49 protein-coding genes, 1 other RNA gene and 1 pseudogene (2 of these 51 running past the window's edge) are annotated in these 57,085 nt (G+C 63.5%); 32 read left to right on the top strand and 19 right to left on the bottom strand.

Going from position 1 to position 57,085, the window contains the following annotated elements; genetic code table 11:
• A pseudogene (locus M5G11_RS09715) lies at positions 1 to 415 on the top strand (sterol desaturase family protein); its annotated part reaches 212 nt to the left of the window's first position; the annotation flags it as partial.
• A gap of 501 nt (positions 416 to 916) precedes the next feature.
• Here the strand turns inward: M5G11_RS09715 and M5G11_RS09720 are convergent.
• Positions 917 to 1,561, bottom strand: a complete 645-nt coding sequence (locus M5G11_RS09720) for a DedA family protein (protein ID WP_273909838.1) — start codon at positions 1,559 to 1,561, stop codon at positions 917 to 919.
• A 207-nt stretch (positions 1,562 to 1,768) separates the two neighbouring features.
• Between M5G11_RS09720 and hemB the strand changes: the two genes are divergently transcribed.
• Positions 1,769 to 2,779, top strand: a complete 1,011-nt coding sequence (gene hemB / locus M5G11_RS09725) for a porphobilinogen synthase (RefSeq protein ID WP_273909839.1) — start codon at positions 1,769 to 1,771, stop codon at positions 2,777 to 2,779.
• Between the two features lie 82 nt (positions 2,780 to 2,861).
• Positions 2,862 to 5,036 carry a polyphosphate kinase 1 gene (gene ppk1 / locus M5G11_RS09730; RefSeq protein WP_420793797.1) on the top strand — a complete coding sequence of 725 codons (2,175 nt, stop codon included), beginning with the start codon at positions 2,862 to 2,864 and terminating at the stop codon, positions 5,034 to 5,036.
• Here the strand turns inward: ppk1 and ppx are convergent.
• Positions 5,023 to 6,525, bottom strand: coding sequence for an exopolyphosphatase (gene ppx / locus M5G11_RS09735; protein WP_273909841.1), 1,503 nt, complete (start codon positions 6,523 to 6,525; stop codon positions 5,023 to 5,025). The two genes, ppk1 and ppx, sit on opposite strands and share 14 nt — an antisense overlap.
• Before the next feature lie 240 nt (positions 6,526 to 6,765).
• On the opposite strand from ppx, the gene trxA reads away from it, so the two are divergent.
• The 6 genes from trxA to M5G11_RS09765 all read left to right on the top strand — a co-directional run bounded on the left by trxA (position 6,766) and on the right by M5G11_RS09765 (position 12,848).
• Positions 6,766 to 7,095, top strand: coding sequence for a thioredoxin TrxA (gene trxA, locus M5G11_RS09740; protein ID WP_273909842.1), 330 nt, complete (start codon positions 6,766 to 6,768; stop codon positions 7,093 to 7,095).
• Between the two features lie 230 nt (positions 7,096 to 7,325).
• Positions 7,326 to 8,585: a transcription termination factor Rho gene (rho, locus tag M5G11_RS09745; protein ID WP_273909843.1), complete on the top strand. Its 1,260-nt coding sequence runs from the start codon at positions 7,326 to 7,328 to the stop codon at positions 8,583 to 8,585.
• Between the two features lie 200 nt (positions 8,586 to 8,785).
• A complete protein-coding gene (gene ubiD / locus M5G11_RS09750) occupies positions 8,786 to 10,252 on the top strand; it encodes a 4-hydroxy-3-polyprenylbenzoate decarboxylase (RefSeq protein WP_273909844.1) in 1,467 nt (488 codons plus the stop codon).
• Positions 10,253 to 11,221, top strand: coding sequence for a CDP-6-deoxy-delta-3,4-glucoseen reductase (locus tag M5G11_RS09755; protein WP_273909845.1), 969 nt, complete (start codon positions 10,253 to 10,255; stop codon positions 11,219 to 11,221). It begins immediately after the preceding gene.
• A gap of 292 nt (positions 11,222 to 11,513) precedes the next feature.
• Positions 11,514 to 12,158 carry a gamma-glutamylcyclotransferase gene (locus M5G11_RS09760; RefSeq protein WP_273909846.1) on the top strand — a complete coding sequence of 215 codons (645 nt, stop codon included), beginning with the start codon at positions 11,514 to 11,516 and terminating at the stop codon, positions 12,156 to 12,158.
• Positions 12,159 to 12,221: 63 nt separating this feature from the next.
• Complete coding sequence (locus tag M5G11_RS09765; RefSeq protein WP_273909847.1) at positions 12,222 to 12,848, top strand: energy transducer TonB; 627 nt, start codon at positions 12,222 to 12,224, stop codon at positions 12,846 to 12,848.
• A gap of 151 nt (positions 12,849 to 12,999) precedes the next feature.
• Here the strand turns inward: M5G11_RS09765 and M5G11_RS09770 are convergent, their stop codons facing one another.
• Positions 13,000 to 13,977, bottom strand: coding sequence for an NADPH:quinone oxidoreductase family protein (locus tag M5G11_RS09770; protein WP_273909848.1), 978 nt, complete (start codon positions 13,975 to 13,977; stop codon positions 13,000 to 13,002).
• Positions 13,978 to 14,133: 156 nt separating this feature from the next.
• Between M5G11_RS09770 and M5G11_RS09775 the strand changes: the two genes are divergently transcribed.
• A complete protein-coding gene (locus tag M5G11_RS09775) occupies positions 14,134 to 14,538 on the top strand; it encodes a flagellar basal body-associated protein FliL (RefSeq protein ID WP_273909849.1) in 405 nt (134 codons plus the stop codon).
• Here the strand turns inward: M5G11_RS09775 and M5G11_RS09780 are convergent, their stop codons facing one another.
• From M5G11_RS09780 to M5G11_RS09795, 4 genes are all read right to left on the bottom strand, one after another.
• Positions 14,539 to 15,639 (bottom strand): ABC transporter permease, encoded by a 1,101-nt coding sequence (locus M5G11_RS09780; protein ID WP_273909850.1) that lies wholly within the window; start codon positions 15,637 to 15,639, stop codon positions 14,539 to 14,541.
• Positions 15,640 to 15,641: 2 nt separating this feature from the next.
• A complete protein-coding gene (gene rbbA / locus M5G11_RS09785) occupies positions 15,642 to 18,401 on the bottom strand; it encodes a ribosome-associated ATPase/putative transporter RbbA (protein WP_273909851.1) in 2,760 nt (919 codons plus the stop codon).
• Positions 18,398 to 19,363 carry an HlyD family secretion protein gene (locus tag M5G11_RS09790; RefSeq protein WP_420793792.1) on the bottom strand — a complete coding sequence of 322 codons (966 nt, stop codon included), beginning with the start codon at positions 19,361 to 19,363 and terminating at the stop codon, positions 18,398 to 18,400. Before M5G11_RS09790 ends, rbbA begins: the two co-directional genes overlap by 4 nt.
• Before the next feature lie 95 nt (positions 19,364 to 19,458).
• Positions 19,459 to 19,908 (bottom strand): EVE domain-containing protein, encoded by a 450-nt coding sequence (locus M5G11_RS09795; protein WP_273909852.1) that lies wholly within the window; start codon positions 19,906 to 19,908, stop codon positions 19,459 to 19,461.
• Between the two features lie 184 nt (positions 19,909 to 20,092).
• Between M5G11_RS09795 and M5G11_RS09800 the strand changes: the two genes are divergently transcribed.
• On the top strand, positions 20,093 to 20,236 hold the full coding sequence (locus tag M5G11_RS09800; protein ID WP_273909853.1) for a hypothetical protein: 144 nt from the start codon (positions 20,093 to 20,095) through the stop codon (positions 20,234 to 20,236).
• Positions 20,237 to 20,253: 17 nt separating this feature from the next.
• On the opposite strand, the gene M5G11_RS09805 is transcribed toward M5G11_RS09800, so the two are convergent.
• The 4 genes from M5G11_RS09805 to M5G11_RS09820 form a co-directional block, all read right to left on the bottom strand.
• On the bottom strand, positions 20,254 to 20,859 hold the full coding sequence (locus M5G11_RS09805; protein ID WP_273909854.1) for a 5-formyltetrahydrofolate cyclo-ligase: 606 nt from the start codon (positions 20,857 to 20,859) through the stop codon (positions 20,254 to 20,256).
• 87 nt (positions 20,860 to 20,946) lie between these two features.
• Positions 20,947 to 21,124: non-coding RNA, 6S RNA (ssrS, locus tag M5G11_RS09810), on the bottom strand.
• Positions 21,125 to 21,143: 19 nt separating this feature from the next.
• Complete coding sequence (locus tag M5G11_RS09815; RefSeq protein WP_273909855.1) at positions 21,144 to 21,461, bottom strand: cell division protein ZapA; 318 nt, start codon at positions 21,459 to 21,461, stop codon at positions 21,144 to 21,146.
• Positions 21,458 to 21,667 (bottom strand): TIGR02449 family protein, encoded by a 210-nt coding sequence (locus M5G11_RS09820; RefSeq protein WP_273909856.1) that lies wholly within the window; start codon positions 21,665 to 21,667, stop codon positions 21,458 to 21,460. Before M5G11_RS09820 ends, M5G11_RS09815 begins: the two co-directional genes overlap by 4 nt.
• A gap of 155 nt (positions 21,668 to 21,822) precedes the next feature.
• Between M5G11_RS09820 and M5G11_RS09825 the strand changes: the two genes are divergently transcribed.
• From M5G11_RS09825 to gcvP, 9 genes are all read left to right on the top strand, one after another.
• On the top strand, positions 21,823 to 22,377 hold the full coding sequence (locus M5G11_RS09825; protein WP_273909857.1) for a YecA/YgfB family protein: 555 nt from the start codon (positions 21,823 to 21,825) through the stop codon (positions 22,375 to 22,377).
• A 19-nt stretch (positions 22,378 to 22,396) separates the two neighbouring features.
• Complete coding sequence (gene pepP, locus M5G11_RS09830) at positions 22,397 to 23,737, top strand: Xaa-Pro aminopeptidase (protein ID WP_273909858.1); 1,341 nt, start codon at positions 22,397 to 22,399, stop codon at positions 23,735 to 23,737.
• Positions 23,734 to 24,933 (top strand): 2-octaprenyl-6-methoxyphenyl hydroxylase, encoded by a 1,200-nt coding sequence (gene ubiH / locus M5G11_RS09835; protein WP_273909859.1) that lies wholly within the window; start codon positions 23,734 to 23,736, stop codon positions 24,931 to 24,933. Before pepP ends, ubiH begins: the two co-directional genes overlap by 4 nt.
• 59 nt (positions 24,934 to 24,992) lie before the next feature.
• Positions 24,993 to 26,210: a 2-octaprenyl-3-methyl-6-methoxy-1,4-benzoquinol hydroxylase gene (locus tag M5G11_RS09840; RefSeq protein ID WP_273910049.1), complete on the top strand. Its 1,218-nt coding sequence runs from the start codon at positions 24,993 to 24,995 to the stop codon at positions 26,208 to 26,210.
• A 103-nt stretch (positions 26,211 to 26,313) separates the two neighbouring features.
• A complete protein-coding gene (locus M5G11_RS09845; RefSeq protein WP_273909860.1) occupies positions 26,314 to 27,315 on the top strand; it encodes an extracellular solute-binding protein in 1,002 nt (333 codons plus the stop codon).
• 143 nt (positions 27,316 to 27,458) lie between these two features.
• Positions 27,459 to 29,081 carry an ABC transporter permease gene (locus tag M5G11_RS09850; protein ID WP_273909861.1) on the top strand — a complete coding sequence of 541 codons (1,623 nt, stop codon included), beginning with the start codon at positions 27,459 to 27,461 and terminating at the stop codon, positions 29,079 to 29,081.
• 120 nt (positions 29,082 to 29,201) lie between these two features.
• Positions 29,202 to 30,284 (top strand): glycine cleavage system aminomethyltransferase GcvT, encoded by a 1,083-nt coding sequence (gene gcvT, locus M5G11_RS09855; RefSeq protein WP_273909862.1) that lies wholly within the window; start codon positions 29,202 to 29,204, stop codon positions 30,282 to 30,284.
• 45 nt (positions 30,285 to 30,329) lie between these two features.
• Positions 30,330 to 30,713, top strand: coding sequence for a glycine cleavage system protein GcvH (gene gcvH / locus M5G11_RS09860; RefSeq protein ID WP_273909863.1), 384 nt, complete (start codon positions 30,330 to 30,332; stop codon positions 30,711 to 30,713).
• A gap of 83 nt (positions 30,714 to 30,796) precedes the next feature.
• Positions 30,797 to 33,670, top strand: coding sequence for an aminomethyl-transferring glycine dehydrogenase (gcvP, locus tag M5G11_RS09865; protein WP_273909864.1), 2,874 nt, complete (start codon positions 30,797 to 30,799; stop codon positions 33,668 to 33,670).
• 85 nt (positions 33,671 to 33,755) lie between these two features.
• On the opposite strand, the gene M5G11_RS09870 is transcribed toward gcvP, so the two are convergent.
• The 3 genes from M5G11_RS09870 to M5G11_RS09880 all read right to left on the bottom strand — a co-directional run bounded on the left by M5G11_RS09870 (position 33,756) and on the right by M5G11_RS09880 (position 36,266).
• On the bottom strand, positions 33,756 to 34,076 hold the full coding sequence (locus M5G11_RS09870) for a DUF2388 domain-containing protein (protein ID WP_273909865.1): 321 nt from the start codon (positions 34,074 to 34,076) through the stop codon (positions 33,756 to 33,758).
• Positions 34,077 to 34,142: 66 nt separating this feature from the next.
• Positions 34,143 to 35,834 carry a GspE/PulE family protein gene (locus M5G11_RS09875; RefSeq protein ID WP_273909866.1) on the bottom strand — a complete coding sequence of 564 codons (1,692 nt, stop codon included), beginning with the start codon at positions 35,832 to 35,834 and terminating at the stop codon, positions 34,143 to 34,145.
• Between the two features lie 90 nt (positions 35,835 to 35,924).
• A complete protein-coding gene (locus M5G11_RS09880; RefSeq protein WP_273909867.1) occupies positions 35,925 to 36,266 on the bottom strand; it encodes a hypothetical protein in 342 nt (113 codons plus the stop codon).
• 125 nt (positions 36,267 to 36,391) lie between these two features.
• Between M5G11_RS09880 and M5G11_RS09885 the strand changes: the two genes are divergently transcribed.
• Complete coding sequence (locus M5G11_RS09885) at positions 36,392 to 36,856, top strand: Lrp/AsnC family transcriptional regulator (RefSeq protein WP_273909868.1); 465 nt, start codon at positions 36,392 to 36,394, stop codon at positions 36,854 to 36,856.
• Between the two features lie 129 nt (positions 36,857 to 36,985).
• On the opposite strand, the gene M5G11_RS09890 is transcribed toward M5G11_RS09885, so the two are convergent.
• Complete coding sequence (locus M5G11_RS09890) at positions 36,986 to 38,377, bottom strand: CYTH domain-containing protein (RefSeq protein ID WP_273909869.1); 1,392 nt, start codon at positions 38,375 to 38,377, stop codon at positions 36,986 to 36,988.
• A gap of 127 nt (positions 38,378 to 38,504) precedes the next feature.
• Between M5G11_RS09890 and argE the strand changes: the two genes are divergently transcribed.
• Positions 38,505 to 39,662, top strand: coding sequence for an acetylornithine deacetylase (gene argE, locus M5G11_RS09895; protein ID WP_273909870.1), 1,158 nt, complete (start codon positions 38,505 to 38,507; stop codon positions 39,660 to 39,662).
• 115 nt (positions 39,663 to 39,777) lie between these two features.
• Positions 39,778 to 41,076 (top strand): amino-acid N-acetyltransferase, encoded by a 1,299-nt coding sequence (gene argA / locus M5G11_RS09900; RefSeq protein WP_273909871.1) that lies wholly within the window; start codon positions 39,778 to 39,780, stop codon positions 41,074 to 41,076.
• A gap of 95 nt (positions 41,077 to 41,171) precedes the next feature.
• Here argA and M5G11_RS09905 read toward each other — a convergent pair whose 3' ends face one another.
• Positions 41,172 to 42,548 (bottom strand): glutamine synthetase family protein, encoded by a 1,377-nt coding sequence (locus M5G11_RS09905; RefSeq protein ID WP_273925272.1) that lies wholly within the window; start codon positions 42,546 to 42,548, stop codon positions 41,172 to 41,174.
• A gap of 669 nt (positions 42,549 to 43,217) precedes the next feature.
• On the opposite strand from M5G11_RS09905, the gene M5G11_RS09910 reads away from it, so the two are divergent.
• From M5G11_RS09910 to M5G11_RS09940, 7 genes are all read left to right on the top strand, one after another.
• Positions 43,218 to 44,576 (top strand): glutamine synthetase family protein, encoded by a 1,359-nt coding sequence (locus M5G11_RS09910; protein WP_273909873.1) that lies wholly within the window; start codon positions 43,218 to 43,220, stop codon positions 44,574 to 44,576.
• A 47-nt stretch (positions 44,577 to 44,623) separates the two neighbouring features.
• Positions 44,624 to 45,982 carry an aspartate aminotransferase family protein gene (locus tag M5G11_RS09915; RefSeq protein ID WP_273909874.1) on the top strand — a complete coding sequence of 453 codons (1,359 nt, stop codon included), beginning with the start codon at positions 44,624 to 44,626 and terminating at the stop codon, positions 45,980 to 45,982.
• 168 nt (positions 45,983 to 46,150) lie between these two features.
• Positions 46,151 to 47,248, top strand: a complete 1,098-nt coding sequence (locus M5G11_RS09920; protein ID WP_273909875.1) for a polyamine ABC transporter substrate-binding protein — start codon at positions 46,151 to 46,153, stop codon at positions 47,246 to 47,248.
• Positions 47,249 to 47,411: 163 nt separating this feature from the next.
• Positions 47,412 to 48,506: a polyamine ABC transporter substrate-binding protein gene (locus M5G11_RS09925; protein WP_273909876.1), complete on the top strand. Its 1,095-nt coding sequence runs from the start codon at positions 47,412 to 47,414 to the stop codon at positions 48,504 to 48,506.
• A gap of 60 nt (positions 48,507 to 48,566) precedes the next feature.
• On the top strand, positions 48,567 to 49,709 hold the full coding sequence (gene potA, locus M5G11_RS09930) for a polyamine ABC transporter ATP-binding protein (protein ID WP_273909877.1): 1,143 nt from the start codon (positions 48,567 to 48,569) through the stop codon (positions 49,707 to 49,709).
• Positions 49,706 to 50,626: an ABC transporter permease subunit gene (locus tag M5G11_RS09935; protein ID WP_273909878.1), complete on the top strand. Its 921-nt coding sequence runs from the start codon at positions 49,706 to 49,708 to the stop codon at positions 50,624 to 50,626. The genes potA and M5G11_RS09935 overlap by 4 nt, the downstream gene beginning before the upstream one ends.
• Positions 50,623 to 51,513, top strand: coding sequence for an ABC transporter permease subunit (locus M5G11_RS09940; protein WP_273909879.1), 891 nt, complete (start codon positions 50,623 to 50,625; stop codon positions 51,511 to 51,513). The genes M5G11_RS09935 and M5G11_RS09940 overlap by 4 nt, the downstream gene beginning before the upstream one ends.
• A gap of 90 nt (positions 51,514 to 51,603) precedes the next feature.
• Here the strand turns inward: M5G11_RS09940 and M5G11_RS09945 are convergent, their stop codons facing one another.
• On the bottom strand, positions 51,604 to 53,976 hold the full coding sequence (locus M5G11_RS09945) for a penicillin acylase family protein (protein WP_273909880.1): 2,373 nt from the start codon (positions 53,974 to 53,976) through the stop codon (positions 51,604 to 51,606).
• Positions 53,977 to 54,047: 71 nt separating this feature from the next.
• A complete protein-coding gene (locus tag M5G11_RS09950; protein ID WP_273909881.1) occupies positions 54,048 to 54,617 on the bottom strand; it encodes a DUF6436 domain-containing protein in 570 nt (189 codons plus the stop codon).
• Between the two features lie 234 nt (positions 54,618 to 54,851).
• Here M5G11_RS09950 and bipL point away from each other — a divergent pair, with 234 nt between their 5' ends.
• Entirely contained in the window at positions 54,852 to 55,778 is a 927-nt protein-coding gene (gene bipL / locus M5G11_RS09955) for a phospholipase BipL (RefSeq protein ID WP_273909882.1), read from the top strand.
• Here bipL and M5G11_RS09960 read toward each other — a convergent pair whose 3' ends face one another.
• Positions 55,779 to 56,528 (bottom strand): DUF2059 domain-containing protein, encoded by a 750-nt coding sequence (locus tag M5G11_RS09960; protein ID WP_273909883.1) that lies wholly within the window; start codon positions 56,526 to 56,528, stop codon positions 55,779 to 55,781.
• Between the two features lie 113 nt (positions 56,529 to 56,641).
• On the opposite strand from M5G11_RS09960, the gene M5G11_RS09965 reads away from it, so the two are divergent.
• On the top strand, positions 56,642 to 57,085 hold the 5' portion of the coding sequence (locus M5G11_RS09965; RefSeq protein ID WP_273909884.1) for a 2OG-Fe(II) oxygenase. The gene runs 189 nt beyond the window's last position; only the first 444 of its 633 coding nucleotides appear in the window; it begins with the start codon at positions 56,642 to 56,644; the stop codon falls past the right edge of the window.

The following is a 57,085-nucleotide window of genomic DNA, read 5'->3' on the forward strand; positions in this document are numbered from 1 at the left end:
CCTGCCGGCCAATGCCTGGTGGGTGTGGGTGCTGGCCTTTGTCGCCTACGACTTCTGCTACTACTGGCTGCACCGCTTCGGGCATGAGCGCAACATCCTCTGGGCGGCGCACTCGGTGCATCACCAGAGCGAGGAGTACAACCTGTCCACCGCGCTGCGCCAGACCAGCACCGGCTTCCTGCTGTCGTGGATCTTCTACCTGCCGCTGGCGGTGCTCGGCGTGCCGCTGCTGGTGTTCGTCAGCGTGGCCGCGTTGAACCTGCTGTACCAGTTCTGGGTACATACCCGGCACATTCCCAAGCTGGGCTGGTATGAGTGGATCTTCGTCACGCCGTCCAATCATCGCGTTCACCATGCGCAGAATCCTATCTACATAGATCGCAACTACGGCGGCGTGTTCATTCTGTGGGATCGCCTGTTCGGCACCTTCCTCGAAGAAGACGACAACGAGCCGGTGGTGTTCGGCGTGACCACCGCCCTGGCCAGCTGGAACCCGCTGTGGGCCAACCTGCAGTTCTACGCCCAGCTCTGGGACGATGCGCGGCGCGCCGAGCGCTGGTGGGACAAGCTGCGCATCTGGTTCATGCCCACCGGCTGGCGCCCTGCCGATGTCGCGCAACGTTATCCACAGCCCAAGCAGGACCTGAGCCGGTTTCGCAAGTTCGAGGTGCCCCTGGCCTGGCCGCAACAGCTGTACATCCTGCTGCAGTTTGCGGTCTACGTGGCGTTGGGCAGTTACCTGCTGAACAACGCCGACAGCCTGCCGGTGGCGGCGCTGGTGCTGGGCTGGGGGGTGATGGCGTTTGGTTTGTTCGTGCTCGGGGCGGCGCTGGAAAACCGCCCCTGGGCGTTCAGGCTGGAGCTGCTGCGCCTGGCGCTGAACGTGCCGGCCCTGTGCTTGGCCGGCGTGGTGGGGTTATGGCCGGTCGGGGCCCTGGCCTGGGTCGCGCTGCTCAGCTACAGCTTGCTGAGCCTGATCGGCCTGGGCGGCAGCCGCTTCCTCGCGGGCAATGCGCGCAGCCTTGAAGCGTCGGCGCAGCCAGAGCAGGGCGCCGAGCACCAGCAGGGCGCCGAGCACCCATAGCTCGTACTTCTTCACGTTGCCCAGCAGGCCTTCGAGGATCGCGCCAAAGTGATAGGCGGCGGCCCCGAGGGCCAGCGCCCACACCGCCGCACCGATGCCGTTGAGCAGCAGGTAGCGTCGTGGCGGGTAGCCGGACAGGCCGATGGCCACGGGCATCACCGTGCGCAGGCCGTAGACGAAGCGGAAACTCAGCACCCAGATGTCCGGGTGGCGGCGGATATGCTCCAGCGCCCGGTCACCCATCAACTGCCAGCGCGGTTTGCGCGCGAGCAGCTTGCGCCCGTGGCGGCGACCCATGAAGTACCACAGCTGGTCGCCGGCATAGCTGCCGAAGAAGGCCACCAGGACCACCAGGTTGATATCCATGTATCCACGGAAAGCAAGAAACCCGGCGAGCACCAGGATGGTTTCACCTTCGAAGAATGTGCCTAGAAAAAGGGCAAAGTAGCCAAAATCCTGCAGGAATTGTTGAAGCATATTCTGGGTGCTGGCGAAATGAACGCGCAGCCTAACCCTTCACAACCAATCGTGAAAGTGTCCAGATGCGTCTCGACGTGAACAAAGCTTGCGCGGACAATGTGTGCGTCCATAAGTCGCAGGCTTGCCCAAGGCTGTAATACGGGCGTCATAATGGCTGCTTATAACTGTCGCGCTCGCCCGCCTGCGCGGGCTCAGGAGTCTGCCGTGAGCTTTACCCCTGCAAACCGTTTGTTTCCTGCCACCCGCCTGCGTCGCAACCGCCGTGATGACTTCTCCCGTCGTCTGGTCCGCGAAACCGTCCTGACCGTTGATGACCTGATTCTCCCGGTGTTCGTGCTCGACGGCGAAAACCGTCGTGAAGCCGTGGCCTCGATGCCGGGCGTCGAGCGCCTGTCGATCGACCTGCTGCTGGAAGCCGCCGAAGAATGGGTGAAGTTGGGCATCCCGGCCCTGGCCCTGTTCCCGGTGACCGCCAGCGAGAAAAAATCCCTCGACGGCGCTGAAGCGTGGAACCCGGACGGTATTGCCCAGCGTGCCACCCGCGCCCTGCGCGACCGCTTCCCCGAGTTGGGGGTGATCACCGACGTCGCCCTCGACCCATTCACCACCCACGGGCAGGATGGCATCCTCGACGAGGAAGGCTACGTCCAGAACGACATTACCGTTGATGCCCTGGTACGCCAGGCCCTGTCCCATGCCGAAGCCGGTGCCCAGGTGGTAGCCCCTTCGGACATGATGGACGGGCGTATCCAGGCCATCCGCGAAGCCCTTGAGCTGGCCGGCCACGTCAACGTGCGCATCATGGCCTACTCGGCCAAGTACGCCAGCGCCTACTACGGCCCGTTCCGCGATGCGGTCGGTTCGGCGCTGAACCTGGGCAAGGCCAACAAGGCCAGCTACCAGATGGACCCGGCCAATACCAACGAGGCACTGCACGAAGTGGCGGCCGACCTGTCTGAAGGTGCGGACATGGTCATGGTCAAGCCAGGCATGCCGTACTTGGATATCCTTACCCGGGTCAAGGACGAGTTCAAAGTGCCGACCTTCGTCTACCAGGTCAGCGGCGAATACGCCATGCACATGGCCGCCATCCAGAATGGCTGGCTCTCGGAAGGCGTGATTCTCGAGTCGCTCACCGCTTTCAAACGGGCGGGCGCCGATGGCATCCTGACCTATTTCGCTGTTCGCGCCGCACAATTGATGAGAGGGCAGTAAAGCCCTTCAGGAACGCTAGATGAGTAACAACGAAGTACTGAACGAAGGTGTGGTGAAGGATGCTCAGCCGGTGCCTGAGCAAATGGTCGAAACCCCGCCGGAGCTTGCTCCGGTCGAGGAGCCGGTAGTCGAGGCGACGCCTGTCGCCAACACTGCGCCGGCACCGGCCATCGTGGTCCCGGGCCTGGATGACAGCAGCCTGTACATCCATCGCGAGCTGTCGCAGCTGCAGTTCAACATTCGCGTGCTGGAGCAGGCGCTGGACGAGTCGTATCCGTTGCTGGAGCGACTGAAGTTCCTGCTGATCTTCTCCAGCAACCTGGATGAGTTCTTCGAGATTCGTGTAGCGGGCCTGAAGAAGCAGATTACCTTTGCCCGTGAGCAGGCCGGCGCTGACGGCCTGCAACCACATCAGGCACTGGCGCGCATCAGCGAGCTGGTGCACAGCGAGGTGGAGCGCCAGTACGCGATCCTCAACGACGTGCTGCTGCCGGAGCTGGAAAAACACCAGATCCGCTTCATCCGTCGTCGCCACTGGAACACCAAGCTCAAGACCTGGGTCCGGCGCTTCTTCCGCGACGAGATCGCCCCGATCATCACCCCGATCGGCCTCGACCCGACGCACCCGTTCCCGTTGCTGGTGAACAAGAGCCTGAACTTCATCGTCGAGCTGGAAGGTATCGATGCCTTCGGCCGCGATTCGGGCCTGGCGATCATCCCGGCACCGCGTTTGCTGCCACGGGTGATCAAGGTCCCGGAAGACGTCGGTGGCCCGGGCGACAACTATGTGTTCCTGTCGTCGATGATCCATGCGCACGCCGATGACCTGTTCCAGGGCATGAAGGTCAAGGGCTGCTACCAGTTCCGCCTGACCCGTAACGCCGACCTGGCGCTGGATTCCGAAGACGTCGAAGACCTTGCCCGCGCCCTGCGCGGCGAGCTGTTCTCGCGGCGCTACGGGGATGCGGTGCGTCTTGAAGTCGCCGATACCTGCCCGAAACACCTGTCCGACTACCTGCTCAAGCAGTTCAGCCTGAGCGAGAGCGAGCTGTACCAGGTCAATGGCCCGGTCAACCTGACGCGGCTGTTCAGCATCACCGGTCTGGACAGCCACCCGGAGCTGCAATACACCCCGTTCACCCCGGCGATTCCCAAGCTGTTGCAGAACGCCGAGAACATTTTCAGCGTGATCAGCAAGCAGGACATCCTGCTGATGCACCCGTTCGAGTCCTTCACCCCGGTGGTCGACCTGCTGCGCCAGGCCGCCAAGGACCCGCACGTGCTGGCGGTACGCCAAACCCTGTACCGCAGCGGCGCCAACTCCGAAATCGTAGATGCCCTGGTCGATGCGGCGCGTAATGGCAAGGAGGTCACTGCGGTGATCGAGCTGCGTGCGCGTTTCGACGAAGAGTCCAACCTGCAGATGGCCAGCCGTCTGCAAGCGGCCGGTGCAGTGGTGATCTACGGTGTGGTCGGCTTCAAGACCCACGCCAAGATGATGCTGATCCTGCGCCGCGAAGCCGGTGAAATCGTCCGCTACGCGCACCTTGGTACCGGTAACTACCACGCCGGCAACGCCCGCCTGTACACCGACTACAGCCTGCTGACCTCCGACGACGCGCTGTGCGAAGACGTCGGCAAGCTGTTCAGCCAGTTGATCGGCATGGGCAAGACCTTGCGCATGAAGAAGCTGCTGCACGCGCCGTTCACCCTGAAGAAGGGCATGCTCGACATGATTGCGCGCGAGACCCAGTTCGCCCTTGAGGGCAAGCCTGCGCACATCATTGCCAAGTTCAACTCGCTGACCGACGCGAAGATTATTCGCGCGCTGTACAAGGCCAGCCAGTCCGGTGTGCGTATCGACCTGGTGGTGCGTGGCATGTGCTGCCTGCGTCCGGGTATTCCGGGGGTGTCGCACAACATTCAGGTGCGCTCGATCATCGGCCGCTTCCTGGAGCACACCCGCGCGTTCTACTTCCTCAATGGCGGCGAAGAGCAGATGTTCCTGTCCAGCGCCGACTGGATGGAGCGCAACCTCGACAAGCGCGTCGAGACCTGCTTCCCGGTCGAGGGCAAGAAACTCATCCTGCGGGTGAAGAAGGAGCTGGAAGGGTACCTGACCGACAACACCCATTCGTGGATCCTGCAGCCAGACGGGCGCTACGTGCGTAGCACCCCGACCGGCAACCAGAACCCGCGCAGCGTGCAGGCCACCCTGCTCGAGCGGCTCAGCAACCCGGTACTTATCGTACGCTGAGGACGAAGTTGACCCGGGCCAGCCACTCCGCTTCCAGCGCGAAGTCGGCCTGGGTCAGTTGGTTCTGCTCCAGCCAGCCGCCTGGGAACTCCACATCCAGGCTGTCGCCTGCCACGTGCAGCTTGACCGTCGGCATCTGCTGGGTGCCACGGATGTGATGGAACAGGATCGCAAAGCGCAGTAGCACGCACAGGCGAATCAGCTTGGCACCTTCATCACCGAACTCGGCGAACTTGTCCTTGGGGATGTTGCGCCGGTGCCCGCGCACCAGCAGGGCGAGCATTTGCTGGTCTTCGCGGGAGAAGCCGGCAAGGTCGGAGTGCTCGATCAGGTAGGCGCCGTGCTTGTGGTACTGGTAGTGGGCGATGTCCAGCCCGACTTCATGCACCTTGGCCGCCCAGCTGAGCAGTTCGCGCCAGATCCCGTCTTCCAGGTCCCAGGCCTTGGCCACTTGATCGAAGGCATGCAGCGCCTTGCGTTCGACCCGTGCCGCCTGGCCCTGGTCGACGTGGTAGCGCTCCATCAGCGAGCTCAGGGTGCGTTCACGCACGTCTTCGTGGTGATGGCGGCCCAGCAGGTCGAACAGCACGCCTTCACGCAGCGCGCCGTCGCAGTGGTCCATGCGTTGCAGTTCCAGGGCGTCGAAAATCGCTTCCAGGATGGCCAGGCCGGCAGGGAAGATCGCCCGACGGTCAGGCTTGACCCCTTCAAAGTCGATCTTGTCGGTCTCGCCCAGCTTGAACAGCTTGCGCTTGAGCCAGGCCAGGCCCTCGGCGTTGACTTCGCCGGCGCCCATGCCGTTGGCCTTGAGCGCCAGGCCGATGGCGCGAATGGTCCCCGAGGAGCCAATGGCTTCGTCCCAGGTCAGGCGGTGCAGGGCGTTCTCGATGCTCATCAGCTCCAGGCGCGCGGCGGTGTAGGCCTGGGCGTAGCGTGCCGGGGTGATCTTGCCGTCGCGGAAGTAGCGTTGGGTGTAGCTCACGCAGCCCATTTGCAGGCTTTCGCGCAGCAGCGGCTCGAAACGCTGGCCGATGATGAATTCGGTACTGCCGCCGCCGATGTCGGCGACCAGGCGCTTGCCCGGGTTGTCGGCGAGCGTGTGCGACACGCCGAGGTAGATCAGGCGGGCTTCTTCGCGGCCGGAAATCACTTCCACCGGGTGCCCGAGAATGTCTTCGGCGCGGCGGATGAACTCGCCGCGGTTGCGCGCTTCGCGCAGGGCGTTGGTGCCGACGATGCGCACGGCGCCGGCCGGCATGCCGTTGATCAGCTGGGCGAAGCGCTTGAGGCAGTCGAGCCCGCGCTGCATGGCTTCTTCAGTGAGCTGGCGGTCTTCGTTGATGCCGGCGGCCAGCTGAACCTTTTCGCCGAGCCGCTCAAGGATGCGGATCTCGGTGTGGTGGGCCTTGGCCACGACCATATGGAAGCTGTTGGAGCCCAGGTCGATGGCAGCGATCAAGGACAGGTTCTTGGCTGTGGATTGCGGCATGGTCAGGAGTTCTCGGTCGATAACCCGGCAATCGTGCCATGATCCTGTGCTGACGCCAACGCGCAGCGTATCAAGGCTTGATATGAGGCATTTTTGAGTGGGAAATATGACTTTCTTGTGACAGTCGATACGCGCTGTCATGGGTAACTATAGTTACACTCAATCGTTGGCGACTTCCTGTCTTCGGCGATGGCGGCTATGATGGGCGACGTTTTTTTGCTTACGACCTTGGAGACTTCCATGAGCAGCGATCTTATCAAACACGTCACCGACGCTACCTTCGATGCCGAAGTCCTGAAGGCTCAAGGGCCAGTGCTGGTGGACTACTGGGCCGAATGGTGTGGCCCTTGCAAAATGATCGCGCCAGTACTGGACGACATCGCAGCCACTTACCAGGGCAAACTGACCGTCGCCAAGCTGAACATCGACGACAACCAGGAAACCCCGGCCAAGCATGGCGTGCGTGGCATTCCGACGTTGATGCTGTTCAAGAACGGCGTTGTCGAGGCCACCAAGGTCGGCGCACTGTCCAAGTCTCAGCTGGCCGCCTTCCTGGACGCCAACATCTGAGTCGAAAAAAGCCCCGCATTCGTCGGGGCTTTTCTCTTTCTGGTGACTAGACGCCAGAAAAAGCAAGTGTTACATTCGGCCTCGCACTGTTTCTTTCAGTGCCCCCTGCACGCCGTCGCCGACGCACCCCAATTCGAATTAGTACGCGATCCTGTCGCCTTCTCTGCGGCGCGGCTTCATTAAGCCAGAAGCTTAATTCTCCCTTCTTACATGATTACGTCATCCCCCTTATGAACCTGACTGAACTCAAGCAAAAGCCGATTACCGATCTGCTCGAAATGGCCGAACAGATGGGCATAGAAAATATGGCCCGTTCGCGCAAGCAGGATGTGATTTTCTCCCTGTTGAAAAAGCATGCGAAGAGCGGCGAGGAAATTTCCGGTGACGGCGTGCTGGAGATTCTCCAGGACGGCTTCGGCTTCCTGCGTTCGGCGGATGCTTCCTATCTGGCCGGCCCGGACGATATCTACGTTTCGCCTAGCCAGATCCGTCGCTTCAACCTGCGCACCGGCGACACCATCGTCGGCAAGATCCGCCCGCCAAAAGAAGGCGAGCGTTACTTCGCCCTGCTGAAAGTTGACACCATCAACTTCGACCGGCCGGAAAACGCGAAGAACAAGATCCTCTTCGAAAACCTGACGCCGCTGTTCCCGAACAAGCGCCTGAAGATGGAAGTCGGCAACGGCTCCACCGAAGACCTCACCGGTCGGGTTATCGACCTGTGCGCCCCGATCGGCAAAGGCCAGCGCGGCCTGATCGTTGCACCGCCGAAAGCCGGTAAGACGATCATGCTGCAGAACATCGCGGCGAACATCACCCGTAACAACCCAGAGTGCCACCTGATCGTTCTGCTGATCGACGAGCGCCCGGAAGAAGTAACCGAAATGCAGCGCACCGTGCGCGGCGAAGTGGTTGCCTCGACCTTCGACGAGCCGCCAACCCGCCACGTGCAAGTGGCCGAGATGGTGATCGAGAAGGCCAAGCGCCTGGTCGAGCACAAGAAGGACGTGGTCATCCTGCTGGACTCCATCACCCGTCTGGCACGTGCCTACAACACCGTGATCCCGAGCTCCGGCAAGGTCCTCACCGGTGGTGTCGACGCCCACGCCCTGGAGAAGCCGAAGCGTTTCTTCGGTGCTGCGCGTAACATCGAGGAAGGCGGTTCGCTGACCATCATCGCCACCGCGCTGGTTGAAACCGGCTCGAAGATGGACGAAGTGATCTACGAAGAGTTCAAGGGTACCGGCAACATGGAGCTGCCCCTGGACCGCCGTATTGCCGAGAAGCGTGTGTTCCCGGCCATCAACATCAACCGTTCGGGTACCCGTCGCGAAGAGCTGTTGACTGCCGATGACGAACTGCAACGCATGTGGATCCTGCGCAAGCTGCTGCACCCGATGGACGAAATTGCCGCCATCGAGTTCCTGATCGACAAGCTCAAGCAGACCAAGACCAACGAAGAGTTCTTCTTGTCGATGAAGCGCAAGTAAGCTTTCCGCTGGACCTATTGGGGCTGCTGTGCAGCCCATCGCAGGACTAGCCCGCTCCCACAGACATTTAACCTGTGGGAGCGGGCTGGCCCCGCGATGGGTCGCGCAGCGGCCCCAAATCGTTTTTGCCTTTGGCAAAGCAGGTCCCAAGGGCGCTACACTTTGCACCCCGACCGATACGGCCAACACGAGGCTTACGCATGCAGTACCGCGACTTGCGCGACTTTATCCGCGGCCTGGAACAGCGCGGCGAACTCAAGCGCATTCAGGTCCCCATCTCGCCGGTTTTGGAAATGACCGAGATCTGCGACCGTACCCTGCGTGCCAAGGGCCCGGCGTTGCTGTTCGAAAACCCCACCGGCTATGACATCCCGGTACTGGGCAACCTGTTCGGCACCCCGGAGCGGGTGGCCATGGGCATGGGCGCCGATTCGATCGGCGAGCTGCGGGAAATCGGCAAGCTGCTGGCCTTCCTCAAGGAGCCAGAGCCGCCCAAGGGCCTGAAAGACGCTTGGTCGAAGTTGCCGATCTTCAAGAAAGTCATCGCGATGGCGCCCAAGGTGGTCAAGGACGCGCCGTGCCACGAAGTGGTCATCGAAGGCGAAGACGTCGACCTCGCGCAATTGCCGATCCAGCATTGCTGGCCGGGCGACGTGGCGCCGCTGATCACCTGGGGCCTGACGGTCACGCGCGGGCCGAACAAGGAACGCCAGAACCTAGGCATCTATCGCCAGCAGGTCATCGCTCGCAACAAGGTCATCATGCGCTGGTTGAGCCACCGTGGCGGCGCGCTGGATTACCGTGAGTGGTGCGAGAAGCACCCTGGCCAGCCGTTCCCGGTGGCCGTGGCGCTGGGCGCAGACCCGGCGACCATCCTCGGCGCAGTGACGCCGGTGCCGGACAGCCTGTCCGAGTACGCCTTCGCCGGCCTGCTGCGTGGCAACCGTACCGAACTGGTCAAGTGCCGGGGCAGCGACCTGCAAGTGCCGGCCACCGCTGAGATCATCCTTGAAGGGGTGATCCATCCGGGCGAAATGGCCCCGGAAGGCCCGTATGGCGACCACACCGGCTACTACAACGAAGTGGACAGCTTCCCGGTGTTCACCATCGAGCGCATCACCCACCGCACCAAGCCGATCTACCACAGCACCTACACCGGCCGGCCGCCGGATGAGCCGGCGATTCTCGGTGTGGCGCTGAACGAAGTGTTCGTGCCGATTCTGCAAAAGCAGTTCCCGGAGATCACCGATTTCTACCTGCCGCCGGAAGGGTGTTCGTACCGCATGGCGGTGGTGACCATCAAGAAGCAGTACCCGGGCCACGCCAAGCGCGTAATGCTCGGTGTGTGGTCGTTCCTGCGACAGTTCATGTACACCAAGTTCGTTATTGTCACTGACGACGATATCAACGCCCGCGACTGGAACGACGTGATCTGGGCCATTACCACGCGCATGGACCCCAAGCGCGACACGGTGATGATCGACAACACGCCGATCGACTACCTGGACTTCGCCTCGCCGATATCCGGCCTGGGTTCGAAGATGGGCCTGGATGCGACGAACAAGTGGCCGGGCGAAACTACCCGCGAATGGGGGCGCGTCATCGTCAAGGATGAAGCGGTCACCCGGCGTATCGATGAGCTGTGGAACGAGTTGGGAATAGACTAAATGCAGGTAACCTTGCAGCCGTCCGGGGCCATACTGGCAGTAGAGCCCGGTGAAAGGATTCTGGATGCGGCACGTCGTCTGGGCTATGACTGCCCGCAAAGCTGTCGCAATGGCAATTGCCATGTCTGTGCGGCCTTGCTGGTTGAGGGCAGTGTTCGCCAGGAAGGCGTAGTGCGTGATCATGGCGAGCTGTTCACCTGCATCGCCGAACCGCTGGAGGACTGTATCGTGCTCTGGGATGGCGTGCTGGCCCTGGGCGAGCTGCCGGTTCGCAAGCTGGCCTGCCAGCTGATCGAGTGCCTGGATGTCGGTGGCGATGTCTGGCGGGTGCGCTTGCGTGCGCCGGCTGGCAAGCCGCCGCGCTATCACGCGGGGCAGTATTTGATGGTCGAGCGTGACGGCGCCGACAAGGCAGCGTTCTCGCTGGCCTCGGCACCGCACGGCGGCCGCGACCTGGAACTGCATGTGTTGGCGCGGGAACCCAGCGCGCTGGACTTCATCGCCCAATTGCAACGCAACGGCATGGCACGGGTCGAGCTGCCGTTTGGCGATACCCACCTGGCCGAGTTGCCGGAGGGCCCGCTGGTGTTGATCGCGGCGGGCACCGGTATGGCGCAGATGCACAGCCTGATCGAGCATTGCCGGGCCAGCGGCTTCAAGTACCCGGTCCACCTGTATTGGGGCGTGCGTCGGCCGGAAGACTTCTACCAGATCGAGCATTGGGCCGAGTGGGAGCAGTTGCCCAACCTGTTCCTGCACAAGGTGGTGAGCGACCTGTGTGGCTGGGAGGGGCGTTGCGGCCTGCTGCACGAGGCGGTCTGCGAGGACCTGAGCGACCTGTCGAGCGTGCATGTGTATGCCAGCGGCTCGCCAACGATGATCTACGCCACCCTCGACGCCCTGGTCGATGCCGGCATGGACGCTCACCAGATGCGTGCCGACGTGTTTGCCTACGCACCGCGCGGCTAACAGCGTGGTGACGTAACTTTGGCCCAAGGCGCGTTGCAATAACGCGCCGCTTCAAATAACCGTTTTATATCTCGCCGGTTATAAGTGCGCGCGAATTAATTAATGGTTGCCTACCTGCTGAAAAACGCTTGCTACACTTGCAACAACGACCGTGAAAACGACGAAACTACTGTAGAAAGCGCTCCGTGGTGCTTGTTTTTACGGAGGTATCTGCCGTACGGTAAGTCGGTGTTTTTGTTTTGGCGTTAGAGTGAGTTACTTCGATAGCTCACGAGGAATTCTGGCGGCGGCTATGTCGGCGATTGAATCTGCGTTAGTAAAGATGGCGTACCCTCCAGTGCTCGACTTTGGTCAGCAATCGACCCCTGAGCAACTGCTGCATTCGGTACATCACACCATGGCCCAACATCAGGGTGGGCCTGTCTGGCTGTTTGCCTACGGCTCATTGATCTGGCGTCCGGAGTGTCACTCCAGCGAGCGTCGACGCGGGCGAGTGCACGGCTACCATCGCGGCTTGTACCTGTGGTCACACGAGCATCGCGGCACCCCCGAGTGCCCGGGCCTGGTGTTTGGCCTGGATCGTGGCGGCTCATGCAGCGGCTTCGCCTACCGCTTGCCGGAAGAACATCTGGAAGAATCGCTGCTGGCGCTGTGGAAGCGCGAGATGCCGTACCCGGCCTACCGACCGCACTGGCTCAACTGCCGGCTTGAGGATGGCAGCAAGGTGCAGGCGCTGGGCTTCGTGCTGGAGCGCCACCTGCCGTGTTACGCCGGCAACCTGCCGGACAACCTGCTCAGTCATATCCTCGCCAGTGCCACGGGGCGCTACGGCACCACCCGCGAGTATGTCGAGCAAACCCTTGCCGCGCTGCGCAACCACGCCATGCCGGACCGCAACCTGGAGGCGCGCTACAAGCGCTGCTACTCACAGCAATGAGAATTGTTCTTGCGTGCTGAGGTATGATCGCGCCTTCTTTTCAGGGATGTGCAGGGTTCACGGATGAAGCGGTTAGTGGTGGTAGGGATGTTGTGGAGCTCGCTGGCTGGCGCGCAGGACTGGGCCGCAATGACGGCGCAAAACCCGCAGCCGGTCTACCCCAGGGAATTGTCCGCCATGGGTATCGAGGGGCAGGCCAAGGTGCAGTTTCTGGTGTGGGGGCGCGACGGCTCAGTCAGCGATGTGAAGGTGCTTTCCAGCGACCACCCACTGTTTGCTCAAGCGGCAGAAGCCGCCATCAAGCAATGGCATTACAAGCCGTGGAAGATGTCGCAGTCAGAGACCTACGGCCAGGAGCTGACCGCCCCTTTCATTTTCAAGCTGGATGAACAGCAGCGCCTGCGCCTGATGTACGCGCAGGCCCAGGTGTTGCTGATCAATTGTGCGCAGTTTGCCGAGGAGGCGCAGGCTTACCGCCAGGCTCACGTCGGGCAACCGATGGGGCTGATGCCCACGGTGGCGCTGTCGGTGGGGATGCTGGCCAAGGGCAAGGCGCAGGAACATGCTGGCGCCAAGGCGTCGTTCGCGCAGGCCCTGCCGCAGATCGAGCAAACCTGCGCGGAAGACCCGCAGTGGAAGTATGTCGACGCCTGGCCTGGGCCGTTGCGGGCCAAGGCGCTTGGTGCCTGAGCCTCGCCAGGTGGCCTTGCACAAACCATGTAGCCGCTGCCGTCAGGCTGCGCTGGAGTCCGTCAGGGCTCCTGAGGGCTCCCCAAGGCCCCCAAGGCGGCGCCTGCTTTGCAGGCGAGCGCAGCCTTACGGCAGCGGCTACAAACGCCTTTTACCTGGCCAATACCACCAGCTTGCCCACGGCCTTGCGCGCACCTAGCTGGGCAATGGCATCCCCTGCCTGGGCCAGTGGATAGGTCTGCGACACCAGCGGCTTCAGCTTGCCCTCGGCATACCAGGCAAACAGCTGGGTGAAGTTGGCCACGTTGTCTTGCGGCTGGCGCTGGGCAAAAGCCCCCCAGAACACCCCAAGTACCGCCGCGCCCTTGAGCAGCACCAGGTTCGCCGGCAATTCAGGGATCCGCCCACTGGCAAAACCCACCACCAGCAACCGGCCATTCCAGGCCAGCCCGCGCACGGCCTGATCAAACAGGTCACCGCCCACCGGATCGAAAATCACGTCCACGCCCTGGCCACCGGTCAGGCGCTTGATCTCATCCTTCAGGCTGCCCTTGCTGTAGTCGATCAGCTCATCCGCGCCAGCCGCCTTGGCGACCTCAAGCTTCTCGGCACTGCTCGCCGCCGCGATCACTTTCGCACCCAGCGCCTTGCCGATTTCCACCGCCGCCAGGCCAACGCCCCCGGAGGCGCCCAGCACCAGCAAGGTTTCCCCGGCCTTGAGCTGGCCACGCTGGGTCAGCGCATGCATCGAGGTGCCGTAGGTCATGCCGAAGGCGGCGGCCGTGGTGAAGTCCATCTGCGCAGGGATCGGCAGAAGGTTGTAGCCCGGCACCGCGACCTGTTCGGCAAAGCTGCCCCAGCCGGTCAGCGCCATCACCCGGTCACCGACCTTGAACGGCCCGGCTTTCTCGCCGACTTCGGCAATTACCCCCGCCGCCTCGCCACCTGGTGAGAACGGCATCGGCGGCTGGAACTGGTATTTGCCCTCGATGATCAGGGTGTCGGGGAAATTCACCCCAGCGGCGTGCACGTCGAGCAGCACTTCATTCTTCTTCGGGGTCGGGCTGGCGACCTCTTCGAGCACCAGATCACTGGCCGGACCATGGGCTTTGCACAACACGGCTTTCATCGGGGCTATTCCTTTACGAGTGGTGGCCGATAAGTGTAGGTAAGCAAGGTCCAGGGTCAACGAGCATGGCCCGGCCTGATAGGCCGGCATAAGCCCGGGCTTGGGTTTGACCGGAGCGCTGGGTATGCTGGCGCCAACTGATTGAGGAGCGAATTCGTGAAAGCGTGGATCTTGATGGTACTGGCCCTGATGCTGCCCGTGGCGGCCATGGCCGAAGAAGCCAAGGAAGGGGAACCGAAAGTCTCCTACATCACCCTGAGCCCACCCTTCGTCGGCAACTATGCCCTCGACGGTGGCCCGAAACTGCGGGTGTACAAGGCCGACGTGGCCCTGCGCGTCAACAGCGATGCCGACGCCGCCGTGGTCAAGCGCCACGAGCCGTTGATCCGCAACCAGTTGGTGGCGCTATTCACCCAGCAGTCGCTGGATGCCATGAGCAACGTCGATGCCAAGGAAAAGCTGCGTCAGGAAGCCCTGAAGCAGGTCCAGCAGGTGCTTGAAGGCGAAGAAGGCAAGCCGGTGGTCGCCGACCTGCTGTTCAACAACCTGATCGTTCAGTAATCAGGAGGTCAGGCTACGGCGGAAGCGGGCCAGGGCGATCGCAAAGAACGCCAGCCCGATTGCCGCCAAAGCCAGCAGGTCGGGCCAGACCACGCTGACGCCGGCATCGCGGAACAGGATCGCCGCGCTCAAGCTGACGAAATGGGTGGATGGCGACAGCTGCATCACCCATTGCAGCCACTGCGGCATGCTGTCCAGTGGCGTACTGCCGCCCGAGAGCAACAGCATCGGGATGATCACCGGAATCGCCAGCAGGCCGAACTGCGGGGTCGAGCGCGCCAGGGTGGCGAGGAAGATCCCCAGCGCTGTGCTGGCGAACAGGTACAGCGCGGTCGCCGCCAGGAACAGCCCCAGCGAGCCGGCCAGCGGCACGCCGAGCAGGCCCTTGACCACCACTTCCAGCGAAACCCAGGTGCACAGCACCACCACCAGCGCGTTGCTGGCTATTTTCGCCAGCATGATTTCCAGTGCAGTCAGTGGCAGCACCAGCAGGTGGTCGAGGGTGCCGTGTTCGCGTTCGCGCAGCAGAGCCGTGCCGGTCAGGATGATCGCCAGGATGGTGATGTTGTTGACGATCTGGATCACCGCGAGGAACCAGCCGCCCTCCAGGTTCGGGTTGAACAGCGCACGTGCGGTCAGCAGGGCCGAGCCCTGGTTGGCATAGTCGAGCAGTTCGCGCTCGAAGATCCGCCCGATATAGCCCGCGCCCATGAACGCCTGGCTCATGGCCGTGGCATCGACATTGACCTGCAGCTCGGGCGAGCGTCCGGCCAGCAGGTCGCTTTGGAAATTCGCCGGGATATTGATCACGAAGGTATAGAGGCCACTGTCCATGGCCGCATCCAGCTGGTCATAGGGCAGCGCCACGGCGGCCTGGAATTCGGGCGGTTGCAGCGCTTCGCCGAGCTTGCGCGAAACGTGGCTGTGGTCTTCGTCGATGACCGCGACACTGGCGTTGTGTACGCCGATCACCGAGCCTGCGGCCGGCATGTAGATGGCCACGCTGAAGGCATAAAGCAGGAACAGCAGCAGCACGCTGTCGTGGCGCAGGCTGGTCAGCTCTTTCAGGCCCAGGCGCAGGGTGTGGTTGAGTCTGTGCATGGTCAGGCCTCCTGCTTCTTCAGCATGACCAGGCTCAACCCGGTGAAACCAAGGAAGAACCCCAGCAGCGCCAGGCACTGCGGCCACAGCTCACGCAGGCTCAGGGCCTTGGTGAAGGTGCCGACGGCGATGTCGAGGAAGTAGCCGGCCGGGAACAGCTGGCCCATCAGTGCTGCCGAGCCGTCCAGTGACGAGCGCGGCACGATCAGCCCGGAGAACTGGATGGTCGGCAGGCTGGTAAGGATCATGGTGCCGAGGATCGCGGCGATCTGCGTGCGGGTGAAGGCCGAGATCAGCAGGCCCAGGCTGGTGGTTGCCAGCAGGTACAGCACACCGCCACAGGCCAGCGCGAGCGGGCTGCCCTTGAACGGCACGCCGAATAGCCAGCGGTTCATCGCCACCAGCAGCGCCAGGTTGACCAGGCTGACGGCGAGATACGGCGCTTGCTTGCCGAGCAGGAACTCCAGGCGGGTCAGCGGGGTGGCGTAGAAGTTGGTGATCGAGCCGAGTTCTTTTTCGCGCACGATGCCCAGGGCCGTGAGCATGGCCGGAATGAAGGCCAGGATCAGCGCCATCACCCCTGGGCCGATGGCGTTGACGCTGACCACGTCCTGGTTGTAGCGAAAGCGCGTTTCCAGCTTTACCGGGGTTTGCCGGGCTTGCGCGGGGCTGCTCAGGGTTGCCAGTTGTTCGAGGTTGGCCTGGTGCACGGCTTCGACATAGTTGCGGCTGGTTTCGGCGCGAAACGGCATGCCGCCGTCGAGCCAGGCAGCCACGATGGGTTGGCGCCCGGCGTACAGGTCGCGACCGAAGCCTGGCGGGATCTCCAGGGCCAGCTTGATTTCCGAGCGCTGCAAGCGCTGGTGCATCTGCCTGGCGTCGCGGACGGGGGCTTGTTCGGCGAAGTAGCGCGAGCCGCGAAAGGCTTCCAGGTAGGTGCGGCTTTGTGGGCTCTGGTCCTGGTCGTAGACGGCGAAGGCGAGGTTTTCCACGTCCAGCGAAATGCCGTAGCCGAAGATCACCATCATGAACAGCGCGCCGAGCAGGGCGAAGGCCAGGCGCACCTTGTCGCGCAGCAGTTCCTTGCCCTCGCGGGTGGCGACGGCGAACAGGCGTACGAAGCTGAAGCCGGTGCCTTGAGGGCGCGGATTATCCTTGTGGGAGCTGGCCTTGCCAGCGATCAGTGGCACCATCTCCGGCAAGGCTGGCTCCCACAGGGGTGGTTTAGGTTCGGCAGTACCCTGGGCCTGCTCCAGGCAGCGGACGAAGGCATCCTCCAGGGTGTCGCCTTCGAACTGGCGCTGTAGCGCCGCCGGGGTATCACAGGCCAGCACCTTCCCCGCATGCATCAGGGAAATACGGTCGCAGCGCAGCGCCTCGTTCATGAAGTGGGTGGACAGGAAGATCGTCACCCCCTGATCCCGCGACAGCTCGATCAACAGCCGCCAGAAGTCGTCACGGGCCGCCGGGTCGACGCCGGAAGTCGGCTCGTCGAGGATCAGCACTTCCGGGCGGTGCAGCACCGCCACCGCCAGCGACAGGCGCTGGCGCAAACCCAATGGCAAGCCACCGGACTGCTGGTCGGCGATCTCGCCCAGGTCGAAACGCTCGATCAGCTCGGCAATGCGTGGGCCGCTGTCAGCCTTGGGTAGGTCGAATAGGCGGGCATGCAACTCCAGGTTCTGGCGCACACTCAACTCGCCATACAGCGAGAAGCTCTGTGACATGAACCCGACCCGCTTGCGCGTGGCCAGGTCCTTGGCATTCACCGGCCGGCCGAGCAGCTTGGCGCTGCCCTCTGTGGCCGGCATCAGCCCGGTCAGGACCTTCATGGTGGTGGTCTTGCCGCAGCCGTTGGAGCCCAGGAAGCCGAAAATCTCGCCACGGCCAATGGCGAAGCTGACCTTGTTCACGGCGGTGAAATCGCCGAAACGCAGGGTCAGTTCATGCGCCTCGATGGCGATCTCGCCATCACCCAGCGTACGCGGCGGGATCTGCAAGGGTTGCGCGTCATGCGTGCGATCCCCCTGGAAGTGAGTGAAGGCTTCGTCCAGCTTGCCACTGGCCGTCACGCCGGCCAGCTCATGGCTCAGCCCGGCGGCGATCAGCGTGCCGCGATCAAGCATCAGGCAGTGTTCGAACTGCTCGGCCTCTTCCATGTAGGCGGTTGCGACCAGCAGGGTCAGTTGCGGGCGTTCACCACGCACCTGCTCGACCAACTCCCAGAAGCGCCGGCGCGACAGCGGGTCGACGCCGGTGGTGGGTTCGTCGAGGATCAGCAAGTCCGGCTCGTGGATCAGCGCACAGCACAGCCCGAGCTTCTGCTTCATGCCGCCCGACAGCTTGCCGGCCGGGCGCTCGGCGAAGCGCTCCAGGTCGGTCGCGATCAACAGCGCGTGCATGCGTTGCTCGCACTCGGCGCGCGACAGGCCGAAGAGCGTGGCGAAAAAACGGATGTTCTCGCTGATCGACAGTTCCGCGTACAGGTTGCCGCCCAGGCCCTGGGGCATGAAGGCGATACGCGGGTAGAGGCTGTTGCGGTGGCGACGCTGGCGAATCGAGCCGCCGAGCACCTCAAGCTCGCCGGCTTGCAGCTTCTTCACCCCGGCGATCAACCCGAGCAGGCTGGATTTGCCCGCGCCATCCGGGCCGATCAGCCCGCAGCGGGTGCCGGGCGGCAGTTCGAAGGCGATGTCGCGCAGGGCCTCGAGCGTGCCATAGCGGTGGCACAGCCCGCTGGCCTTCAGCGCCGGGGCGGTCATTGCAGGTTGGCCGGCCAGTCCACGGGGGCCGTGCGCACATAGCCGGCGCCGGGCATGCCGGGCTTGGCCTGCGGCACCGCGCTGGGCTCACTCAGGCGCAGTTTCACGCGGAACACCAGCTTCTGCCGTTCATCACGGGTTTCCACCTGCTTGGGGGTGAACTGCGCCTTGGCGGCGACGAACGTGACCTTGGCCGGCAGCGCCTGCTCGGGCAGGGCATCGAGCACGATGCGCGCTTCGTCGCCCACGGTCAGCTTGCCGGTGGTGGAGGCGGGCAGGTAGAGGTTCATGTACTGGTCGTTGGGGTCGATCAACAGCAACACCCGGCCACCGGCACCCAGCACTTCGCCAGGCTCGGCCAGGCGCAGCTGGATCACGCCGTTGATTGGCGCGCGCAGGCTGCTGTCGTCGATCTCGCTGGTCAGTTGTGCCACTTGGGCTTGGGCTGCGCCAATGGCCGCCTTGATCGCGCCCAATTGCGCGCGGGAGGCGACCACGGCGGAGTTGCTGGTGTCGAAGCGTGCCTGCTGCTGGTCGAGCAGTTGCTGGCTGGCGTACTTGCGCAGGTGCAGTTCGCGCACACGCTTGAGCTCCTGGCTGGCCAGCAATTGCTCGCTCTGGCGCAGTTGCACGTTGGCCTGGGCTGCCGCGAAGTTCTCGCGGGCACGCAGCACCTCGGCTTCGGCCTGGGTGCGCTGGGCTTCGAGGGTGCGGGTGTCGATACGGGCGAGCAGTTGGCCCTGGGTGACCGTGTCACCTTCATCCACCAGCACCTCGGCGAGGCGCCCGGGGACTTTGCTGGCGATCTGCACTTCGGTGGCTTCAAGCCGGCCGTTGCCCAGGTGCAGGCCCTCGGGCAGGCGGTCATGCAGTGATTTCCAGTAGCCCAGGCCACCGGCCGCCAGCAGCAGCGCGATCAGCGCGCCAGCGAAGAGTTTGGGGGTGTGTTGGCTCATCGACATGGTGTTCAGCATCCAGCTGCAGTAGCGTCAGAGTGTGACGTTTCGCCGACCTTGGCGTTTTGATACGTGTCAAACGAGCGGGCATCCTACCCCGTTTAGCGCAGGGCGAGTACCGCCGCCCACTGCTCGGCGGTCACCGGCATCACCGACAGACGGCTACCTTTTTGCACCAGTGGCAGTTCCGCCAGCACGCTCTGCTGCTTCAGGTAGCCCAGGCCCAGCACCTTGCTGAAGGTTTCGACATGGGCCACGTCGACGGCGCTCCAGGGGTTCTTCTCGGTACTGGCCTTGGCGTCGAAATAGTGGCTTTGCGGGTCGAGCGCAGTCGGGTCGGGGTAGGCCGCAGCGGTGATGCGGGCGATCCCGGCGATGCCCGGCTCGGGGCAGCTGGAGTGATAGAAGAAGAACGCGTCATCCACGGCCATGGCGCGGATGAAATTGCGTGCCTGATAGTTGCGTACCCCATCCCAACGGGCTTCGCCGAGTTTGGCGAGGTCCTTGATCGAGAGCTCGTCGGGTTCGGATTTCATTAGCCAATAGGCCATGGATTCAGCTCCTGCCTGGGTTCGTAATAAGCTGTTGCATGAAACCGACGGCCGGTTGGCGTCAACGTTTGCGTGATGCCGCAGGTTGTCGGAGAATGCCGGGATTTTAAGCTTGACGCTGCTGCACGGCCTATAAAAAAACCGTTGCTGTCATCGTGATCAGTTTGCCTGAGGGGGGCAATCGATGAATCGCAAACCGGATTTGCTGTGGATACTGGTCTTTCTGTTCGGCATCGGCGTGGTCACCACTGGCTATGCGCAAAGCCTTTGGGAGCGCAAAGTCGACACCACCGCCTACGAACTGCCGATCACACCTGCCAAGCGTTGAGTGAAATGGCGGCCTGCTCAGGGCGCCAGGTACCATCCCTTGTCTGATACCGTGCCTTGCAACGGTACATCCCAACTGGCCTGCGCCAGTTGCTCGACCTTTTGGCATTCATGGGCCAACCCCAGGAGCAGGGGTTTCTTCCAGGCCTTGCGCCGGCCTTGATAGGCCAGGCTGCGGTCATAGAAGCCGCCGCCCATGCCCAAGCGCCCACCTTCTTCGTCGAACCCCACCAGCGGCAGCAAAATCAGGTCCAGCGCCCATACCGGTCGTTGCCGGGCCAGGTTCACCCGTGGTTCCGGAATACGGAAGCGGTTGGGGCGCAGCGCTTCACCGTGCTCAAAACGCTGGAACGCCATCTTGGTCTTCGGCCAGGCGTGCAGCACTGGCAGGTAGGTGCGTTTGCCGCGGCGCTGGGCTTCACGCAGCAACAGGCGCGGGTCGATCTCGCAGTCGTTGGGCAGGTACAGGGCGATATGCCGGGCGCGGCGGAACAGTGGGTGCTGCGCCAGTTGCCGGTACAACCCCTGCGCAGCCAGACGTTGTTCGGCCGGGCTCAAGGCGCGGCGGGCGTTGCGCAGCAGGCGGCGAAGCTGGGGGCGGGTGAGCGGCGCGGTGTCGGTCATGGCACGGGCGGTCCCTGGGCGGCTGCCACGCGGGGTGGCAACTCGGGTACCCACGCGCAGGAGAAAAGGGCGTGGGCAATCAAAAACAGGCTCCCCGACGAACCGCTGTCGGTGTAGCCCTTGAACCCGAAAGTTCAAGGTGGAGATTGCAGGAGGCGTTAAGGCTTTCCGTCAAGCGGACATGCACACCGGCCCCACGTGCAACCCCCGTGGTTGTGCGTATCGGCTCAGGGACATGACCGACTGGCAAGCACTCCAGGGAGTGGCGAGAGTATACCCGAAACTCAGTTCGATTTTGCATCCGGATCGTCGGAGAGGGCCGCATCCACGCGTTCGAGTAGGTCGCGGACCTGCTCGCGGGTGGCGCCGGTACCTTGTACCTCGGGGCGTTCCTGATTGTGCAGCAGGTCGTGGGTGATGTTCAGCGCGGCCATCACGGCGATGCGGTCGGCGCCGATGACTTTGCCGCTGCTGCGGATCTCGCGCATCTTGCCGTCCAGGTAGCGTGCGGCACTGACCAGGTTGCTGCGCTCTTCGGGCGGGCAGATGATCGAGTATTCCTTGTCGAGGATCTGAACGGTGACGCTATTGCTTGAACTCATGAGTCTTGCTCCAGGGCCTTGAGCCGCAAAATCATCGATTCGACCTTACGCCGCGCGACTTCGTTTTTTTCGATGAGGTGGGCGCGCTCCTCACGCCAGGATTTTTCCTGAGCTAATAGGAGTGCGTTTTGCCGTTTAAGTTGCTCGACCCGCTCAATCAGCAGTTCGAACCGGCCCATCAGCGCTTGCAGCTCGTTCTCTTGCATTGCTTGCCACTCGATTCGTCTGACTGGTGGTTGCCCCGGCGTTCCTTGCACCGCCTCGTCGCGAGTTGGCTGCGTCGATGGTCTTGGCGCGCCTGCCGGTGCTAGGATACAAGGTCTTCATTCTAGACATTGCGCCGTCTGGCGCCTAGCTGCCCATGCCCAATACCAATTCGCCGTACACCGCTTTCGCCACCTTGCTGTCCAGCAACGGGCATCCTGTTTCTCCTGCAGAACTGCACGGGCTGTTGCTCGGGCGCAGCTGTGCCGGCGCCGGCTTCGATGCCGAGAGCTGGCTGGCCGATGCCAGCGAACTGCTCGAGAACGAACCTTCAGACAACGTTCGTAACGCTTTGATCGGTCTTCAAGAGATGGTCAAGGGCGAACTCACCGGCGACGATATCACTGTCGTGCTGCTGCTGCCGGGTGACGAGCTGCCACTGACCCAGCGTGCCGAAGCACTTGGCCAGTGGTGCCAGGGCTTCCTCAGCGGCTTTGGCCTGAACTCCGGTGGCCTGGTGCTGAGCGCCGAAGCCAGGGAAGTACTGGGCGATCTGGATGCCATTTCGCAGATCCAGGACGCGCTTGAAGAATCCGACGAAGGCGAGAACGACTACATGGAAGTCATGGAGTACGTACGCATCGCGCCGTTGCTGCTGTTCACCGAGCTGACCAAGCCGGCAGCGCCTGCCGCCAAGCCTTCCTTGCACTGATGCCGAACAGGGGTTCCTCGTGCCAGTAATCCATATCCCGAAAGCGGAATACGCCCGGCGCCGCAAGGCGCTGATGGCGCAGATGGAACCCAACAGCATCGCTATCCTGCCCGCCGCCGCAGTGGCTATCCGCAACCGCGACGTCGAGCATGTGTACCGCCAGGACAGCGACTTCCAGTACCTGAGCGGCTTCCCCGAGCCCGAGGCGGTGATCGCCCTGATCCCCGGCCGCGAGCACGGCGAGTACGTGCTGTTCTGCCGCGAGCGCAACCCCGAGCGTGAGCTGTGGGATGGCTTGCGCGCTGGCCAGGAAGGCGCCATCCGCGACTTTGGCGCCGACGACGCGTTCCCGATCACCGACATCGACGACATCCTCCCCGGCCTGATCGAAGGCCGCGACCGGGTGTATTCGGCGATGGGCAGCAATGCCGAGTTCGACCGCCACCTGATGGAGTGGATCAACCTGATCCGTTCCAAGGCCGGCATGGGTTCCCAGCCGCCGAACGAATTCGTTGCCCTGGATCATCTGCTGCACGACCTGCGCCTGTATAAATCGGCGGCGGAAGTGAAGGTCATGCGCGAAGCGGCAGCGATCTCGGCGCGAGCCCATGTGCGGGCCATGCAGGCCTGCCGTGCCGGCCTGCATGAGTACAGCCTGGAAGCCGAGCTGGACTACGAGTTCCGCAAGGGCGGGGCGCGGATGCCGGCCTATGGCTCGATCGTCGCGGCGGGGCGCAACAGCTGCATCCTGCATTACCAGGAGAACAACGCACCGCTCAAGGACGGCGACCTGGTGCTGATCGACGCCGGCTGCGAGATCGACTGCTACGCCAGCGACATCACCCGCACCTTCCCGGTCAGCGGCAGGTTCTCGCCGGAACAGAAGGCGATCTACGAACTGGTGCTCAAGGCGCAGGAAGCGGCATTTGCAGTGATCGCCCCGGGCAAGCACTGGAACCATGCCCACGAGGCGACCGTGCAGGTCATCACCCAGGGCCTGGTTGAGCTGGGCCTGCTCAAGGGCAAGCTCGAGGAATTGATTGAAAGCGAGGCCTACCGTGCCTTCTACATGCACCGCGCCGGGCACTGGCTGGGGCTGGATGTGCATGATGTGGGCGAATACAAGGTCGGCGGCCAGTGGCGCGTGCTTGAAGCGGGCATGGCCCTGACGGTCGAGCCGGGCATCTACATTGCCCCGGACAACCAGAACGTCGCGAAAAAATGGCGCGGCATTGGCGTACGTATCGAGGACGACGTGGTGGTAACCAAGCAGGGCTGTGAAATCCTCACCTCCGGCGTGCCGAAGACGGTCGCTGAAATCGAAGCCTTGATGGCTGCCGCGCGAAGCGAGGCGGCATGAACCGGGTCAATCTGGCGATCATTGGTGGCGGTCTGGTCGGTGCCAGCCTGGCGTTGGCCCTGCAGGCCGGGGCCAAGGCGCGTGGCTGGAAGATCCTGCTGATCGAGCCGTTCGCCCCCGGCGACAGCTTCCAGCCCAGCTACGACGCGCGCTCCTCGGCGCTGTCCTTTGGCACCCGGCAAATCTATGAACGCCTTGGCCTGTGGCAGGCGATCAGCCGCCGCGCCGAGCCGATCCGGCAGATCCAGGTGTCCGACCGTGGCCGCTTTGGCGCCACCCGCCTGGATGCGCTCCAGGAAGGCGTGCCGGCCCTGGGTTACGTGGTCGAGAACGCCTGGCTCGGGCAATGCCTGTGGCAAGGCCTGGATGCCGAGGTGGTCAGTTGGCGCTGCCCGGCCGAAGTCACCGCCATGCAGGTGCTCGAAGACGGCTACCGGCTGTCGCTGAACGATGAAACCGTTGTGGAGTGCGACCTGGCCGTGCTCGCTGATGGCGGCCGCTCCGGCCTGCGCGAGCAACTGGGCATCCATGTGCGTCAGCGGCCCTACAACCAGAGCGCGTTGATCGCCAATATCACCCCAAGCGAAGCCCATTGCGGGCAAGCCTTCGAACGCTTCACCGACGACGGCCCGATGGCCCTGCTGCCGCTGCCGGAAAACCGCTGCGCGCTGGTCTGGACCCGCGTCGGGATGGACGCCAAGCGCCTCGCCGCGCTGGATGAACGCAGCTTCCTCAGCGAGTTGCAGGACGCATTTGGCTATCGCCTGGGCGCCTTGCGCCAGGTTGGCGCGCGGCATCTCTACCCGCTGACCCTGGTCGAAGCCCAGGAGCAGGTGCGCCCGCACCTGGTGGTGCTGGGCAACGCCGCGCACAGCCTGCACCCGATTGCCGGGCAGGGCTTCAACCTGTCGCTGCGTGATGTGCAGTCGCTGGCCGATGCCTTGCTCACCGGGCCTGAGCGTCCGGGCGACTTCGCCACCTTGCAGGCGTACCTCGAACGCCAGCGGCTGGACCAGGAACTGACCGTCGGCTTCTCCGACCAGGTCACGCGGTTGTTCGGTACTTCCCAGCCGTTGCTGGCCACCGGGCGCAACCTTGGCCTGCTGGGCCTGGACCTGCTGCCGCCGGCCAAACGCTGGTTCGCCCGCCAGGCGATGGGCCTGGGCACCCGCCCGGACCTGCAAGGCAAGGCATGACCCCTTCTTTCTTTTATCAGCGGCTTCGGCCGCCCGCGAGACAGGCTTAAAGCATGGAAATGCGCGCAGATCTGTTGATTGTCGGTGCCGGTATGGTCGGCAGCGCCCTGGCCCTGGCCTTGCAGCACAGTGGCCTGGAGATTCTCCTGCTCGACGGCAGCCCGATGACGGTCAAGCCGTTTGACGTCGATGCACCGTTCGAGCCGCGTGTCAGCGCCTTGTCGGCTGCCAGCCAGCGCATCCTCGAGCGCCTTGGCGCCTGGCAGGGCATGAGCGAGCGGCGCCTGAGCCCGTACTCGGACATGCATGTGTGGGACGGCAGCGGCACCGGGCAGATTCATTTTTCGGCCGCCAGCGTGCATGCCGAAGTACTCGGGCACATCGTCGAGAACCGCGTGGTGCAGGACGGCCTGCTGGAGCGCCTGCACGACAGCGAAATCGGCCTGCTGGCCAACGCCCGGCTGGAGCAGATGCGTCGCTCCGGCGATGACTGGCTGCTGACCCTGGCCGATGGCCGCACCCTGCGTGCGCCGTTGGTGATCGCCGCCGATGGCGCGCACTCGGCGGTGCGTCGCCTGACCGGCTGCGAAACCCGCGAATGGGATTATCTGCACCACGCCATCGTCACCAGCGTGCGCTGCGCCAAGGCGCACCAGGCTACGGCCTGGCAGCGCTTCACCGATGACGGTCCACTGGCGTTCCTGCCATTGGCCCGTGATGGCAAGCAGGAGTGGTGCTCGATTGTCTGGTCGACCACCCCGGAGCAGGCCGAGCGTCTGATGGCCTTGCCGGATGCCGAGTTCTGCGCAGCGCTGGAGCGGGCGTTTGAAGGTCGCCTGGGCGACGTACTCGAAGCCGACCCACGGGTGTGCGTACCGCTGCGTCAGCGCCACGCCAAGCGCTATGTCGCCGAGGGCCTGGCGCTGATCGGTGACGCCGCCCACACCATTCACCCGCTGGCCGGGCAGGGCGTGAACCTGGGTTTCCTCGACGCTGCGGTACTCGCCGAAGAGCTGCTGCACGCCTATGAGCGCGGCGAGCGCCTGGCCGATGTCCGCGTGCTGAGCCGCTATGAGCGTCGGCGCATGCCGCACAACCTGGCATTGATGGCCGCGATGGAAGGCTTCGAGCGGCTGTTCCAGGCCGATCCGCTGCCGCTGCGCTGGTTGCGCAACAGCGGTTTGAAATGGGTCGAGCAACTGCCGGAAGCCAAGGCGTTGTTTGTCCGCCAGGCCTTGGGCCTGAGCGGCGACCTGCCGGAATTGGCGCGGGCCTGAGTGGCCCGCAACATCCGGTAATCCTTCCGTTCGGTGTTCGGTTGAGAAGGCAAATGGCATTCACTACCATTTGCACCTCTCTTGCATACCGAGGACCGCTATCATGTTGCCCCGCAAGCACTTACTCGCCGCCCTGGCACTCACCCTGTTCGGCGGCACTGCCCAGGCAGCGGATGAGGTAGTGGTCTACTCCTCGCGTATCGACGAGCTGATCAAGCCGGTGTTCGATGCCTACACCGCCAAGACCGGGGTGAAGGTCAAGTTCATCACCGACAAGGAAGCGCCGCTGATGCAGCGCATCAAGGCCGAGGGCAGCAATGCCACCGCCGACCTGCTGCTCACCGTGGATGCCGGCAACCTCTGGCAGGCCGAGCAGATGGGCATCCTCCAGCCGATCAAGTCGGCGGTCATCGACGCCAATATTCCCAAGCAGTACCGTGCCTCCTCCGGTGACTGGACCGGTTTGAGCGTACGTGCGCGGACCATCGCCTACTCCACCGAGCGGGTCAAGCCTGAAGAGCTGACCACCTACGAGGCCCTGGCCGACAAGCAGTGGGAAGGCCGCCTGTGCCTGCGCACGGCGAAGAAGGTCTACAACCAGTCGCTGACGGCCACCCTGATCGAAACCCATGGCGAGAAGAAAGCCGAAGAGATCATCAAGGGCTGGGTGAACAACCTGTCCACGGACGTGTTCTCCGATGACACCGCGCTGCTGCAGGCAATCAATGCTGGCCAGTGCGACGTGGGCGTCGTCAACACCTACTACTACGGGCGTCTGCACAAGGACAACCCAAAGCTGGCGGTCAAGCTGTTCTGGCCTAACCAGGGTGACCGTGGCGTGCACGTGAACCTCTCGGGCATCGGCCTGACCAAGCATGCCCCGCACCCTGAGGCGGCGATCAAGCTGGTCGAGTGGATGACCGGTGAAGAGGCGCAGAAGATGTTCGCCGGTATCAATCAGGAGTTCCCGGCCAACCCGAAAGTCGCGTCTTCGGAAGAAGTGGCGGCCTGGGGCAACTTCAAGGCTGACAGCATTCCGGTGGAAATGGCCGGCAAGCGCCAGGCCGAAGCGATTCGCTTGATGGATCGGGCTGGCTGGAACTAAGCGCAAGGCTTTATCCTTCCGGGGGCCCTGTCGGGCCCCATCGCTGGCAATGCCAGCTCCCACATTGAGGTCTCTGTGGGAGCCGGCGTTGCCGGCGATCGACCGCCTCGCGGTCGCAACCTTGCCCATAGAGAACATCCGTTTTGGCCCACCCCGCCCAACGCCGCTGGTACCCCCTGGTTTACACCCTCGCTGCCCTGGTGCTGTTGCCCCTGAGCGTGTTGGTGCTGTCCTGGCAAAGCATCGACCTGCAAATCTGGTCGCACCTGCTCGACACCCAGATGACCCGGCTACTGGGCAACACCCTGACCCTGGTGCTGGGTGTCGGGGTCGGCGTCACGCTGCTGGGGGTAAGCCTGGCCTGGCTGACCAGCCTCTGCGAATTCCCCGGCCGGCGCTGGCTCGACTGGGCGCTGATGCTGCCCTTCGCCATTCCTGCCTATGTCCTGGCCTTCGTCTTCGTCGGCCTGCTGGACTTCTCCGGCCCGGTACAAACCCTGCTGCGCGAATGGTTCGGCCCCATGCGCCTGCCCCGCGTACGTTCCACCGGCGGGGTGATCACGGTGCTGGTGCTGGTGTTCTACCCCTACGTCTACCTGCTCGCGCGCAACGCCTTCCTGGCCCAGGGCAAGGGCCTGATGGAAGCCGCGCGGGCGCTTGGGCAAACTCCGCTGCAAGCGTTCTGGCGGGTGGCCTTGCCGATGGCCCGCCCGGCCATTGGCGCCGGCGTGGCGCTGGCCCTGATGGAGACCCTGGCCGACTTCGGTGCGGTCTCGGTGTTCAACTTCGATACCTTCACCACGGCCATCTACAAGACCTGGTACGGCTTCTTCAGCCTGTCCAGCGCCGCACAGCTGGCCAGCTTGCTGTTGCTGGTGGTGATGGTGCTGCTCTACGGCGAACGCCGGGCACGTGGTGCGGTACGCGGCAGCAATGAGCGACCGCGCGGCGAGGCGCTGTATCACCTGCGCGGGATCAAGGCGTTTGCCGCCAGCGGCTGGTGCCTGCTGGTGTTTGCCTGCGCCTTTGTCATCCCGATGCTGCAATTGCTCGCCTGGTGCTGGCAGCGCGGCCGTTTCGACCTGGACGAGCGCTATGTCGACCTGGTCCTGCATACCCTCTACCTGGGCAGCATGGCCGCGTTGATCACGGTGAGCGCCGCCCTGGTGCTGGCCTTCGCCCGCCGGCAGGCGCCAACGCGCGGCATTCGCGCCGGGGTCAGCCTGGCGAATATCGGCTATGCATTGCCGGGCTCGGTGCTGGCCGTGTCGATCATGCTTGCCTTCAGCTATCTGGACCGCGAACTGGTCATCCCTGTGTCCAGCTGGTTCGGCGGCGCCGGCCGGCCATTGCTGCTGGGCAGCCTGTCGGCCTTGCTGCTGGCCTACCTGGTGCGTTTCATCGCCGTGGCCTTTGGCCCGCTGGAAAACAGCCTGGGGCGCATCCGCCCCTCGTTGCCGGAAGCGTCGCGCAGCCTCGGGGTCGGCGGCCCACGTTTGTTTTTCAAGGTGTATCTGCCGCTCTTGGTGCCCGGTGCGCTGAGCGCCGCCTTGCTGGTGTTCGTCGACGTGCTCAAGGAAATGCCGGCGACCCTGCTGATGCGCCCGTTCGGCTGGGATACGCTGGCGGTTCGGGTGTTCGAGATGACCAGTGAAGGCGAGTGGGCGCGTGCTTCGTTGCCGGCGCTAAGCCTGGTGCTGGTCGGCCTGCTACCGGTCATCGGCCTGATACGGCGATCGGCCCGTCACCCTGGTCAACATCGCTGAGGGTGCCAGCCTGCTCCCTTGCGGCTACAATGCGCGGCATTCTGCGGACGGTCGACTGACCGGGTAGCTGAAATCTGCTGCCGTAAGCCGTAGCCTGGCCACGCCCGGAAGGAGAAACCCATGGGACAGCGCACGCCTATTTATGACCTGCATTTGGCGCTCGGCGCCAAGATGGTCGATTTTGGCGGTTGGGATTTGCCTTTGCATTACGGCTCGCAAGTCGAGGAGCACCATCAGGTGCGCAGCGACTGCGGGGTCTTCGACGTTTCGCATATGACCGTCATCGACATCGCCGGTAGCCAGGCCACGCCTTGGCTGCGTCAGTTGCTGGCCAACGATGTGGCAACCCTGAGTGAAACCGGCAAGGCCCTCTACAGCACCATGCTCAACGAGCAGGGCGGAGTCATCGACGACCTGCTGGTCTATCGCACCGAAGGTGGCTATCGCCTGGTGGCCAACGCCGCAACGCGCGGCAAGGACCTGGTCTGGCTAAGAACCCGTAAGGTGGGTCACGACGTAGAGGTCATCGAGCGCGAGGAGCTGGCGATCCTTGCCATCCAGGGGCCGCATGCCCGCGAGAAGGTGGCCGAGCTGGTCAGTGCCCCGCGTGCCGAGCTGATCCGTGAGCTCAAGCCGTTCGAAGGCCGCGCCGATGGCGACTGGTTCATTGCCCGCACCGGCTATACCGGCGAAGACGGCCTGGAGATCAACCTGCCGGCCGAGCAAGCCCCGGCCTTCTTCAACGACCTGGTCGGCGCCGGCATCGCCCCGAGCGGGCTGGGTGCGCGCGATACCCTGCGCCTGGAAGCCGGCCTGAACCTCTACGGCCAGGACATCGACGAAATGCATTCGCCACTGACCTCCAACCTGGCCGGCAAGATCGCCTGGGAGCCGGCCGAGCGCGACTTCGTCGGGCGCGCAGCGCTGGAGGCCGAACAGGCTGCCGGCGTGCAGTCGAAACTGGTCGGCCTGGTGCTGGAAGAGCGCGGTGTATTGCGCCAGCATCAAGTGGTGCGTATCGCGGAAATTGGCGAAGGGGAGATCACCAGTGGTAGTTTCTCTCCTACGCTGAGCAAATCGATTGCCCTGGCCCGCGTACCGGTGGCCACTGCTGACCGCGCCGAAGTAGAAATTCGTGGCAAGTGGTACCCGGTGCGGGTGGTCAAACCGACCTTCGTGCGCCATGGCAAGACCCTGATCTGAACCTATTCCGGCGGGCCGACCGCTGACCTGTTGAGGACAATGACAATGAGCAATATCCCCGCCGACCTGCGTTTCGCCGAGAGCCACGAGTGGGCCAGGCTGGAAGCCGATGGCACCGTCACCGTGGGCATCAGCGATCACGCGCAGCAAGCCCTGGGCGACGTGGTGTTCGTCGAGCTCGCTGAAGTGGGCAAGGTATTCAGTGCTGGCGACGCCGCTGGCGTGGTCGAGTCGGTCAAGGCCGCTTCGGACATCTACTCCCCGGTCAGCGGTGAAGTGATCGCGGTGAACGAAGAGCTGGCCGACAGCCCTGAAGCGCTGAACGAAAGCCCGTACGAGAGCTGGATCTTCAAGCTCAAGCCAAGCAATCCGGCAGAGCTGGAGAATCTGCTGGACGCTGCTGGCTACAAAGCCTTCATCGGCGAGTAGTTTTTCCCGCAGGATCGGCAAACCCTTCCTAGACTCAATAAGCCTCGACCCCTCGAGGCTTGGTCTAGGAAGAGAGAGCCGCTATGTCCTTGTTGCCGTCCCTGAGCCAACTGTACGACCCCAACCCGTTTCTGCGCCGCCACCTCGGCCCGGACGCTGCCGAGCAGCAGTCCATGCTGGCCGCCCTGGGCGTTGCCAGCCGCAGTGAACTGATCGAACAGACCGTCCCGCCGGGTATCCGCCTGAACCGGGCGCTGGCCTTGCCGGCCGCGCTGGATGAGCAGGCCGCCCTGGCCAAGCTGCGCGGCTATGCCGAGCAGAACCAGCAGTGGACCAGCCTGATCGGCATGGGTTACCACGCCACCCTGACGCCAACGGTGATCTTGCGCAACGTGCTGGAAAACCCGGGTTGGTACACCGCCTACACGCCGTATCAGCCGGAGATCGCCCAAGGGCGGCTCGAAGCGTTGCTGAATTTCCAGCAGATGGTCATCGACCTGACCGGGCTGGATTTGGCCAACGCCTCGCTGCTCGATGAAGCGACAGCCGCCGCCGAAGCCATGGCGCTGGCCAAGCGCGTGGCGAAGTCGCGCAGCAATGTGTTCTTCGCGGATGAGCATTGCCACCCGCAGACGCTCTCGGTGCTGCAGACCCGCGCCGAAGGCTTCGGCTTCGAACTGGTGATCGACTCGCTGGACAACCTCAGCCAGCATCAGGTGTTCGGTGCCTTGCTGCAGTACCCCAACACCCACGGCGGAGTTCACGACCTGAGCTTGCCGATTGCCCAGTTGCACGAGCAGCAGGCCATCGCCTGCGTGGCCGCCGATATCCTCAGCCTGGTGCTGCTGACCCCGCCGGGTGAGCAGGGCGCCGACGTGGTGCTGGGTTCGAGCCAGCGCTTTGGCGTACCGATGGGCTATGGCGGGCCGCACGCGGCGTATTTTGCCTGCCGCGACGAGTTCAAGCGGGCGATGCCCGGGCGCATCATCGGCGTGTCCAAGGACGCCCGTGGCAACCTGGCGCTGCGCATGGCCCTGCAAACCCGCGAGCAACACATTCGCCGCGAGAAGGCCAATTCGAACATCTGCACCGCGCAGGTGCTGCTGGCCAATATCGCCGGCTTCTACGCCGTCTATCACGGGCCTGAGGGCCTGACGCGGATTGCCCAGCGGGTACACCGGCTGACCACCATCCTCGCGGCCGGCTTGCAGAGCAAGGGCCTGCGTCGGCTCAACGCGCACTTCTTCGACACCCTGACCCTTGAGGTCGGTGGCACCCAGACCGCGATCATCCAGAGCGCCGAAGCGCAGCAGATCAACCTGCGCATCCTCGGGCGCGGGCACCTGGGGGTAAGCCTCGACGAAACCAGTGACGAGAGCACGGTGCTGCGCCTGTTCGACATCTTCCTGGGCGCCGACCACGGCCTGGACATCACCGAACTGGATGGTCAAAGCCTGCCCGCCGGGATTCCGCAAACCCTGCTGCGCCGCTCGGCATTCCTCACGCACCCGGTGTTCAACCTGCACCACAGCGAAACCGAAATGCTGCGTTACCTCAAGCAGCTGGAGAACAAGGACCTGGCGCTGAACCAGTCGATGATCCCGCTGGGCTCCTGCACCATGAAGCTCAACGCCAGCAGCGAGATGATCCCGATCACCTGGCCGGGCTTCGCCAGCCTGCACCCCTTTGTCCCGCTGGCGCAGGCCCAGGGTTACAAGGCGATGATCGAGGAGCTGGAGAGCTGGCTGTGCACGATCACCGGCTTCGATGCCATCTGCATGCAACCCAACTCGGGGGCCCAGGGCGAGTACGCCGGTTTGCTTGCGATCAGCAAATACCACCGCAGCCGCAAACAGGCGCAGCGTGACATCTGCCTGATCCCGGCTTCGGCCCATGGCACCAACCCGGCCTCGGCGCAGATGGCCGGGATGCAGGTGGTAATCGTCGAGTGCGACGAGGCCGGCAACGTCGACCTGGAGGACCTCAAGGCCAAGGCCAAGGCGGCGGGGGAGCGCCTGTCGTGCCTGATGGCGACCTATCCGTCGACCCATGGCGTGTACGAGGAGGGCATCAGCGAGATCTGCGAAGTTATCCACACGCATGGCGGCCAGGTGTACATGGACGGTGCCAACCTCAATGCCCAGGTGGGGCTGACGCGGCCGGCGGACATTGGCGCCGATGTCTCGCACATGAATTTGCACAAGACCTTCTGCATTCCCCATGGTGGGGGCGGCCCGGGCATGGGCCCGATAGGTGTGCGTGCGCACCTGGCGCCGTTCGTGGCCAGCCACCCGGTGGTGCCGGTGCCAGGGCCCGACCCGCAGAATACGGCGGTGAGTGCGGCGCCGTGGGGCAGTGCGAGCATCTTGCCAATCAGCTGGATGTATATCGCCATGATGGGGCCGCAGCTGGCCGATGCCAGCGAGGTGGCGATCCTTTCCGCCAACTACCTGGCGCAGCAGTTGGGCGGGGCGTTCCCGGTGCTCTATCGCGGGCGCAACGAGCGCGTGGCGCACGAGTGCATTCTGGATTTGCGGCCGTTGAAGGCGCAGACCGGGATTAGCGAGGAGGATGTGGCCAAGCGCCTGATGGACTATGGCTTCCATGCGCCGACCATGTCGTTCCCGGTGCCGGGCACCTTGATGGTGGAGCCGACCGAGAGTGAGTCGAAGGCGGAGCTGGACCGCTTTGTTCAGGCCATGTTGAGCATTCGCGCGGAGATCGCCGAGGTGCAGAAGGGCAACTGGCCGGCCGAGGACAACCCGCTCAAGCGCGCGCCGCATACCCTGGCGGATGTGCTGGGGATATGGGAGCGGCCTTACAGCATCGAACAGGGCATTGCGCCCAGCGCGCATGCGCGCATGCACAAGTACTGGCCGGCGGTGAACCGGGTCGACAACGTGTATGGGGACCGTAATCTGTTCTGTTCGTGTGTGCCGGTGGGGGAATACCGTTAGATCGCTATCGCTGGCAAGGCCAGCTCCCACAGCGCCACTTCAGTGCATGCATAGCCTGTGGGGGCCGGCCTTGTCGGCGATGCTGTCAAGGCGCCTCAGCTAGCGCATTTTTAGCCAGGATCGCATTCGCCAGCTCCATGTCGCTGGCCTGCAACCCAGGGTTGTCCGCCCGCACCTTCTGCATCGCCGCCTCCAGGTAAGGCCCGCGAATCGCGCCTTCGCTGGCGACATAGCTGCCGGCATCATCCTGCGCCGCGACGATCAGCTTGTGGTCCTTGAAGGTCAGGTAGGTCGAGCCGGTCGTGGCGCCGGAAGAAATGACATTGCGCCAGAAACTGTCGGCCATGGCGGAACCAACAGGCAGGGACAGCAAGGCCAGGGTGGCGACTGCAAATTTGAGGCGCATCGGTGAAGCTCCAGGTGAGATGACAATGCCAGCTTGGATCAAATTGCCCGGATCTAGTTCCCCGCCTCACGGCGCCACCCGCAACACTTCTTCCACCGTGGTCAGGCCATCCGCGACCTTCTGCGCGCCGCTCAGGCGCAGGCTGCGCATGCCCTCCCGGGCGGCCTGTTCACGCAGTGCCTGTTGATCGGTGTCGGCCTGCAGCAGCGTCTTGAGCGCCGGGCTCATGCTCAGCAGCTCATACAGCCCGGTGCGCCCGCGATACCCGGTTTGCCGGCACACGCGACAGCCCACCGCGCGATACCCCTGCATCTGCGCCTCCTTGCATGCGCTGCACAGCGTGCGCACCAGCCGCTGGGCCATCACCCCCACCAGCGTGGCGCGAATCAGGTAGTGCGCGACCCCAAGCTCCAGCAAGCGGCCGATGGCGCCGCAGGCATCGTTGGTGTGCAAGGTCGAGAGCACCAGGTGCCCGGTCAGTGCTGCCTGTATCGCCACCTGTGCGGTCTCGAGGTCGCGGATCTCACCAATCATGATCACGTCCGGGTCCTGGCGCAGCAGGGCGCGTACCCCGTTGGCAAAGCCCAGGTCGATGCCCGGCTGCACCTGCGTCTGGTTGAACGCCGGCTCGACCATTTCGATCGGGTCTTCGAGGGTGCACAGGTTGATCTGCGGTGTGGCCAGGTGCTTGAGCGTGGTGTACAGCGTGCTGGTCTTGCCCGAGCCGGTCGGCCCGGTGACCAGGATGATCCCGTGGGGCTGGCGCAGCATGGCGTGCCAGCGCTCCAATTCGTCACCGTCCAGGCCCAGCTGGCGAAAGTCGCTGTGCAGCAGGCGCGGGTCGAAGATGCGCATCACCAGCTTCTCGCCGAAGGTGGTCGGCAGGGTCGACAGGCGCAACTCGACTTCATCGCCCGACGGCGCCTTGGTCTTGATCCGGCCATCCTGCGGCCGGCGTTTTTCCGCGACGTTCATCCGCCCCAGGCTTTTCAGGCGGCTGACCACCGCCAGGGTCACCGGCGGCGGGAACTGGTAGACCTCGTGCAGCACGCCATCGATGCGCAACCGCAATCGCCCCTGGTCGCGGCGCGGTTCGATATGGATATCGCTGGCCTGCTGGTCGAAGGCGTACTGCAACAGCCAGTCGACGATGCTCACGATATGCGCGTCGTTGGCATCGGCTTCGTGGGTGTTGTTGCCCAGGTCCAGCAATTGCTCCAGGTTGCCAACCCCTTCACCTGGCGTGTCCAGGTGGCTGGCGCCGCTGATCGAGCGGGCCAGGTGGAAGCATTCCTGGCTGAGCTGGCGGATCTGCGCGGGGCTCGCCAGCACCCGCTGGATGCGGCGCTTGAGCACCAGGCCAAGGTCGGCCTCCCAGGCCCTGACAAACGGCTGGGCACTGGCGACGGTGACGCTGTGGGCGTCCTGCGCGACGGCCAGAATGCCGTGGCGGCGAGCAAAGGCGGCAGACATGAGCCCGGTGAGCCCGGCCAGGTCGAGGTTCAACGGGTCAATGCGCAGGTAGGGCAGGCCGGCCTGTTCGGCCAGCCATTCGCAGAGCGTGTCGAGGTCGAGCGACTGGCCGGGCCGGCGCCGGTCGTTCAGGCCGAGGGCGGCAATCTGCTCCAGGGGATGGACGCTGTCGTCGGTTGGGGCGTGGCATTGCCGGTAGTCGTCCGGGCTGATGCGCTGCTGTTCAAGCAACGTATGCAGCAACTCGCTGAGCGCCAATGGGCGGTCGGGGCTGGGGCTGGGCATGGTGCATCCTTGCAGTCAGGCACGTGTCTGCACAGGCTAGCTGGCGTGGCGGGCAGGCGACGGCGGCAAGGATTACCGGGTTTTTCCAGATCAGGCCGAACGCGCCAGGGGCCGCGTCGTTGACGTGGCGGCGAACAGATCGACTTCAGCCACGCAGATCAGGTTGCGCATTTTTTGAGCGATCACTTCGGCGCGATGCCAGCTCAGGCCATCGATCCCCAGCTCGATGGCCAGCAGGTCATCCTGCGGCTCCATGTGCAGGCTGTGCGGGACCAGAAACTGCAGGGCAAACAGGTTGAGCACGCGGCACAGGCTGTCCGGTTCGGCCTCCACCAGCAGGCGGTAGTTGACTGGGCCGTGGGCGGCATTTGCTGCCCAGACGTCGGCACGTAACGGGGTGGCGGGGCTGTCCAGGCGTTCGAGTGCGCTCATGCTGGTCTCCAAAAATGATGGAGAAATTTTTACACGTGCCGCTGGGCATTTTTTCGCTATGTTCAGGCAATATGCCGAACATTCGAATAAAACTATTCGCCTGAGTGGCAGACAAAGGATTAATTATGCAAAGCGAGCTGGATGTCTATGACCGGCGCATTCTGGCCCTGCTGCAAGAGGACGCGTCGCTGTCCAGTGCACAGGTGGCCGAACGGGTGGGGTTGTCGCAGTCGCCGTGTTGGCGGCGGATCCAGCGGCTCAAGGAGGAGGGGGTGATCCGTGGCCAGGTGACCTTGCTCGACCGCAAGAAGATCGGCCTGAACACGCAGATCTTTGCCGAAGTGAAACTCAACGCCCACGGGAGGACCAACTTCGCCGAATTCACCGAGGCGATTCGTGAGTTTCCTGAGGTGTTGGAGTGTTATGTGCTGATGGGAGCAGTGGATTTCCTGCTGCGCATCGTCACCTCGGACATCGAAGCCTACGAGCGGTTCTTCTTCGAGAAGTTGTCGATGGTGCCGGGGATCCAGGAGGTCAACTCGATCGTGGCCTTGTCTGAAATCAAGTCCACGACGAGTTTGCCGGTTTGACGCGGGCGCAGGGCGCCCTGTGCATTTGTAGCCGCTGCCGGCAGGCTGCGCTCGCCTGCAACGCAGGCGCCTTTTGGGGAGCCCTGCAGGCTCCAGCGCAGCCTTTGGGCAGCGGCTACAACACCTAACTTACTTGCGCAGCAGGTGCTTCCAGCCACGGCTCTGGAACACCGCCATCACCTGATGGATACGCGCTTCGAGCACCTCGGTACGGACCTCGGCTTCCACTTCGTCGCTGATCGGCAGGTTGGCCAGTTCGTGCAGCTTGTTCAGCTCACCGAACAGGCGGTCCAGGTCCGGGCTCTCCAGCACTTGGCGAGCGTGGTGCAGCCAAGCCAGCAGGCGCTCGATACGCGGCAGCTGTTCAGCCAGGTCTTCCGGCTGACGATGGTACAGCGGCAGGTTCAGCGCCTTGGCCTCATCCGCCAGCAACACGTTCAGCCAGTTGGCCAACTGGGCAGCGCCCTGACGGTCGCCGCGCTTGTTGCGCTCGACGGTCCAGCCACGGGCCAGCAACCAGCGCGAGGTGTCCAGGGAGAACTGGCCCCAGCGGGTGTCCAGCAACTCTTCGGCAAACTGCTCAGGTGCCGCACGGCGGATGTCTTCGTCGTCATTGCCGAACTGCACCAGCGGGCGCCAGTCTTCCAGCAAGGCGTCGAGGCTCGCACGCAGGGCATGGGTGGTGGTACGCGGCGCGGCCTGGCCGAGGCTGCTGGCCAGGGCGCGCAGTTCGGCCAGGGCCTGAACCCAGTCCTGCAGCAGGCGCCAGTGGCCGTTGAAACGGTATTGCTCAGCCAGACGCTGGCTGGCACCCAGCAGCTTCCAGGCGAGGGCGGCAAACGCGTCGTCCAGCGGCATTTCGGCGTTCAGCTCGGCAGCCGGCAGGCTCAGCGCGTAGCTGTTCGGGTCGAGCAGGCGGTAACCGCGCTCGGCCTTGCTGATGTCGCAAGGGAACAGCGGCAGCTTGGCGGCCAGCTCCGCGGCCAGCTCCAGCAGGGCTTCAGGCTCGCCTTCGCGCAGTTCCAGCTCCAGCTCGCAGATCTCTTCCTTGTGCTTGCCGGCGATCACGGTGCCCAGGTCCAGGGCCGCCTCGATCACCACCTTGGCCTTGCCACGGCCCCAGGCGATTTCCGCGTATTCGCGGGTGAAATCGGTGGTGAACAGCGGCTTGATGGTCTTTTTGTCCAGCTCGGCCAGTTCGGCCGGCCAGCAGGTGTCGTCGAGCTTCTTCAGGTCGAGCTTGGCCTTGGCCAGCTCCCACTCGTGCTCGTTGCGCTGGGACAGGCCGGCAACGCTCTGGCCGCGGGTCTTGAGGGTCTGGATGACCACGTCGCCGTCACGGCGCAGGCGCAGGGCAACCTTGGCCGCCGCCAGGTCACGCTCGGGGGTATCGAAGTACTGATTGAGCAGTTCACGCTGCTGCCAGCCGGACTTGTTGCGCTTCTTCAGCAATGGGTGGTCGCGCAGCGCGGCGAGGGTCTCGCGGCTGACCCGCAGTTTGATTTCGGTTTCTTTGTGCATTGCTGGGTAATCCAGGCTCGGATGACAGGGAGCGTCTTGGCCGTGCAGTGTACAGGACTCGGCCGCCGACGGTTTATTCCAGGTGCCCGATGGCCCTATGATGGGCCTCGAACCGAGGAGAACGCGCATGCCGTTGCCATCGCTCAAAGACCAGTTCGCCGCCCTGATCGCGGCGCCTTCGGTCAGTTGCACCCAACCGAGCCTGGACCAGTCCAACCGCGCGGTGATCGACCTGCTCGCCGGCTGGCTCGGCGACCTGGGCTTTGCTTGCGACATTCAGCAAGTCACCCCCGGCAAGTTCAACCTGCTCGCCAGTTTCGGCAGTGGCCCGGGCGGGCTGGTGCTGGCCGGGCACAGCGACACCGTGCCGTACGATCCGCAACTGTGGAAAACCGACCCGCTCAAGCTCACCGAGGTCGACGGGCGCTGGGTGGGCCTGGGCAGCTGCGACATGAAGGGCTTCTTCGCCCTGGTGATCGAAGCGGTGCGGCCGCTGCTCGACCAACCGTTCAAGCAGCCATTGCTGATCCTCGCCACCTGCGACGAAGAAAGCTCGATGTCCGGCGCCCGCGCCCTGGCCGAGGCCGGTCGCCCACTGGGCCGGGCAGCGGTGATCGGTGAGCCGACCCAGCTCAAGCCGATCCGCCTGCACAAGGGCGTGATGATGGAGCGCATCGACATCCTCGGGCGCAGCGGCCACTCCTCCGACCCAAGCCTGGGCCACAGCGCCCTGGAAGCCATGCACCAGGTGATGGGCGAGCTGATGGGCCTGCGCCGGCAATGGCAGCAGCAGTACAGCAACGCGCAGTTCAGCGTGCCGCAGCCGACGATGAACTTCGGCTGCATTCATGGCGGCGACAACCCCAACCGCATCTGCGGTCAATGCGCCCTGGAGTTCGACCTGCGGCCCCTGCCGGGCATGGACCCTGAAGTCCTGCGCGCCGCCATCCGCAGCAAGCTGGCGCCGCTGGCCGAGCAGCACCAGGTGCAGATCGACTACGCGCCGCTGTTCCCCGAAGTACCGCCGTTCGAGCAAGCTGCCGACGCTGAGCTGGTGCGGGTGGCTGAACGCCTGACCGGCCATCGCGCCGAAGCAGTAGCCTTTGGCACCGAAGCGCCTTATCTTCAGCGCCTGGGTTGCGAGACCCTGGTGCTGGGCCCGGGCGATATCGCCTGTGCCCACCAGCCTGGCGAGTACCTTGAAATGTCACGCTTGCAGCCTACTGTGCGTCTAGTGCGTGAACTGATCGAACATTATTGCCTCAGCCCGGTAATTGCCCGCTGAGACCATCCGTTATTTCCAAGAGGAGAGTGCGCGTGACGCCAAGCCTGTTCCGACGATAACCCTTCGAGCGCTGTGTGCTTTTCCGTTCTTGTCCCTTTTTCTACAGGCTCTGGTTATGCCCGAATACGTCAATTGGCTGCGTCACGCTTCGCCTTACATCAACGCCCACCGGGACTGCACCTTTGTGGTCATGCTCCCGGGTGATGGGGTCGATCATCCCAACTTCGGCAATATCGTCCACGACCTGGTGCTGCTGCACAGCCTCGGCGTGCGCCTGGTGCTGGTGCATGGTTCGCGCCCGCAAATCGAAAGCCGCCTGAACGCCCGTGGCCTCAGTGCCCACTATCACCACGGCCTGCGCATCACCGATGCGGCCACGCTGGAATGCGTGATCGATGCCGTCGGTCAGCTGCGCATCACGATTGAGGCCCGCCTGTCGATGGACCTTGCCGCCTCGCCGATGCAAGGCTCGCGCCTGCGCGTGGCGTCCGGCAACCTGGTCACTGCGCGGCCAATCGGGGTGGTCGAAGGGGTCGACTATCACCACACCGGCGAAGTGCGCCGGGTCGACCGCAAGGGTATCAACCGCCTGCTCGACGAGCGCTCCATCGTGCTGCTGTCGCCGCTGGGCTATTCGCCGACCGGCGAGATCTTCAACCTGGCCTGCGAAGACGTCGCTACCCGTGCAGCTATTGAGCTGGGAGCCGACAAACTGCTGTTGTTCGGCGCTGAACGCGGCCTGATCGATGCCGATGGCAAGCTAGTGCGTGAATTGCGCCCGCAGCAGGTGCCGGCGCACCTGGAGCGTCTGGGCAATGATTACCAGGGCGAGTTGCTGGATGCGGCGGCCGAGGCCTGCCGTGGCGGCGTGGCACGCAGCCATATCGTCAGCTATGGCGAGGACGGCGCGCTGCTGACCGAGCTGTTCACCCGTGACGGTGGCGGTACGCTGGTGGCGCAGGAGCAGTTCGAGAAGGTGCGCGAGGCGACCATCGAGGATGTGGGTGGCTTGATGGAACTGATTCGCCCATTGGAAGAGCAGGGCATCCTGGTGCGGCGTTCGCGCGAGGTGCTGGAGCGCGAGATCGAGCAGTTCAGTGTGGTCGAGCGCGACGGGATGCTGATCGCCTGTGCGGCCTTGTACCCGATTGCCGATTCCAAGGCGGGTGAGCTGGCGTGCCTGGCGGTGAACCCGGAGTATCGCCACGGCGGGCGCGGGGATGAACTGTTGGAGCGGATCGAGGTGCGGGCGCGGCAGATGGGCCTGAACACCCTGTTCGTGCTGACTACCCGTACCGCGCACTGGTTCCGCGAGCGCGGCTTTGCCCCGAGCGGGGTCGAGCGGCTGCCGGCGGCGCGGGCCTCGTTGTACAACTATCAGCGCAATTCGAAGATCTTCGAAAAAGCCCTTTAAAAGCAATCGCCGGCAAGGCCGGCTCCCACAGGGTCAGCTTTAAGCCGACTACTGTGGGAGCCGGCGTTGCCGGCGATGAGGCCCTGAAGACCTGCTTAAACGGTATGCAGGTACCAGTTGTACTCAAGGTCGGAGATGGAGTGTTCGAACTCCTCCAGCTCACTCTCCTTGCACGCCACGAAGATGTCGATGTACTTCGGATCGATGTACTTGGCCATCACTTCGCTGTCGTCCAGCTCGCGCAGCGCATCACGCAAGTTGTTCGGCAGGCTCTGCTCGTTCTGCTCGTAGGAGTTGCCTTCGGTTGGCGCACCCGGCTCGACCTTGTTGGTCAGGCCATGGTGAACACCGGCCAGCACGGCTGCCATCAGCAGGTACGGGTTGGCATCGGCACCGGCTACGCGGTGTTCCAGGCGGACCGCGTCGGCTGTACCGGTTGGCACGCGCAGCGCGACGGTCCGGTTGTCCAGGCCCCAGCTCGGCGAGTTGGGTACGTAGAACTGCGCACCGAAGCGGCGGTACGAGTTGACGTTCGGGCAAAGGAACGCCATTGACGCTGGCAGGGTCTCGAGCACACCGCCGATCGCGTGGCGCAATGCGGCGTTCTGCTCGGGATCCTCGCTGGTGAAGATGTTGTTGCCATCTTTGTCCAGCACCGAAATGTGTACGTGCAGACCATTGCCCGCCTGGCCCGGGTACGGCTTGGCCATGAAGGTGGTGTCCATCTCATGGTCGTAGGCGATGTTCTTGATCAGGCGCTTGAGCAGTACCGCGTAGTCGCAGGCCTTGATCGGGTCGGCCACATGGTGCAGGTTCACTTCGAACTGCGCCGGGGCGCTTTCCTTGACGATGGCATCCGCCGGGATACCCTGCTCCTTGGCACCTTCGAGCATGTCCTGGAGGCAATCGACGTATTCGTCGAGGTCGTCGATCAGGTACACCTGGGTCGACATCGGGCGTTTGCCGGAGATCGGCGAGCGCGGTGGCTGTGGACGGCCGTTCACGTTCTCCTGGTCGATCAGGTAGAACTCCAGCTCGAACGCGGCGCAGATGGTCAGGCCCATCTCGTCGAACTTGCTCACGACCTGGCGCAGGACTTCCCGCGGGTCGGCAAAGAACGGCTCGCCTTCCAGTTCGTGCATGGTCATCAGCAGTTGCGCGGTAGGGCGCTTTTGCCAAGGTTCGTTGGACAGGGTGCCCGGGATCGGATAGCAGATCCGGTCGGCATCGCCGATGTCCAGGCCCAGGCCGGTGCTTTCGACCGTGGAGCCATTGATGTCGAGTGCGAAGAGGGAGGCCGGCAGGTTGATGCCTTTCTCGTAAACCTTGTGGAGGCTGGTGCGTTCGATGCGCTTGCCGCGCACAACACCATTCATATCTGCAATCAGAAGGTCAACGTAGAGAACCTCAGGATGTTCCTTAAGGAACGCGTTCGCTTCGTTAAGCTGAACGGCACGCGGGGGTACCGACATGATGCAACACCTTTGTTGTTAAAAATATCAATCAATGGGGGCTTGCAGGTCCAGTCAATCGGAAAGCCCGCCCTAAGTCAAGCAAGCCCCATGATGCCCTAAAAGGGCACTCAAGCGGCATTTTTGCTGCAATTTAGGGCGCCAACAAGGGCGTGAGCTTCCCGGCGAAGGTGATCTTGAGCGGGCCGTGTTCTATTTTTTACGGGGGTGTTGTGTAAAAAAATGAACAAGGCTAAGCTCGGCTGCAACCCACAACATCAATAATACCGGGGGTTACATGTCTCACTTGCCGATAAACGGCGTCACCGTCTGCACCAGGCAGATCGGCCCGCTCGTGTCCCACAACCGTGGTCTGACGCAGCGCCTGGCGCATGCCCTGGCAGCCCCTGCCGCCCTGGGCGAAATAGTTGACGGTCTGACCGTCCCGCGCGTTATCGGCACTCTCCCGAATTCAGTCTTTCTTCACTATAGCGGCCTTACTGCATTGGCGGGTAGCCAACTGCCTGCTGGGCGCTCGCCTGCCTTTTGCTTTAGCGCACAGCGCCATCCAGAATGTCAGCGACGGTCTACTGCGGACCTCCTGGCCACATTGGGCAGCACACACTGACGCTACGGCGTCAAAGCGCCCGGCTCACCTGCGAGACGGGTCATTTACCTCCTGAGGTATTTATGAGTAACAACCTCGACCAGCTCACCGATTGGTTGAAAGAGCACAAGATCACTGAAGTCGAATGCCTGATCAGTGACCTCACCGGGATTACCCGCGGCAAGATCTCGCCGACCAACAAGTTCATTGCCGAAAAAGGCATGCGCCTGCCCGAGAGCGTCCTGCTGCAGACGGTCACCGGCGACTACGTCGATGACGACATCTATTACGAGCTGCTCGACCCGGCCGACATCGACATGATCTGCCGCCCCGACGAGAACGCGGTGTTTCTCGTGCCCTGGGCCATCGAGCCGACCGCCCAGGTGATCCACGACACCTACGACAAGCAGGGCAACCCGGTCGAACTGTCGCCACGCAACGTGCTCAAGAAGGTTCTCAAGCTCTATGCCGACAAGGGCTGGCAGCCAATCGTGGCGCCGGAGATGGAGTTCTACCTGACCAAGCGCTGCGAAGACCCGGACTTCCCGCTGCAGCCGCCTATCGGCCGCTCTGGCCGTCCGGAAACCGGCCGCCAGTCGTTCTCCATTGAAGCGGCCAACGAATTCGACCCGCTGTTCGAAGACGTCTACGACTGGTGCGAGCTGCAAAACCTCGACCTCGACACGCTGATCCACGAGGACGGCACCGCGCAGATGGAAATCAACTTCCGTCATGGCAACGCGCTGTCGCTGGCCGACCAGATCCTGGTGTTCAAACGCACCATGCGCGAGGCCGCGCTCAAGCACAACGTCGCCGCCACCTTCATGGCCAAGCCGATGACCGGCGAGCCGGGCAGTGCGATGCACCTGCACCAGAGCATCATCGACGTGCACACCGGGAAGAACATCTTCTCCAACGAAGACGGCAGCATGAGCCAGCTGTTCCTCAACCACGTCGGCGGCCTGCAGAAGTTCATCCCGGTGGTGCTGCCGCTGTTTGCCCCGAACGTGAACTCGTTCCGCCGCTTCCTGCCCGACACCTCGGCGCCGGTTAACGTCGAGTGGGGCGAAGAGAACCGCACCGTGGGCCTGCGCGTACCGGATGCCGGCCCGCAGAACCGCCGCGTCGAGAACCGCCTGCCGGGCGCCGATGCCAACCCGTACCTGGCCATCGCCGCCAGCCTGCTGTGTGGCTATATCGGCATGGTCGAAGGCATCGAGCCGAGCGCACCAGTGGTCGGTCGTGGTTATGAGCGGCGCAACCTACGCTTGCCGCTGACCATCGAGGACGCCTTGGAGCGCATGGAAAACTGCGCCGCGCTGGAACCGTACCTGGGCAAGAAATTCATTGCCGGCTACGTCGCCACCAAGCGTGCCGAACACGAAAACTTCAAACGCGTAATCAGCTCCTGGGAACGTGAGTTCCTGCTGTTCGCGGTCTGACAACCCCTGGGCCGCTGGAGCGCGGCCGCCAGTCAATGGAGAAGCACATGAGCGTCAAAAACCCGCAAACCCGCGAGTGGCAAGACCTGAGTCGTGATCATCACCTGGCGCCGTTCAGCGACTACAAGCAGCTGACGGAAAAAGGCCCGCGGATCATCACCAAGGCCCAGGGCGTGCACCTGTGGGACAGCGAGGGCAACAAGATTCTCGACGGCATGGCCGGCCTGTGGTGCGTGGCGGTCGGCTACGGCCGTGAGGAACTGGTGCAAGCGGCGGCGACGCAGATGCGCGAGCTGCCGTACTACAACCTGTTCTTCCAGACGGCCCACCCGCCGGCGCTGGAACTGGCCAAGGCGGTCTCCGATGTGGCCCCCGAAGGCATGAGCCATGTATTCTTCACCGGCTCCGGCTCCGAAGGCAACGACACCATCCTGCGCATGGTTCGCCACTACTGGGCGATCAAGGGCCAGCCGAACAAGCAGGTGATCATCAGCCGGCTCAACGGCTACCACGGTTCCACCGTGGCCGGCGCTGCCCTGGGCGGCATGAGCGGCATGCATGCGCAGAGCGGCACGCTCCCGGGCATCGTGCACATCCCGCAGCCGTACTGGTTCGGTGAAGGCGGCGACATGCCCGAGGCCGAGTTCGGCGTCTGGGCGGCCGAACAGCTGGAGAAGAAAATCCTCGAAGTCGGCGAAGACAACGTCGCCGCCTTTATTGCCGAGCCTATCCAGGGCGCGGGCGGGGTGATCATTCCACCAGAGACCTACTGGCCGAAGATCAAGGAGATCCTCGCCAAGTACGACATCCTGTTCATTGCCGATGAAGTGATCTGCGGCTTTGGCCGTACCGGCGAGTGGTTCGGTTCGGACTACTACGACCTCAAGCCGGACCTGATGACCATCGCCAAGGGCCTGACCTCCGGTTACATCCCCATGGGCGGTGTGATCGTCCGTGACGAAGTCGCGCGCGTGGTCAGCGAAGGCGGCGACTTCAACCATGGCTTTACCTACTCGGGTCACCCGGTGGCTGCCGCTGTTGGCCTGGAAAACCTGCGGATCCTGCGCGATGAGAAAATTATCGAGCGTGTTCGCGAAGAAACGGCACCGTACTTGCAAAAGCGTCTGCGTGAGTTGAACGATCACCCGTTGGTGGGTCAGGTTCGCGGCCTGGGCATGCTCGGCGCCATCGAGCTGGTCAAGGACAAGGCCACCCGCACGCGGTACGAAGGCCAGGGCGCGGGCATGATCTGCCGCCAGCACTGCTTCGACAACGGCCTGATCATGCGCGCCGTAGGCGACACCATGATCATTGCACCGCCGCTGGTGATCAGTAAGGCAGAGATCGACGAGCTGGTGGAAAAGGCCCGCAAGTGCCTGGACCTGACCCTCGAAGCACTGAAATGACCAGGTGCTAGGCTGAGCGTTGGCTTTGGCACGATTCACGGCTGCTCTGCGGTTGAAAGAGCGCCTTGGATCTTGCCAGACTAGCGACTGTTTCAGTCGCCCAGCGCTTGCGCCGAAAGAGCCGGCCGCTGAACAGATGGCTTAATAAAAAATTCTGGAGCATTACGCATGATGAAAATGGGCAAGACGCTGTTGGCTGTGTCCCTGGCGGGGCTGGTAGCCGGTACTGTTCACGCGGATGACAAGGTGCTGCACGTCTACAACTGGTCCGACTACATCGCCCCGGAGACCGTGGCCAAGTTCGAGAAGCAGTCCGGCATCAAGGTCGTCTACGATGTCTTCGACAGCAACGAGACCCTGGAAGCCAAGCTGCTGGCCGGCAAGTCGGGCTACGACGTGGTCGTGCCGTCCAACAACTTCCTGGCCAAGCAGATCAAGGCCGACGTCTACCAGAAGCTCGACAAGTCCAAGCTGCCCAACTGGAAGAACCTCGACACTGACCTGCTCAAGGCCGTTGGCGATGCCAGCGACAAGGGCAACGAACACGCCTTCCCGTACATGTGGGGCTCCATCGGCATCGGCTACAACCCGGAGAAGGTCAAGGCTGCCCTTGGCGTCGACAAGATCGACTCTTGGGACATCGTGTTCAAGCCAGAGAACATGGAAAAGCTGAAAAGCTGCGGTGTGAGCTTCCTCGACGCACCGACCGAGATGATCCCGGCCGCACTGCACTACCTGGGCTACCCGACCGACTCCACCGACAAGAAGCAGCTGGCTGAAGCCGAAGCGCTGTTCCTCAAGGTGCGCCCGTCGATCGCCTACTTCCACTCCTCCAAGTACATCTCGGACATGGCCAACGGCAACATCTGCGTAGCCGTTGGCTACTCGGGTGACCTGGAGCAGTCCAAGGCGCGTGCGCACGAGGCCGGTGACAAGGTCAAAGTGGAGTACATCATTCCAAAAGAAGGTGCCGGTACTTTCTACGACATGGTCGCCATTCCCAAGGATGCCGGCAACGTCGAGGGCGCCTACAAGTTCATGGACTTCCTGATGCAGCCGGAGATCATGGCCGAGATCACCAACGCCGTGCGCTTCCCGAACGGCAACGCGGCGGCTACTCCGCTGGTGGACAAGGAAATCTCCGGCGACCCAAGCATCTACCCGCCGGCTGACGTCAAAGCCAAGCTGTACGCGATCAGCGACTTGCCGGCTGCGGCACAGCGCGTGCTGACGCGCAGCTGGACCAAGATCAAGTCGGGCAAGTAAGCCAGGCTGACCCCTCGGATGCTGCGAAAGCAGCGTCCGAGAGGGCTTGAAGGGCAAATTTTTTTTGCGGCATTGGTGTATCGAAGGTAAGTTGCGCGCCGGTTTGGTTATCCGGCAGGTATTTCTGCCGTATGACATGGGCACTTTGTAGAGGACTACCCACTTGTCTAACTCTGTATTTCGCAAGGCCTTGCTGGCTGGAGCGGGTATGACGCTGGCGATCAGCGTCCAAGCAGCGCCCACGGTGCACATTTATAACTGGTCGGACTATATCGGCCCGACCACCCTCGCGGATTTTGAAAAAGACACCGGGATCAAACCGATCCAGGACGTCTTCGATTCCAACGAAACCCTGGAAGGCAAGCTGCTGGCCGGTCGCACCGGTTATGACGTGGTGGTGCCGTCCAACCATTTCCTCGGCAAGCAGATCAAGGCGGGCGCGTTCCAGAAGCTCGACAAGGCGCTGCTGCCGAACTATGCGAACCTCGACCCGGCGTTGATGAAGCGCCTGGAGAAGAACGACCCGGGCAACCAGTACGCCGTGCCCTACCTGTGGGGCACCAACGGCATCGGCTACAACGTCGAGAAGGTCAAGGCGGTGCTGGGCACCGACAAGATCGACTCCTGGGCCATGCTGTTCGAGCCGGAGAACATCAAGAAGCTCTCCAAGTGCGGCGTCGCCTTCCTCGATTCGGCGGATGAGATGCTCCCGGCGGTGCTCAACTACATGGGCCGCAACCCCAACAGCACCGACCCCAAGGACTACGCCGACGCCGAGAAGAAGCTGCTGGCGGTGCGTCCCTACGTGACCTATTTCCACTCGTCCAAGTACATCTCGGACCTGGCCAACGGCGACATCTGCGTGGCCGCCGGCTTCTCCGGCGACGTGTTCCAGGCCAAGTCTCGCGCCGCCGAAGCCGGCAAGGGTGTCGAGGTGGCTTATGTGATTCCCAAGGAAGGCGGCAACCTCTGGTTCGACATGCTGGCAATCCCCAAGGATTCCACCAACGTCAAAGAGGCGCACGCCTTCATCAACTATTTGCTCAAGCCTGAGGTGATAGCCCAGGTGAGTGATTACGTCGGTTACGCCAACCCCAATCCACAGGCTGGCGAGCTCATGGAGCAGAGCGTAAGAACCGATGCAGCGGTTTACCCACCGCAAGAGGTGCTGGACAAGTTGTATGTCAACTCAGAACTGCCCCCCAAGGTGCAGCGTCTGATGACCCGAAGCTGGACCAAGGTCAAGTCGGGCAAATAAATATCCAGGGCTCGTCACGGCAGGGGCGGGCTGCAAAAAATCTTGTTGGGAGTTCCACAAATGGCAGTTGCCTCCGGTGCCTATAAGAAAGCCCTCGAGGGCGACCAGCAACCTAAACAGGTGCTGGTCAAAATCGACCGGGTCACAAAAAAATTCGACGAAACCGTCGCCGTGGAGGACGTCTCCCTGGAAATCAAGAAGGGCGAGATATTCGCCCTGCTTGGCGGCTCTGGTTCGGGTAAATCCACCCTGCTGCGCATGTTGGCCGGTTTTGAAAGGCCAACCGAGGGTCGCATCTTCCTCGATGGTGTAGACATCACCGATATGCCGCCCTATGAGCGGCCGATCAACATGATGTTCCAGTCCTATGCGCTGTTCCCGCACATGACCGTGGCGCAGAACATCGCCTTCGGCCTGCAGCAGGACAAGCTGCCCAAGGCCGAGATCGACGCCCGTGTGGCCGAGATGCTCAAGCTGGTGCAGATGACCCAGTACGGCAAGCGCAAGCCGCACCAGCTCTCTGGTGGCCAGCGTCAGCGTGTGGCCCTGGCCCGTTCGCTGGCCAAGAAGCCGAAGCTGCTGCTGCTCGACGAGCCGATGGGTGCACTGGACAAGAAACTGCGTTCACAGATGCAACTGGAGCTGGTCGAGATCATCGAGCGGGTCGGCGTGACCTGCGTGATGGTGACCCACGACCAGGAAGAGGCCATGACCATGGCCCAGCGCATCGCGATCATGCACCTGGGCTGGATCGCCCAGATCGGCAGCCCGATCGACATCTACGAAACCCCGGTTAGCCGCCTGGTGTGCGAGTTCATCGGCAACGTCAACCTGTTCGACGGTGAAGTGGTCGACGACGCCGAAGGCTACGCGAAGATCGCCAGCCCCGAGCTTGAGCGCAACATCTACGTCGGCCACGGTGTGACCACGTCGGTGGAAGACAAGCGCATCACCTACGCACTGCGCCCGGAAAAACTGCTGGTGACCACCGAGCAGCCGACCTGCGAGTACAACTGGTCGCGCGGCAAGGTCCACGATATCGCCTACCTGGGTGGCCACTCGGTGTTCTACGTCGAGCTGCCTGGCGGCAAGATCGTGCAATCGTTCGTGGCCAACGCCGAGCGCCAGGGCACCCGTCCGACCTGGGACGACCAGGTCTACGTGTGGTGGGAAGATGACAGCGGTGTGGTACTGCGGTCATGAACATGCGCAAGCTCAAGCGAGCGCTCAATCGAATAACACCTGAAGGCCGCCATCTGGTCATTGGCGTGCCGTTCATCTGGCTGTTCCTGTTCTTCATGCTGCCGTTCTTCATCGTCCTGAAGATCAGCTTTGCCGAAGCGGACGTGGCCATCCCGCCGTACACCGAGATCTACACCTACGTCGAAGACAAGGTGCAGCTGGTCCTCAACCTGGCCAACTACGGGCTGCTGACCCAGGACGAGTTGTACATCTCGGCCTACCTCGGCTCCCTGAAGATGGCGTTCTTCAGCACCATCCTGTGCCTGCTGATCGGCTTCCCGATGGCCTATGCCATCGCCAACGCACGCAAGGACATTCAAACCGTGCTGTTGCTGCTGATCATGATGCCGACCTGGACGGCGATCCTGATCCGCGTGTATGCCTGGATGGGCATCCTCAGCAACAACGGGCTGCTCAACGCCTTCCTGATGTGGCTGGGGCTGATCGATCAGCCGCTGCAGATCCTCAACACCAACCTGGCGGTGTACATCGGCGTGGTCTATTCGTACCTGCCGTTCATGATCCTGCCGCTGTTCGCCAACCTGGTGAAACATGACCAGGCCTTGCTTGAGGCGGCATCGGACCTCGGTTCGAGCACCTTCAACAGCTTCTGGAAAATCACCGTGCCGCTGGCCAAGAACGGCATCATTGCCGGCTGCATGCTGGTGTTCATCCCGGTAGTGGGTGAGTTCGTGATTCCTGAGCTGCTCGGCGGCCCGGAAACCCTGATGATCGGTAAAGTGTTGTGGCAGGAGTTCTTCAACAACCGCGACTGGCCGGTGGCGTCTGCCCTGGCGGTAGTGATGCTGGCGATCCTGATCGTGCCGATTCTGCTCTTCAACCGTAGTCAGGCCAAAGAGATGGAGGGCAGGGTATGAAGCGTTTCAGTTTCTCCAAACTGATGTTGATACTGGGCTTGCTGTTCATCTACCTGCCCATGCTGATCCTGGTGATCTACTCGTTCAACGCCTCCAAGCTGGTGACGGTGTGGGGCGGCTGGTCGGTGAAGTGGTACGTCGGCCTGCTCGACAACACGCAACTGATGGGCTCGGTGATGCGCTCGCTGGAAATCGCCTGCTACACCGCGATTGCCGCCGTGGCGCTGGGTACCCTGGCAGCCTTCGTGCTGACCCGGGTTACCCGCTTCAAGGGTCGCACGCTGTTCGGTGGCCTGGTCACCGCGCCGCTGGTAATGCCTGAGGTGATCACCGGTCTGTCGCTGTTGCTGCTGTTCGTGGCGATGGCGCAGATGATCGGCTGGCCGCAGGAGCGTGGCATTGTCACCATCTGGATCGCGCACACGACGTTCTGTGCGGCCTATGTGGCGGTGGTGGTGTCGGCGCGTCTGCGTGAGCTGGACCTGTCGATCGAGGAAGCGGCGATGGACCTGGGCGCGCGGCCGTGGAAGGTGTTCTTCCTGATCACCATCCCGATGATTGCGCCTTCGCTGGCGGCGGGCGGCATGATGTCGTTCGCGCTGTCGCTGGACGACCTGGTACTGGCGAGCTTCGTTTCGGGCCCGGGTTCGACCACCTTGCCGATGGAAGTGTTCTCGGCGGTGCGTCTGGGCGTGAAGCCTGAGATCAACGCAGTGGCGAGCTTGATCCTGCTCAGTGTGTCGATCGTGACCTTCCTGGTCTGGTACTTCACCCGTCGGGCGGAAGAGCGTCGCAAGCGTGCGATCCAGCAGGCTATCGAAGAGAGCGCGGCAGACTCGTGGAAGCAACCGGACGCGCGTCGCGCACCGGCGGCTGTCTCGGCCTGATCTGACAGGTCCCATCGCCGGCAAGGCCGGCTCCCACAGGTTCAGCATCACGCCGACTACTGTGGGAGCCGGCCTTGCCGGCGATTGGGCTCAAGGCACCAAACGCAACGTCCCCTCCGTTTCCCCAGCCAGCCCCATCAGCGCCCGCTGGTATTTCCCCTCGATGTAATCCTGTGCCTGATCGCGATAATGCCGATCAAACAGCACCCCGCTTTGCCCCACCGGATTGATGCTCAACGCCGTGCCGGCATCGGCAAAGTCGATCAAGCGTCGCGTCGACGGCCCGTAGGTCATCGCCCACGGCGCGGGCCCGATCTTCGCCGAGAGATTGTTCGGCACCTCGTGGCTACCTGGCGCAGCAAACGGCCCGACGTTGAAAAGCAGGTTCAGCGGCTTCTGCATGCCCAGCGGATGGCCGTGGGTCAGTGTGTGGGCCTTGCCCCATTGCCAGCCGGCGCTGTCCGAACCCAAGGTTTCGCGCAAGTGGGCCAGGGTCTTGGTCCATGCCCGTTTCACCGTCGAGGCCCGCGTGCCGTGCTCGTTGCTGCCTTGCACGTCCCACCATGGCGAGTGTTCATCGGCCGCCAGGCGCGGCAGGGCGGCGTCCAGTATCCGCGTCGAGAGCAGCGTTTCGAACCAGGCATCACCCAGCTCGTCATGCATGGCGGCCCGCGCAAATTCATAGAGGAACTGGCTGAACAGCGTGGCGCTCACCGAGTCCACTGGGTAATCACCGCGCCAGGCCGCCAGTTGCTCGACCAACTCGCGCTCCTGCGGGTCGCTGACCACTTCGCGCAGTACCGAGAGCAACGGCCCCAGCGTACGCGGGCCATAGTCGGTCGCCGTGCCCAGTTGCAGTGCCTGGCTGTTCTGCAGATCCCATTTGACGGATGCATCCGCCAGTTGCCGGTTCAGTTGCTGGCCGCGATCAGCCAGGTTGTAGTAGCCGGGAATCGCCATCCCGGTCGGCGACACCGGCTGGAAGTTGGCCGAGACGATATAGCCGCTGGCCGGGTTCTCCTGTTGCGGGTTGGCGCTGAACGGGTAGAAGCCGAGTTTGTCGGCCTGCGCGGTGCTGCCGTCGAGGATGAACGCCGGGTTCACCCCGGCCGGGCGGATCGGCAACTGCGCCGCTGCCCACCAGCCGATATCGCCACGGGCATTGGCCCACACCAGGTTGAGCCCCGGGGCCTGGATCTTGGTGGCGGCGCTGCGCATCTTGTCCAGGGTGTCGGCGCGGTTGACCTCGTAGAAGCCTTCGAGAATCGGGTTGTAGGTTTCGAGGAACGCCCACCACATGGCAATCGGCGTGCTGCCGGCCTCCTTGCCCAGCGCCGTGTTGACGATTGGCCCGTGGGAGGAGCGGCGCAGGGTGATGGTCACCGGGTCTTCACCCTTGACCTTGATCTGCTGCTGGCTGCGTTCCAGGGTCTGCCATTGGCCGTTGATCTTCACCTGCTCGGGGTTGTCCGGGTTGACTTGCTCGGCGATCAGGTCGACGTCGTCGTTCTGGAACATGGTCAGGCTCCAGCCGAAGTCGCGGTTGTGCCCCAGCGACGCAAACGGGTTCAGCGCCTGGTGATAGCCGTACAGGTTGAAGCCCGGCGCCGACAGTTCGGCCTCGTACCACACCGCCGGGACCGAAAAGCGGATATGCGGGTCGCCTGCCAGCAACGGCTTGCCGCTGCGTGTGCGGCTGCCGCTGACGGCCCAGGCGTTGCTGCCCTCGAACTGCGACAGGCCGGCATCGCTCAATGCCTGCTCGCTGACCCTGGCCAGCTGGCCGAGGGTTTTCCAGTCGGCCTCGGCCAGGCGCGGCGGCGATTGCACGACGCCTTGCGGGTGCCAGTCCAGATCAAAGATCTTCAGGTAATCGGCGCCATGCTGATCGCGGATATAGGTCAGCAGCGGTTCGGTACGGAACGCGGCGGCAAAGCTGTAGGCCATGAAGCCGGCGATGCTCAGGGTGTCCTGGGCGGTGAAGGGCCGTGGCTGGATGCCCAGCACGTCGAACTCCATGGGTTTGGCGTGGCTGTCCTGCCAGGCATTCACGCCCTCCAGATAGGCTTGCAGGGCCAGCCAGGCGGGGGACTGTTTATCTTGCCGGGCGACATACAGCTCGGCCTGCTCGCCGATGCGCAGGCTGCGGAACAAGGTGTCGGTTTCGACCAGCTTGGGGCCGAGCACTTCGGCCAGTTCGCCCTTGGCCAGGCGCCGCGAGATTTCCATCTGGAACAAGCGGTCCTGGGCCTGCACGTAACCCAGCGCGCGGTACAGGTCGAGCTCGTTCTGCGCTTGCAGGTGCGGTACGCCGCGCTGGTCGTAGCGCACGCTGACCGGCGCCTTGAGCTTGGCCAGGAGCACTTCGCCGTCGCGTTGTGGCTGCTTGCCCTGCACATACCAGTAACCGCCGCCGACCAGTGCGGCAATGGCAACAGCGAGAAGGGTGAGGCTGCGTTTCATCGAGACTCCTTGTTCTTCGGGGTGGGTCGTGCGGCGTATCGGTGCAGCTCAGAGGATAGACGTTGCAGCCGTTAGCCGTTCCAGGGGCAGTAGCAGCCTACGGCCATGGTCTGGGTGACATTGACCGGGCGGCCCTGGTGCAGGGCCTGCAGGATCGGCTCGATGAAGCTGTTGCTGGCGTTGCAGGTGGCGCCTTCGCTGTAGGGGCCGAAATAGGCGAGGGTGCCGTTGCGGTCCCAGATGGCCACGGCGGGGCTGGCGGGCAGGTGTTCGGCGCCGGGCAGCGCGGCCAGCGGCTTCAGGGCACTGAGGCTGGCCGGGAGCTGGCCGTGGCTGCCGGGCTTTTGCACGACATAGAACTCGACGCCTTGCGCGGCGTACTGGGCGATCAGTTCGGCCAGGTGTTGCTGGTTGCCGACGTTGCACGGGCAGGCCGGGTCCCAGAAGTGCACCAGGCGGATTGCGCCGGGGCCGGCGAGGCTGTCTGGCAGGCGCAGGGCATTGCCGCTGAACAACGCGGTCTGGTTGTCGAAGGGGCGCAGGTAGCGGCTCTGGAAGTTGTCGTAGGCCAACCACAGGCCGGCGGCGCAGAGCAGCAGGGCGAGGGTGGTGAGCAGGTTTTTTCCAGCAGGGCGGGGCATCTGGGTGTCCGATGTGGATTATCTGTGGGAGCCGGCCTTGCCGGCGATGGGGCCAGTGCAGGCGGCAAACGGTAGTGGTCGGAGCACGGCGGCCTTGCCGCCGATCGCCGGCAAGGCCGGCTCCCACAGTGAAGGTTGCAGGGGCCTTGGCATTAAAAAGGCATCCAGCTTGCCACGCCCTCGCCGACAGATGAATATCACAGGTCAATCCTTTGCTTTGCCGGATACTCGTTTATGCCTGTGACATTCCATCCCGACGCCCTGCGCGCCAGCCTCAAGCCGCTGTCGGTGCGCCAGCCACTGTCGGCCGAGGCACAGGCCTACCAGCGCTTCTACGGCCTGGAACAACCGCACACGCGCTGGCTGGGCCGCCTGGATACCGCAGGTTTCGAACTGGTCGGGCAGGTCTGGCTGCCCGCCGAGCCGGTGGGCACCCTGGTCCTGCTGCACGGCTTCTACGACCACATGGGCCTGTACCGCCACGCCATCGAATGGGCGCTCAAGCGCAACCTGGCGGTCATCGCCTGCGACCTGCCCGGCCACGGCCTATCCAGCGGCCCGCGTGCAAGCATCAAGAGCTTCGCCATCTATCAACAGGTACTCGATGCCTTGTTCGCGCAGGCCCGCGCCCTGCAGCTGCCGCAGCCCTGGCACCTGTTCGGGCAGAGTACCGGCGGCGCCATCGCCATCGACCACCTGCTCAACCACGGTGCCAACAGCCCGATCCAGGGCGAAGTCATCCTGCTCGCGCCGCTGGTGCGGCCGCGTTCCTGGCGTTGGTCGAAATTCAGCTATCGGGTGCTGCGCCACTTTGTGCAGGGCATCGAACGACGCTTCAGCGAGAACACCAACGACCCGACCTTCCTGCCGTTCCTGCAGGCCGACCCGCTGCAACCCCGGCGCCTGCCGACGGCCTGGGTGGGGGCGTTGGTGGATTGGGTCAAGCGCATCGAAGCGGCACCCGACAGCCCGCGCCGCCCGCTGATCATTCAGGGGCAGGCGGACATGACCGTGGACTGGCCGCACAACCTGCAGGTGCTCAAGGAAAAGTTCGCGGCGCCGCAGATCCTCCTGTTGCCGGAGGCGCGGCATCACCTGGCCAATGAATTGCCGGCGATCCGTCAGCGCTACTTCGATTTCATCGAGCAGCGCCTGGGCTGATCACTTGAGCTCCGAGCTGCTCATGCCCACTGCCAGGCCCGCACGGATCGCCGCCAGGGCGGCAGCGTAGTAGGCCTTGCCTTCGCTGGACTCGGCGAAGGTGGCGAAGGCTTCGAGCTCGTCATCGGACAGGTCGCGGTAGACGTACAACAGGGTGTTGTTGAGGTCGGCACCGATCTGCTGCATCAGGCGCTGGCGCTGCCCGTCGAGCATGCCTTGGGCCTGGCCACCGCCGAGCAGGCCGGGGATCATCTGGCTGAGGCTGTCAGCCGCCACGCCGGCAATCGCCAGGCTCACTTCAGCGCCGGCTTCACGCGCCGGCAGGGCCTGGGCCAGGTGGCCGATGACCAGCAGGCGGTTGTCGCTGACCTGCATTTTTGGCAGGCCCTTGGCGTTCTTGGCCAGTTGGTCGCGACGCGTGGCGAGCAGTTCGGCGGCAACGATCTTGCGCCCCAGCGGCGACTGGAAGAACGTCAGCGCAGGCGCCGGGTCATTCAGCTTGGCGCGCAACTGCGCCTCGGCGCGTTGGTCGACGGCCTTGGGCTCGAAACGCTGGTTGCTGTTGTTCACCAGGGCCTGGAAAACCGCAGGCGGCAGGCTGCTGCGATAGCGCTGTTGGGCGGCATCGAGGGCGTCGGTAAAGTGGGCGCGCTGGTCGGGCCAGCCGGCGACCTTGTACAGTTGGTCGTGAGTGTCTGCCCAGACAGGCGTGGTGCAGATCAACATCAACAGAAAAAACAAACGGCGCATTCCGGACTCCTGTCGGCAGGCCGCTATTGTCTTGACCTGGCAGGGCTTTGTCGAGACGCCATTGCATACTCTCGGCCAAGTGGCGCTGTCGGACGCTCACGCAGACGGATACTATGCGCGCCATGCACATGACCTCTGATCACCCCTTGCTGTTGCGCATCGTCGACGACCTGGCCACCCATGGCTGGTCGCAGCAGCCTGTTTTCCTCCCGGCACCGCTCAGCGCGGCGCTCGCGGCCGAGTGCCGCAAACGCGCTGCCGAAGGCGAGCTGACCCCGGCAGGCGTGGGCCGTGGCACCGCGCAGGAAGTGCGCGAAGGCATCCGTGGCGACCATATTCGCTGGCTGGAAGCGGGCGAATCAGAGCCTTGCGACCAGTATCTGGCGCTGATGGACAGCCTGCGTGAAGCGCTCAATCGGGACCTGTTCCTGGGCCTTGAAGATTTCGAGTGCCATTTTGCGCTGTACCCGCCAGGGGCGTTCTATCGCAAGCACCTGGATCGCTTCCGCGACAGTGATCGGCGCATGGTTTCGGCGGTGATCTACCTCAATGAAGAC

It is taken from the genome of Pseudomonas fontis (assembly GCF_028656955.1).
GTDB lineage: Bacteria > Pseudomonadota > Gammaproteobacteria > Pseudomonadales > Pseudomonadaceae > Aquipseudomonas > Aquipseudomonas fontis.

Coding starts and splice junctions, on each gene's coding strand:
- M5G11_RS09720 (WP_273909838.1), bottom strand. CDS start 1,561: ATGCTTCAACAATTCCTGCAGGATTTTGGCTACTTTGCCCTTTTTCTA.
- ppk1 (WP_420793797.1), top strand. CDS start 2,862: ATGGTCGAAACCCCGCCGGAGCTTGCTCCGGTCGAGGAGCCGGTAGTC.
- ppx (WP_273909841.1), bottom strand. CDS start 6,525: ATGCCGCAATCCACAGCCAAGAACCTGTCCTTGATCGCTGCCATCGAC.
- trxA (WP_273909842.1), top strand. CDS start 6,766: ATGAGCAGCGATCTTATCAAACACGTCACCGACGCTACCTTCGATGCC.
- rho (WP_273909843.1), top strand. CDS start 7,326: ATGAACCTGACTGAACTCAAGCAAAAGCCGATTACCGATCTGCTCGAA.
- ubiD (WP_273909844.1), top strand. CDS start 8,786: ATGCAGTACCGCGACTTGCGCGACTTTATCCGCGGCCTGGAACAGCGC.
- M5G11_RS09755 (WP_273909845.1), top strand. CDS start 10,253: ATGCAGGTAACCTTGCAGCCGTCCGGGGCCATACTGGCAGTAGAGCCC.
- M5G11_RS09760 (WP_273909846.1), top strand. CDS start 11,514: ATGTCGGCGATTGAATCTGCGTTAGTAAAGATGGCGTACCCTCCAGTG.
- M5G11_RS09765 (WP_273909847.1), top strand. CDS start 12,222: ATGAAGCGGTTAGTGGTGGTAGGGATGTTGTGGAGCTCGCTGGCTGGC.
- M5G11_RS09770 (WP_273909848.1), bottom strand. CDS start 13,977: ATGAAAGCCGTGTTGTGCAAAGCCCATGGTCCGGCCAGTGATCTGGTG.
- M5G11_RS09780 (WP_273909850.1), bottom strand. CDS start 15,639: ATGCACAGACTCAACCACACCCTGCGCCTGGGCCTGAAAGAGCTGACC.
- rbbA (WP_273909851.1), bottom strand. CDS start 18,401: ATGACCGCCCCGGCGCTGAAGGCCAGCGGGCTGTGCCACCGCTATGGC.
- M5G11_RS09790 (WP_420793792.1), bottom strand. CDS start 19,363: ATGTCGATGAGCCAACACACCCCCAAACTCTTCGCTGGCGCGCTGATC.
- M5G11_RS09795 (WP_273909852.1), bottom strand. CDS start 19,908: ATGGCCTATTGGCTAATGAAATCCGAACCCGACGAGCTCTCGATCAAG.
- M5G11_RS09800 (WP_273909853.1), top strand. CDS start 20,093: ATGAATCGCAAACCGGATTTGCTGTGGATACTGGTCTTTCTGTTCGGC.
- M5G11_RS09805 (WP_273909854.1), bottom strand. CDS start 20,859: ATGACCGACACCGCGCCGCTCACCCGCCCCCAGCTTCGCCGCCTGCTG.
- M5G11_RS09815 (WP_273909855.1), bottom strand. CDS start 21,461: ATGAGTTCAAGCAATAGCGTCACCGTTCAGATCCTCGACAAGGAATAC.
- M5G11_RS09820 (WP_273909856.1), bottom strand. CDS start 21,667: ATGCAAGAGAACGAGCTGCAAGCGCTGATGGGCCGGTTCGAACTGCTG.
- M5G11_RS09825 (WP_273909857.1), top strand. CDS start 21,823: ATGCCCAATACCAATTCGCCGTACACCGCTTTCGCCACCTTGCTGTCC.
- ubiH (WP_273909859.1), top strand. CDS start 23,734: ATGAACCGGGTCAATCTGGCGATCATTGGTGGCGGTCTGGTCGGTGCC.
- M5G11_RS09840 (WP_273910049.1), top strand. CDS start 24,993: ATGCGCGCAGATCTGTTGATTGTCGGTGCCGGTATGGTCGGCAGCGCC.
- M5G11_RS09845 (WP_273909860.1), top strand. CDS start 26,314: ATGTTGCCCCGCAAGCACTTACTCGCCGCCCTGGCACTCACCCTGTTC.
- gcvT (WP_273909862.1), top strand. CDS start 29,202: ATGGGACAGCGCACGCCTATTTATGACCTGCATTTGGCGCTCGGCGCC.
- gcvH (WP_273909863.1), top strand. CDS start 30,330: ATGAGCAATATCCCCGCCGACCTGCGTTTCGCCGAGAGCCACGAGTGG.
- gcvP (WP_273909864.1), top strand. CDS start 30,797: ATGTCCTTGTTGCCGTCCCTGAGCCAACTGTACGACCCCAACCCGTTT.
- M5G11_RS09870 (WP_273909865.1), bottom strand. CDS start 34,076: ATGCGCCTCAAATTTGCAGTCGCCACCCTGGCCTTGCTGTCCCTGCCT.
- M5G11_RS09875 (WP_273909866.1), bottom strand. CDS start 35,834: ATGCCCAGCCCCAGCCCCGACCGCCCATTGGCGCTCAGCGAGTTGCTG.
- M5G11_RS09880 (WP_273909867.1), bottom strand. CDS start 36,266: ATGAGCGCACTCGAACGCCTGGACAGCCCCGCCACCCCGTTACGTGCC.
- M5G11_RS09885 (WP_273909868.1), top strand. CDS start 36,392: ATGCAAAGCGAGCTGGATGTCTATGACCGGCGCATTCTGGCCCTGCTG.
- M5G11_RS09890 (WP_273909869.1), bottom strand. CDS start 38,377: ATGCACAAAGAAACCGAAATCAAACTGCGGGTCAGCCGCGAGACCCTC.
- argE (WP_273909870.1), top strand. CDS start 38,505: ATGCCGTTGCCATCGCTCAAAGACCAGTTCGCCGCCCTGATCGCGGCG.
- argA (WP_273909871.1), top strand. CDS start 39,778: ATGCCCGAATACGTCAATTGGCTGCGTCACGCTTCGCCTTACATCAAC.
- M5G11_RS09905 (WP_273925272.1), bottom strand. CDS start 42,548: ATGTCGGTACCCCCGCGTGCCGTTCAGCTTAACGAAGCGAACGCGTTC.
- M5G11_RS09910 (WP_273909873.1), top strand. CDS start 43,218: ATGAGTAACAACCTCGACCAGCTCACCGATTGGTTGAAAGAGCACAAG.
- M5G11_RS09915 (WP_273909874.1), top strand. CDS start 44,624: ATGAGCGTCAAAAACCCGCAAACCCGCGAGTGGCAAGACCTGAGTCGT.
- M5G11_RS09920 (WP_273909875.1), top strand. CDS start 46,151: ATGATGAAAATGGGCAAGACGCTGTTGGCTGTGTCCCTGGCGGGGCTG.
- potA (WP_273909877.1), top strand. CDS start 48,567: ATGGCAGTTGCCTCCGGTGCCTATAAGAAAGCCCTCGAGGGCGACCAG.
- M5G11_RS09935 (WP_273909878.1), top strand. CDS start 49,706: ATGAACATGCGCAAGCTCAAGCGAGCGCTCAATCGAATAACACCTGAA.
- M5G11_RS09940 (WP_273909879.1), top strand. CDS start 50,623: ATGAAGCGTTTCAGTTTCTCCAAACTGATGTTGATACTGGGCTTGCTG.
- M5G11_RS09945 (WP_273909880.1), bottom strand. CDS start 53,976: ATGAAACGCAGCCTCACCCTTCTCGCTGTTGCCATTGCCGCACTGGTC.
- M5G11_RS09950 (WP_273909881.1), bottom strand. CDS start 54,617: ATGCCCCGCCCTGCTGGAAAAAACCTGCTCACCACCCTCGCCCTGCTG.
- bipL (WP_273909882.1), top strand. CDS start 54,852: ATGCCTGTGACATTCCATCCCGACGCCCTGCGCGCCAGCCTCAAGCCG.
- M5G11_RS09960 (WP_273909883.1), bottom strand. CDS start 56,528: ATGCGCCGTTTGTTTTTTCTGTTGATGTTGATCTGCACCACGCCTGTC.